At 69.7% G+C, this 55,136-nt stretch carries 44 protein-coding genes and 2 tRNA genes; 27 read left to right on the top strand and 19 right to left on the bottom strand.

Annotated elements, in window-relative coordinates:
- From B9P64_RS19060 to B9P64_RS19050, 3 genes are all read left to right on the top strand, one after another.
- Window positions 1–275: crossover junction endodeoxyribonuclease RuvC (locus B9P64_RS19060; RefSeq protein WP_176256894.1), on the top strand; the 275-nt coding region annotated here is incomplete at its 5' end.
- Window positions 276–430: 155 nt separating this feature from the next.
- Window positions 431–1,033 carry a Holliday junction branch migration protein RuvA gene (ruvA, locus tag B9P64_RS19055; RefSeq protein WP_085317760.1) on the top strand — a complete coding sequence of 201 codons (603 nt, stop codon included), beginning with the start codon at window positions 431–433 and terminating at the stop codon, window positions 1,031–1,033.
- 35 nt (window positions 1,034–1,068) lie between these two features.
- The gene (locus tag B9P64_RS19050) at window positions 1,069–2,217 is read left to right on the top strand and encodes a lipid A deacylase LpxR family protein (protein WP_085317759.1); all 1,149 of its coding nucleotides are present in this window, start codon (window positions 1,069–1,071) and stop codon (window positions 2,215–2,217) included.
- A gap of 85 nt (window positions 2,218–2,302) precedes the next feature.
- Here B9P64_RS19050 and B9P64_RS19045 read toward each other — a convergent pair whose 3' ends face one another.
- Together B9P64_RS19045 and B9P64_RS19040 are read right to left on the bottom strand one after the other, a co-directional pair.
- Window positions 2,303–4,603: a prolyl oligopeptidase family serine peptidase gene (locus tag B9P64_RS19045; RefSeq protein ID WP_085317758.1), complete on the bottom strand. Its 2,301-nt coding sequence runs from the start codon at window positions 4,601–4,603 to the stop codon at window positions 2,303–2,305.
- Complete coding sequence (locus tag B9P64_RS19040; RefSeq protein ID WP_085317757.1) at window positions 4,600–5,565, bottom strand: LysR family transcriptional regulator; 966 nt, start codon at window positions 5,563–5,565, stop codon at window positions 4,600–4,602. The genes B9P64_RS19045 and B9P64_RS19040 overlap by 4 nt, the downstream gene beginning before the upstream one ends.
- Before the next feature lie 160 nt (window positions 5,566–5,725).
- Between B9P64_RS19040 and B9P64_RS19035 the strand changes: the two genes are divergently transcribed.
- The 16 genes from B9P64_RS19035 to prfA all read left to right on the top strand — a co-directional run bounded on the left by B9P64_RS19035 (window position 5,726) and on the right by prfA (window position 20,416).
- Window positions 5,726–6,721, top strand: a complete 996-nt coding sequence (locus tag B9P64_RS19035; RefSeq protein ID WP_085317756.1) for an aldo/keto reductase — start codon at window positions 5,726–5,728, stop codon at window positions 6,719–6,721.
- Between the two features lie 23 nt (window positions 6,722–6,744).
- Window positions 6,745–7,806 carry an NAD(P)-dependent alcohol dehydrogenase gene (locus B9P64_RS19030; protein WP_085317755.1) on the top strand — a complete coding sequence of 354 codons (1,062 nt, stop codon included), beginning with the start codon at window positions 6,745–6,747 and terminating at the stop codon, window positions 7,804–7,806.
- A 152-nt stretch (window positions 7,807–7,958) separates the two neighbouring features.
- On the top strand, window positions 7,959–10,073 hold the full coding sequence (locus tag B9P64_RS19025; RefSeq protein WP_085317754.1) for a M3 family metallopeptidase: 2,115 nt from the start codon (window positions 7,959–7,961) through the stop codon (window positions 10,071–10,073).
- Window positions 10,074–10,095: 22 nt separating this feature from the next.
- Window positions 10,096–11,181: a Holliday junction branch migration DNA helicase RuvB gene (gene ruvB, locus B9P64_RS19020; protein WP_085317753.1), complete on the top strand. Its 1,086-nt coding sequence runs from the start codon at window positions 10,096–10,098 to the stop codon at window positions 11,179–11,181.
- A 102-nt stretch (window positions 11,182–11,283) separates the two neighbouring features.
- Window positions 11,284–11,688: a tol-pal system-associated acyl-CoA thioesterase gene (gene ybgC, locus B9P64_RS19015; RefSeq protein ID WP_085317752.1), complete on the top strand. Its 405-nt coding sequence runs from the start codon at window positions 11,284–11,286 to the stop codon at window positions 11,686–11,688.
- 36 nt (window positions 11,689–11,724) lie between these two features.
- Window positions 11,725–12,399, top strand: a complete 675-nt coding sequence (tolQ, locus tag B9P64_RS19010) for a protein TolQ (protein WP_085317751.1) — start codon at window positions 11,725–11,727, stop codon at window positions 12,397–12,399.
- Between the two features lie 11 nt (window positions 12,400–12,410).
- Complete coding sequence (tolR, locus tag B9P64_RS19005; protein WP_085317750.1) at window positions 12,411–12,848, top strand: protein TolR; 438 nt, start codon at window positions 12,411–12,413, stop codon at window positions 12,846–12,848.
- Between the two features lie 13 nt (window positions 12,849–12,861).
- Window positions 12,862–14,013 carry a cell envelope integrity protein TolA gene (gene tolA, locus B9P64_RS19000; protein ID WP_235840048.1) on the top strand — a complete coding sequence of 384 codons (1,152 nt, stop codon included), beginning with the start codon at window positions 12,862–12,864 and terminating at the stop codon, window positions 14,011–14,013.
- A gap of 5 nt (window positions 14,014–14,018) precedes the next feature.
- The gene (gene tolB / locus B9P64_RS18995; protein ID WP_085317748.1) at window positions 14,019–15,314 is read left to right on the top strand and encodes a Tol-Pal system beta propeller repeat protein TolB; all 1,296 of its coding nucleotides are present in this window, start codon (window positions 14,019–14,021) and stop codon (window positions 15,312–15,314) included.
- Window positions 15,315–15,422: 108 nt separating this feature from the next.
- The gene (gene pal, locus B9P64_RS18990; protein ID WP_176256893.1) at window positions 15,423–15,947 is read left to right on the top strand and encodes a peptidoglycan-associated lipoprotein Pal; all 525 of its coding nucleotides are present in this window, start codon (window positions 15,423–15,425) and stop codon (window positions 15,945–15,947) included.
- An 89-nt stretch (window positions 15,948–16,036) separates the two neighbouring features.
- Window positions 16,037–16,798 carry a tol-pal system protein YbgF gene (gene ybgF, locus B9P64_RS18985; protein WP_085317747.1) on the top strand — a complete coding sequence of 254 codons (762 nt, stop codon included), beginning with the start codon at window positions 16,037–16,039 and terminating at the stop codon, window positions 16,796–16,798.
- A gap of 9 nt (window positions 16,799–16,807) precedes the next feature.
- Window positions 16,808–17,512, top strand: a complete 705-nt coding sequence (gene queC, locus B9P64_RS18980; protein WP_085317746.1) for a 7-cyano-7-deazaguanine synthase QueC — start codon at window positions 16,808–16,810, stop codon at window positions 17,510–17,512.
- A 139-nt stretch (window positions 17,513–17,651) separates the two neighbouring features.
- A tRNA-Lys gene (locus B9P64_RS18975) sits at window positions 17,652–17,727 on the top strand.
- Between the two features lie 137 nt (window positions 17,728–17,864).
- Window positions 17,865–17,940: transfer RNA gene (locus tag B9P64_RS18970), tRNA-Lys, on the top strand.
- Window positions 17,941–18,041: 101 nt separating this feature from the next.
- Window positions 18,042–19,331, top strand: a complete 1,290-nt coding sequence (hemA, locus tag B9P64_RS18965) for a glutamyl-tRNA reductase (RefSeq protein WP_176256895.1) — start codon at window positions 18,042–18,044, stop codon at window positions 19,329–19,331.
- Between the two features lie 8 nt (window positions 19,332–19,339).
- Window positions 19,340–20,416, top strand: coding sequence for a peptide chain release factor 1 (prfA, locus tag B9P64_RS18960; RefSeq protein ID WP_085317744.1), 1,077 nt, complete (start codon window positions 19,340–19,342; stop codon window positions 20,414–20,416).
- 29 nt (window positions 20,417–20,445) lie between these two features.
- Here the strand turns inward: prfA and ampD are convergent, their stop codons facing one another.
- From ampD to B9P64_RS18940, 4 genes are all read right to left on the bottom strand, one after another.
- Window positions 20,446–21,042: a 1,6-anhydro-N-acetylmuramyl-L-alanine amidase AmpD gene (gene ampD / locus B9P64_RS18955; protein WP_217808716.1), complete on the bottom strand. Its 597-nt coding sequence runs from the start codon at window positions 21,040–21,042 to the stop codon at window positions 20,446–20,448.
- 68 nt (window positions 21,043–21,110) lie between these two features.
- Window positions 21,111–22,679 carry a sigma-54-dependent transcriptional regulator gene (locus B9P64_RS18950; RefSeq protein ID WP_085317742.1) on the bottom strand — a complete coding sequence of 523 codons (1,569 nt, stop codon included), beginning with the start codon at window positions 22,677–22,679 and terminating at the stop codon, window positions 21,111–21,113.
- Window positions 22,676–24,355 (bottom strand): sensor histidine kinase, encoded by a 1,680-nt coding sequence (locus tag B9P64_RS18945; RefSeq protein ID WP_176256892.1) that lies wholly within the window; start codon window positions 24,353–24,355, stop codon window positions 22,676–22,678. Before B9P64_RS18945 ends, B9P64_RS18950 begins: the two co-directional genes overlap by 4 nt.
- An 8-nt stretch (window positions 24,356–24,363) precedes the next feature.
- Window positions 24,364–25,296, bottom strand: coding sequence for a DUF808 domain-containing protein (locus B9P64_RS18940; RefSeq protein WP_085317740.1), 933 nt, complete (start codon window positions 25,294–25,296; stop codon window positions 24,364–24,366).
- A gap of 204 nt (window positions 25,297–25,500) precedes the next feature.
- On the opposite strand from B9P64_RS18940, the gene B9P64_RS18935 reads away from it, so the two are divergent.
- Both B9P64_RS18935 and B9P64_RS18930 read left to right on the top strand, forming a co-directional pair.
- Entirely contained in the window at window positions 25,501–26,010 is a 510-nt protein-coding gene (locus B9P64_RS18935; RefSeq protein WP_085317739.1) for a hypothetical protein, read from the top strand.
- A gap of 115 nt (window positions 26,011–26,125) precedes the next feature.
- Window positions 26,126–27,904, top strand: a complete 1,779-nt coding sequence (locus B9P64_RS18930; RefSeq protein WP_176256891.1) for an NAD(P)-binding protein — start codon at window positions 26,126–26,128, stop codon at window positions 27,902–27,904.
- On the opposite strand, the gene B9P64_RS18925 is transcribed toward B9P64_RS18930, so the two are convergent.
- Entirely contained in the window at window positions 27,871–31,107 is a 3,237-nt protein-coding gene (locus B9P64_RS18925; RefSeq protein WP_085317737.1) for an ATP-binding protein, read from the bottom strand. The two genes, B9P64_RS18930 and B9P64_RS18925, sit on opposite strands and share 34 nt — an antisense overlap.
- Window positions 31,108–31,291: 184 nt before the next feature.
- Between B9P64_RS18925 and B9P64_RS18920 the strand changes: the two genes are divergently transcribed.
- Window positions 31,292–31,648: a hypothetical protein gene (locus B9P64_RS18920; RefSeq protein WP_085317736.1), complete on the top strand. Its 357-nt coding sequence runs from the start codon at window positions 31,292–31,294 to the stop codon at window positions 31,646–31,648.
- Between the two features lie 12 nt (window positions 31,649–31,660).
- On the opposite strand, the gene B9P64_RS18915 is transcribed toward B9P64_RS18920, so the two are convergent.
- Complete coding sequence (locus B9P64_RS18915; protein ID WP_085317735.1) at window positions 31,661–32,608, bottom strand: AEC family transporter; 948 nt, start codon at window positions 32,606–32,608, stop codon at window positions 31,661–31,663.
- A gap of 134 nt (window positions 32,609–32,742) precedes the next feature.
- Between B9P64_RS18915 and B9P64_RS18910 the strand changes: the two genes are divergently transcribed.
- Genes B9P64_RS18910 through B9P64_RS18895 form a run of 4 tightly spaced genes read left to right on the top strand, consistent with a single transcriptional unit; the run spans window position 32,743 to window position 37,362 of the window.
- The gene (locus tag B9P64_RS18910; RefSeq protein ID WP_176256890.1) at window positions 32,743–33,750 is read left to right on the top strand and encodes a lysylphosphatidylglycerol synthase domain-containing protein; all 1,008 of its coding nucleotides are present in this window, start codon (window positions 32,743–32,745) and stop codon (window positions 33,748–33,750) included.
- Window positions 33,747–34,832 carry a glycosyltransferase family 2 protein gene (locus B9P64_RS18905; protein WP_085317733.1) on the top strand — a complete coding sequence of 362 codons (1,086 nt, stop codon included), beginning with the start codon at window positions 33,747–33,749 and terminating at the stop codon, window positions 34,830–34,832. The genes B9P64_RS18910 and B9P64_RS18905 overlap by 4 nt, the downstream gene beginning before the upstream one ends.
- The gene (locus B9P64_RS18900; RefSeq protein ID WP_085317732.1) at window positions 34,829–36,523 is read left to right on the top strand and encodes an ArnT family glycosyltransferase; all 1,695 of its coding nucleotides are present in this window, start codon (window positions 34,829–34,831) and stop codon (window positions 36,521–36,523) included. The genes B9P64_RS18905 and B9P64_RS18900 overlap by 4 nt, the downstream gene beginning before the upstream one ends.
- Window positions 36,520–37,362: a phosphatase PAP2 family protein gene (locus B9P64_RS18895; protein ID WP_139826403.1), complete on the top strand. Its 843-nt coding sequence runs from the start codon at window positions 36,520–36,522 to the stop codon at window positions 37,360–37,362. The genes B9P64_RS18900 and B9P64_RS18895 overlap by 4 nt, the downstream gene beginning before the upstream one ends.
- 121 nt (window positions 37,363–37,483) lie before the next feature.
- Here the strand turns inward: B9P64_RS18895 and B9P64_RS18890 are convergent, their stop codons facing one another.
- The 3 genes from B9P64_RS18890 to B9P64_RS18880 form a co-directional block, all read right to left on the bottom strand.
- Window positions 37,484–37,990, bottom strand: coding sequence for a PEP-CTERM sorting domain-containing protein (locus B9P64_RS18890; protein ID WP_085317730.1), 507 nt, complete (start codon window positions 37,988–37,990; stop codon window positions 37,484–37,486).
- 410 nt (window positions 37,991–38,400) lie between these two features.
- Window positions 38,401–39,180: an enoyl-CoA hydratase gene (locus B9P64_RS18885; RefSeq protein ID WP_085317729.1), complete on the bottom strand. Its 780-nt coding sequence runs from the start codon at window positions 39,178–39,180 to the stop codon at window positions 38,401–38,403.
- A 216-nt stretch (window positions 39,181–39,396) separates the two neighbouring features.
- The gene (locus B9P64_RS18880) at window positions 39,397–42,300 is read right to left on the bottom strand and encodes a TonB-dependent receptor (protein WP_139826402.1); all 2,904 of its coding nucleotides are present in this window, start codon (window positions 42,298–42,300) and stop codon (window positions 39,397–39,399) included.
- Window positions 42,301–42,340: 40 nt separating this feature from the next.
- On the opposite strand from B9P64_RS18880, the gene B9P64_RS24625 reads away from it, so the two are divergent.
- Window positions 42,341–42,553 (top strand): hypothetical protein, encoded by a 213-nt coding sequence (locus B9P64_RS24625; protein ID WP_139826401.1) that lies wholly within the window; start codon window positions 42,341–42,343, stop codon window positions 42,551–42,553.
- Between the two features lie 373 nt (window positions 42,554–42,926).
- Here B9P64_RS24625 and B9P64_RS18875 read toward each other — a convergent pair whose 3' ends face one another.
- From B9P64_RS18875 to B9P64_RS18840, 8 genes are all read right to left on the bottom strand, one after another.
- On the bottom strand, window positions 42,927–43,760 hold the full coding sequence (locus tag B9P64_RS18875; RefSeq protein WP_085317727.1) for a formylglycine-generating enzyme family protein: 834 nt from the start codon (window positions 43,758–43,760) through the stop codon (window positions 42,927–42,929).
- On the bottom strand, window positions 43,750–44,259 hold the full coding sequence (locus tag B9P64_RS18870; protein ID WP_085317726.1) for a hypothetical protein: 510 nt from the start codon (window positions 44,257–44,259) through the stop codon (window positions 43,750–43,752). Before B9P64_RS18870 ends, B9P64_RS18875 begins: the two co-directional genes overlap by 11 nt.
- Window positions 44,256–47,174 carry a formylglycine-generating enzyme family protein gene (locus tag B9P64_RS24620; protein WP_139826400.1) on the bottom strand — a complete coding sequence of 973 codons (2,919 nt, stop codon included), beginning with the start codon at window positions 47,172–47,174 and terminating at the stop codon, window positions 44,256–44,258. The genes B9P64_RS18870 and B9P64_RS24620 overlap by 4 nt, the downstream gene beginning before the upstream one ends.
- Window positions 47,140–48,198, bottom strand: coding sequence for an AAA family ATPase (locus B9P64_RS18860; RefSeq protein ID WP_085317725.1), 1,059 nt, complete (start codon window positions 48,196–48,198; stop codon window positions 47,140–47,142). Before B9P64_RS18860 ends, B9P64_RS24620 begins: the two co-directional genes overlap by 35 nt.
- A complete protein-coding gene (locus B9P64_RS18855; protein WP_085317724.1) occupies window positions 48,195–49,562 on the bottom strand; it encodes a toll/interleukin-1 receptor domain-containing protein in 1,368 nt (455 codons plus the stop codon). Before B9P64_RS18855 ends, B9P64_RS18860 begins: the two co-directional genes overlap by 4 nt.
- Before the next feature lie 88 nt (window positions 49,563–49,650).
- A complete protein-coding gene (locus B9P64_RS18850) occupies window positions 49,651–50,883 on the bottom strand; it encodes an acetyl-CoA C-acyltransferase (protein WP_085317723.1) in 1,233 nt (410 codons plus the stop codon).
- A gap of 14 nt (window positions 50,884–50,897) precedes the next feature.
- Window positions 50,898–53,291, bottom strand: coding sequence for a 3-hydroxyacyl-CoA dehydrogenase/enoyl-CoA hydratase family protein (locus B9P64_RS18845; protein ID WP_085317722.1), 2,394 nt, complete (start codon window positions 53,289–53,291; stop codon window positions 50,898–50,900).
- A 14-nt stretch (window positions 53,292–53,305) separates the two neighbouring features.
- Entirely contained in the window at window positions 53,306–55,096 is a 1,791-nt protein-coding gene (locus B9P64_RS18840) for an acyl-CoA dehydrogenase C-terminal domain-containing protein (protein ID WP_085317721.1), read from the bottom strand.
- Between the last annotated feature and the right edge of the window lie 40 nt (window positions 55,097–55,136).

The raw sequence follows: 55,136 nt of genomic DNA, 5'->3' as shown, positions 1-55,136 counted from the left end.
GTTCCTTGCGCGCATGGCCGGTGCACGAGTACACCGCGCTCCAGGTCAAGAAGGCCACCGTCGGCACCGGCCATGCGCGCAAGGAACAGGTGCAGGACATGGTCGTGCGCCTGCTCACGCTGAGCGGCACGCCGCAGGCCGACGCGGCCGACGCGCTGGCCTGCGCGATCACCCATGCGCATGCCGGCCACGGCATCGGCGCGGCGGCAGCAGCGCTCGGCGTGACCCAGCGCTCGGGCCGGGCGCGCTTTCGCGGCGGGCGGCTGGTGGGCTGAGCACCGGGACAGGGGCGCGCAGCCAGGTCGGCCGCATGGCGCGGCGCCCGCCGGCGCGCGCGCCACGACGCCTGTCGCGGCAGCCTTGTTTCCACCTCTGTCGTGGCAGCCCCTCGGCTACGCTCGCCCATCCTTCACTCCCGACTGCCCCCAAGATGATCGGCAAGCTCACCGGCCGCCTGCTCGAAAAGACGCCTCCCACCGTGCTCGTCGACGTGCACGGCGTGGGCTATGAAGTGGACGTGCCGATGAGCACGTTCTACGCCCTGCCGCCGCTCGGCGAGACGGTGTCGCTGCGCACCCATTTCGTGGTGCGCGAGGACGCCCAGCTGCTCTACGGCTTTGCCACCGAGGCCGAGCGCGCCGCCTTCCGCCAGCTGCTCAAGATCAGCGGCGTGGGCGCGCGGATTGCGCTGGCGGTGCTGTCCGGCCTGTCGGTCGATGAGCTGGCGCTGGCCATCGTCCAGCAGGAGGCGGCCCAGCTGGTGCGCGTGCCCGGCATCGGCAAGAAGACCGCCGAGCGGCTGCTGCTCGAACTCAAGGGCAAGATCGGCGCGCCGGCCGGCGGCCTGCCCGCCGGCCTCGACGGCGCGCCCGGCACGGCCGCCAACGACGCCGACCAGTCCGATGTGCTCAATGCGCTGGTCGCGCTCGGCTACTCGGAGCGCGAGGCGGTGGCGGTGGTCAAGAAGCTGCCGCCCGGCGCCTCGGTCGAGGACGGCATCCGCGCCGCGCTGCGCCTGCTCGCGCGAGGTTGATCGCCGCCCGACGTCTGCCGTTTCAGGAGCCCGCCATGCCCGTCCCCGTCCCGCGCCCGACCCGCGATTCCGAGCTTCATGGCACACCGGCGCCGGCCGCCGCGCTGCTCGCCGGATGGCTCGCGCTGACGCTGCCCGGCGGCGCGCTGGCGCAGACGCCGGCGGACTTCGACGGCGCCACGCCGGCCGCGCGCACCGCCGCCGCGCCGAGCGCCGCCGCCGGCAGCGCCGACCGCGCCAGCGCCATCTCGGGCTGGCGCTTTCTGCTCGACAACGACCGCTTCGTGCTGCCGGCGCGCAGCGATGGCGGCTATACCGGCGGCTGGCGCTTCGACTACGGCTTTGCGCCCGCCGCCACGCCGGGCTGGCTGGAACCGGCGCGCCAGCTCGGCGGCGCGCTGCTGGGCGGGCCGGCCACGCTCGACTTCAGCCTGGGCCAGCTCGCCTACACGCCGCGCGATGCCCGCATCGCCACGCCCCAGCCCGACGAGCGGCCCTGGGCCGGCCTCCTCTATGCCGCGCTGTCGGCGCACCGGCTCGATGCCGGCTTCTACCGCTCGCTCGAACTCAAGCTCGGCGTGGTCGGGCCGGCGTCGCTGGCGCGCCAGGCGCAGAAGGAAGTGCATCGGATCGTCGGCTCGGACGATCCGGCCGGCTGGGACAACCAGTTGCGGGCCCATCCGGCGGCGCAGGTCGAGGCGATCGGCGTGCTGCGGGCGGCCGAATGGGGCCCGCTCGGCGTGGACGTGAACGCCGGCGCGGTGGCCGGCACGCTGCGCAACTACGGCGAGGTCGGGCTCGGTCTGGTGCTGGGCGCGCGGCCGCCACGGCTGCCGGCGCTCACGCCCAATGTGCATGAGCGCGTGGTGTTCGACGCCGCCGCCATGCGCGAACTCGGCGCCGACGGCTGGCACGGGCTGAGCGCCTTCGCCCATGCCGGCGCGCAGTTCTACGCCAGCAACCGCTTCATCACCGGCGGCACCTACGGCCCGCGACCCGAGGTGGATGTGCGCCATTCGGTCGGCACGATCAGCGCCGGCCTGCACTGGGCCTTCGCGCGCGACTGGACGCTGAGCTATGTGCAGATCCGGCGCGGCGCCGATTACGTCTCGCGCAACCCGGCCGTGGGCGAGACGCCCGAGCGCTGGGGCGGCGTGCAGCTCACGCATACCTGCGGCTGCTGAGGGCGGCGCTGCGGCGCATCGGCAGGCGCGGCTGCGCGGCGGCCATGTCGCGCACGCCATGCGCGGCCCGCGCCGCCGCCGCGCTTCACAAGCCGGGCAAGCCGCCCAGCCGCCACGCGAAAAAGCCGAACACATCCGCCCGCTCGTCGAGCCATTGCGCGCGCGTGCTGCCCGGGCCGTGGCCGCCCTGCCAGTCGATGCGCAGCAGCACCGGCGCGGCCCCGGGCGCCGGATCGGCGGCGCGCAGCCGGGCCGCCATCTTGGCGCTGTGCCAGGGCTCGACGCGCGGATCGTTGATGCCGGCGGTCAGCAGCACCGCCGGATGGCGCTGGCCCGGCGCGATGTGCTCATAAGGGCTCATCGCGCGCAGCGCCGCAAAGCCGGCCGCGTCGGTCACGCTGCCGAATTCGGCGATGTTGGGCACGCCGTTGGCGGCGGTCTCGGCGCGCAGCAGGTCGAGCAGGCCCGACGAGACGACCGCCGCGCCGAACAGCGCCGGCCGCTCGGTGATGGCGCGCCCGGCCACGATGGCGCCGGCGCTCGCGCCCCAGATGCCGAGCCGCTCCGGCGCGGTGAGCCGGCGCGCGACCAGCGCCTCGGCGCAGGCCAGCGTGTCGAGCCAGCTGTTGGGCTTGGCGGCGCCGCTGCCGGCGGCCTGCCAGTCGCGCCCGTACACGCCCGAGCCGCGCGGATCGACCACCGCGAACACGCCGCCGGCCTGGACCCAGGCCAGCCGCGACGGCGAAAAGATCGGGTCTTCGGTGGCGCCGTAGGCGGCATAGGCCCAGACGATGGCCGGCCGGCTGGCATCGGCCGGCGCGTCGCGGCGCCGGATGACGGTCATCGGCACGAGCACGCCGTCATGCGACGGCACGAACCAGTCCTCGGCCAGCAGCTCGTCGCGGGCGCGGCCGGGCGCTTGCAGGCCGGTGTTGCGCAGGCTGCCGTCGGCGCCGACCTCGGCCAGCCAGCGCGGCTCGGTCCAGCCTTGCAAATCGAGCAGCAGGCCGGGCAGGCGGCGGTCGGCGACGTTGTCGGCCAGGCTGAAGCCAAGGCCGGCGGGCAGCGGGATCGGGCGCAGGCGGGCGGCGTCGGTGGGACTGGCCGCCCCCGGGCGCGCGCCGGCCGGAGCGGCGCCCGCATCGCCGGCCGCGTCGTCGAGCCGGTAGAGCCGCTTGGCCAGCCCCTCGCGCGCTTCCACGTACAGCCCGTCGGCGGCGACCGCGATGCCGGCCAGCACGCGCTGGCTCTCGGCCACCAGGGTCGGCGCGCTGGCGGCGTCGAAGCGGGCGAGCGGCGCGCCGACCAGCCGGCGCCGCGCGGCGTCGCGCTCCACCAGCGCCCAGGCGCGGCCGCGCGCAAATGCGAAATCGACCACGCCGTCCTCGCGCCGCGCGAGCCGCCGCCACGCCGGCCGGCCGGCACGCAGGTCGTCGAGCCGCGCATGCCACAGCTCCAGCGCGGCGGTCACGCCGTCGGTAAAGCGCGCGACCGCATCGCCGTCGTCGGACAGCAGCAGCGCCGGAAAGCGGATCGTCGGCGGGCCGATCTCGGGCGCGTCGAGGTCTTCGTCGCCGGGCAGCGGCACCAGCCGCGCGCTGGCCGCCGGCGCGCCGACCGTCAGGCGCCAGAGCCGGCTGCCGCGATAGCGGTCGGTGGCCGGGCTGTCGATGCCGGCCGGCGGCAGACGCGCAAACCACAGCTCGCGTCCGTCGGGCGCGAAGGCGACTTCGCCGCGCGCCGCGCCCTCGACCGGCGTGCCCAGTTCGCGCCGCGTGCGCACGTCGATGAGATGCAGCGCGGCATTCTCGGCGCCGGCCACCGACAGACCGTAGGCCACCACGCGGCCGTCGGGCGCGGGCTCGAACCAGTCGATCGCATGCGGCCGGCCGCTGCGGCGTTCGAGCGCATCGGGATCGACCAACACGATCTCGGGCGCGGTCGGCCCGGCGCGCTGCACCAGCCGGAACTGGTTGGCGCCGCGTTCGCGCTTGAGATAGACCAGCGCGCCGCCCGGCAGCCGGCGCGGCGCATCGATGACGAAGGGCAGCTCGGCCTCGGCGTCGGCCAGCGCGCGCCGCAGCGCCTGACGCTGCGGCAGCGCGGCCAGCACGCGGCTGGCGTACAGGCCCTCGGCATGCAGCCAGTCGAGCACGCTCGGATCGCCGAGGTTCTCGAGCCAGCGCCAGGGGTCGCGCAGCACCTCGCCGTAATAGAAGTCGAGCGCCGGACGCTCGGGCACGCGCGGCGCGGCGGGCACGGGCGGCGGCTCGGCGCCGACGCGCGCGCCGGCGGCCAGGACCAGCAGCGCCAGCAGCCGGCGCAGCGCGGCGCACATCGGGCCAGCCGATCGCCATGCCGGCCAGGCGGCAGACGCGGCGCTCATGCCGCCACCGCCCGGCCGCGCGCCTCGGCCGTCGCCAGTTCCTGCGCCGACAGCGCCCAGCGCGTGCTGTCGCCCAGCCGCGCCACCGCCAGATCGATGAAGGCGCGCACCCGGCTCGGCAGCGCGCTGCGGCTGCCGTAATACACATGCACGCCCAGATGCTCGGCCACATGCGCCGTCAGCAGCGGCACCAGCCGGCCGGCGCGGATCGGCTCGGCCGCCGAAATGCCGGTCAGCTGGCCGATCACCTGACCCGACAGCACCGCCCGCACCTCCATCTCGGCATCGTTGGTGGTGATGGCCGGCGCCATGTCGCGCTGCACGCGCTGGCCGTCCACCGACAGTTCCCACGGCAGCAGCCGCCCGTTGACCGGATGGCGGAACACGCAGCAGCGATGCAGCGCCAGCTCGTCCACGCTGCGCGGCGCGCCATGCCGCGCGAGGTAGTCGGGCGTGGCGCAGACGATGAGCTGGAGCGAGAACAGCCGCCGCGCAATCACTCCCTCCTCGGCCGAGGTGCCGAAACGGAAACCCACATCGACCCGCTCGCGCACCCAGTCGCCGATGCGGTCGTCGAGCTGAACGTCGGGCTGCACGCCGGGATGGGCGGCGCAGAACTCGTCGATCAGCGGCCACACGACCGGCACGAATACCGACTGCGGCCCGACGATGCGCAGCGGCCCGGCGATGTCGTCCTTGGCATTGCGCACGCGTTGCAGCGCGCGGTCGAGCGCGGCGATGGCCGGCTGCGTGGCTTCGAGGAATTGCCGGCCCTCGTCGGTGAGGGCGATGGCGCGTGTGGTGCGGTGCAGCAGCCGCACGCCCAGATGCTCCTCGAGCTGCGCCAGCGCCTGGCTGGCCGCCTGCGGGCTCACGCCCTGGGCCGCCGCCGCACGCCGCAGGCTGCCCAGCTCGACCGCCTTGGCAAACATGGCGATGGCGCGCAGTTCGTTGATTGCCATGCGCAAACTCCCCCGGAAACGGCTGCCGATTATCAATTTCGGCTTGCGTGTGGTTCAAGTGTTTCGTGGCTAGTGCCTTGATAACGGCGGGCCTAAGGTGCGCCCTGAGCCGACCTGCATCTGCGGGCCCGGCATTTCCATCGCATCGCAAGGAACCGCCATGAAGCAACGTCAACTCGGCAGCAGCGGCCTCGAAGTGTCGGCCCTCGGCCTCGGCTGCATGGGCATGAGCATGTCCTACGGCACGCCGCCCGACCGGCAGGAAATGGTGGCGCTGCTGCGCGCCGCCGTCGAACGCGGCGTCAGCTTCTTCGACACCGCCGAGGTCTACGGGCCGTTCGTCAACGAAACCCTGCTCGGCGAGGCGCTGCGGCCGCTGCGCGAGCGCGTGGTCATCGCGACCAAGTTCGGCTTCAACGTCGATCCGGCCGGCAAGCCGGGCTGGTCGGGCCTGAACAGCCGGCCCGAGCACATCAAGGCCGTCGCCGACGCCTCGCTCAAGCGGCTGGGCATCGACTGCATCGACCTGTTCTACCAGCACCGCGTCGATCCCGACGTGCCGATCGAGGACGTGGCCGGCGCGGTGAAAGCGCTGATCGCGGCCGGCAAGGTGAAGCACTTCGGCCTGTCCGAGCCGTCGGCCGCGACGATCCGGCGCGCGCACGCGGTGCAGCCCGTCACGGCCGTGCAGAGCGAATACTCGTTGTGGACGCGCGGCCCCGAAGCCGAACTGCTGCCGGCGCTGGAGGAACTAGGCATCGGCTTCGTGCCCTATGCGCCGCTCGGCCGGGGCTTTCTCACCGGCGCCATCGGCGCGCAGAGCAGCTTCGAGAGCGGCGACTTCCGCAACTCGCTGCCGCGCTTCGCGCCCGAGGCGCGCGAAGCCAATCTGGCGCTGGTCGAGCTGCTGCGCGGCATCGGCGCGGCCCGACAGGCCACGCCGGCGCAGGTGGCGCTCGCCTGGCTGCTGGCGCGCAAGCCGTGGATCGTGCCGATTCCGGGCACGACCAGGCTCGCGCGGCTGGAGGAAAACCTCGGCGCGATCGCGCTGCAACTCACGCCCGCCGACCTCGCCGACATCGACCGGGCCGCCGCGCACATCGCGGTACAGGGCGCGCGCTACCCCGAACAGCTCGAAGCGCTGACCGGCCGCTGAACCCTCACTCCCAGGACATCCCCATGACCTTCCCCGTTCGCGGCTATGCCGCCCATTCGCCCACCGGTCGGCTCGGCCTGTTCGACTTCGACCGCCGCGATCCGCGCCCCGACGATGTCGTCATCGACATCCTGTTCTGCGGCGTCTGCCATTCCGACATCCACAACGTGCGCAACGACTGGGGCAATGCGGTCTATCCGATGGTGCCGGGCCACGAGATCGTCGGCCGGGTGCGCGCGGTCGGTGCCGAGGTCACGCGCTTCAAGGTCGGCGACGCGGTCGGCGTCGGCTGCCTGGTCGACTCGTGCCGGCATTGCGCCGCCTGCGGCAAGGGCTGGGAGCAGTACTGCGAAAACGGCATGACGCTGACCTACAACGATGTCGACCGGCATGACGGCCTGCCCACGCACGGCGGCTATTCCGAGCGGATCGTGGTCAGCGACGCCTTCGTGCTCAAGCTGCCCGACGGCCTCGATCTGGCCGGCGCCGCGCCGCTGCTGTGCGCGGGCATCACCACGTACTCGCCGCTGCGCCACTGGAAGGTGGGACCGGGCAGCAAGGTGGCGGTGGTCGGCCTCGGCGGCCTCGGCCACATGGCGCTCAAGCTCGCGCATGCGATGGGCGCCGAGGTCACGCTGTTCTCGCGCTCGCCGGGCAAGGAGGCCGATGCGCGCCGGCTCGGCGCCGATCACATCGTCATTTCCACCGACGAGGCGCAGATGGCCGCCGTGGCGCACCGCTTCGACCTCATCCTCGACACCGTGCCCACCGTCCACGACGTGAATCCCTATGTGCCGACGCTGGCCAACGGCGGCACGCTGGTGCTGCTCGGCTATCTGGGGCCGCTGGAGCCGGCGCTGAATTCGGCGCCGCTGGTGCTGGGCCGCCAGGCCGTGGCCGGCTCGCTGATCGGCGGCATCGCCGAGACGCAGGAGATGCTCGATTTCTGCGGCGAGCACGGCATCGCGTCCGACATCGAGACGATCCGCATCCAGGACATCGACGCGGCCTATGAACGCATGCTGCGCAGCGACGTGAAGTACCGCTTCGTCATCGACATGGCCTCGCTCAGCCAGCCCGGCTGAAGCGGTCGGCGACGGCGGCGCGCCCGGACCGGCAGTCCCGGCCGCGCCCGATGTGTCGAAGCTGGTTGCAGGGCAGGCGCGGTTTAGACTCGCCCGCTCCCCCGCCCGGCCCGTGCAGCCGGCGTGCCTTCGACTCCATCCCGCCGCCCAAGATGCCCCGACTGCCCGCCTCGTCCGCCGTTCCTTCCCGTTCTGTCGCGCTGCGCCGGCAGCTGCTTGCCGCCGGTCTGGCGCTTGCCGCACTGGCGCCGCCGCCCGCCGCGCAAGCCGCCGACGCGGTGCCGCGCACGCTGCTGCCGGTCGTCAACGCCGCCGCCATCGCCGGCCGCTGCGATGCCGAGCTGGAACGTGCGCGCAAGTTCAAGGCGGCGATCGAGGCCAAGGCCGAGCCGGCCGGCGTGCTCGCCGATCTCAACCAGCTGTCGCGCCAGACCGAAGACTTCTTCGGCCCGCTCGAACTGGTCGCCAACACCTGGCCTGACAAGGCCACGCGCGATGCCGCCGACGCCTGCGCGCTCAAGTACACGCCCTTTGTCGCCGAGCTGTTCCAGAGCGATGCGCTGTACCGCCGCGTGCGCGACTTCGTGCCGGCCGACGACATCGACGCGGCCTACCGGCGCGACCTGCTCGACGGCTTCGAGGACAACGGCGTCAGCCTGCCGGCCGACAAGCGCGACCGGGTGCGCGCGCTGCAAAGCCAGCTCAACGAGCTGGGCCAGCAGTTCAGCAAGCGGCTGCGCGAGGACAAGACCACGGTGACGATGACGCCGGCCGAGCTGGCCGGGCTGCCGCCCGACTATGTCAAGGCGCTGCCGCGCGATGCCGCCGGCAATGTCCAGCTCGACCTGAGCTATCCGCAGTACCGCCCGTTCATGGAACAGGCGCGCAGCGAGGACGCGCGCCGGCGCTACTGGACCGCATTCCAGCGCAAGGGCGGCCAGCCCAACATCGAGCTGCTGAATCGCCTGGTCGCCACCCGCACCGAGCTGGCCGCGCTCTACGGCCAGCCCGACTTCGCCACCTTTGCGCTGCGCCGGCGCATGACCGGCACGCCGGCCACCGTGTTCGACTTCCTCGGTCAGGTCGGGCGCGCCGTGACCGACGGCGAGAAGGCCGACATCGCGGTGCTGCGCGAAGCCAAGGCGCGCGAGCTCGGCAAGCCGCTCGACGCCGTCACCGTCGAGCGCTGGGACACCGCCTATTACGACGCGCTGGTGCGCCGGCAGAAGTTCGACATCGACCAGGAAGCGCTGCGCAAGTACTTCCCGACCGAGGCCGCGATCGCCTTCGCGCTGCGCATCAACGAGACGCTCTACGGGCTGCGCTTCGTCGAGCGCAAGGTCAAGGCCTGGCATCCGGACGTGCGCTATTTCGACGTGTTCGACGCGACCGCCGACGGCAAGCCGGGCGCCTTCGTGGCCGGCGTCTATCTCGACCTGTTTCCGCGCAAGGACAAGTACGGGCATGCGGCGGCCTTCCCGCTGCGCGGCGCGTCGGCGCCGCTCGGTCGCCGGCCGCTCGGCGCGCTGGTCACCAATTTCAATCGCAAGGGCCTCAATCACGACGAGCTGGAAACGCTGCTGCATGAGTTCGGCCATGTGATGCACGGCGCGCTGTCGCGCGTGCGCTATCTCGACCAGTCGGGCACGGCGGTCAAGCGCGATTTCGTCGAGGCGCCGTCGCAGATGGCCGAGGAATGGGCCTGGCAGACCGAGTCGCTGGCGCTGTTCAGCCAGCTCTGCAAGACCTGCCCGCAACTGAGCGCGGCGCAGATCGGCAAGCTCCAGGCGGCGCGCCATTTCGGCAACGGCATCCAGTACGCGCGCCAGTGGCTCTATGCCAGCTACGACATGCAGCTCTATTCCGGCGCGCCGCAGGATGCCGGCGCGCTGTGGAACCGGCTCGAAGGCGCGACGCCGCTCGGGCATGTGGCCGACACCTGGTTTCCGGCCGGCTTCGAGCACATCGCCAGCGGCGGCTATGCGGCCGGCTACTACGGCTATCTGTGGTCGCAGGTGCTGGCGCTCGACATGGCCTCGACCTTTCGCGGCGGCCGCATGCTCGATCCGGCGCTCGGCCAGCGCTATCGCGACGAGGTGCTGAGCCAGGGCGGCCAGCGCGATCCCAAGCTGATGGTTGAACGCTTCCTCGGCCGGCCGATCAGCAATGCCGCCTTCCTCGAAGAACTGGGCGCGCCGGTGGCGCCGGCTGCGGCCGGTTCGCCCGCCGACGCCGGCGTCGCCTCGGCCAGCCCCGCCCGCCCCTGATCGCCCCAAGAAAGCGCCCGCCATGCCCATCGAACGAGACGCCCTGAGCAGCCGCCCGGCACCCGCCGCCGAGGCCACGCGGGTGGTCAGCGGCCGGCCCGCCTCGCCCAACGAGGAAGCCTTCGAGCGCGCGCTGCGGCCCAAGCAGCTCGACGATTACGTGGGCCAGAAGAAGATTCGCGGCCAGCTCGAAATCTTCATCGAGGCGGCGCGCCGGCGCGCCGAGGCGCTCGACCATGTGCTGCTGTTCGGCCCGCCGGGCCTGGGCAAGACCACGCTGGCGCACATCGTGGCGCGCGAGATGGGCGTGAACCTCAAGCAGACCTCCGGCCCGGTGCTGGAACGGCCGGGCGACCTCGCCGCGATCCTCACCAATCTCGAAGCCAACGATGTGCTCTTCATCGACGAGATCCACCGGCTCTCGCCCGTGGTCGAGGAAATCCTCTATCCGGCGCTGGAGGACTACCAGATCGACATCATGATCGGCGAGGGTCCGTCGGCGCGCAGCCTCAAGCTCGATCTGCAACCGTTCACGCTGGTCGGCGCCACCACGCGCGCCGGCATGCTCACCAATCCGCTGCGCGACCGCTTCGGCATCGTGGCGCGGCTGGAGTTCTACACGGCCGAGGAGCTGGCGAGCATCGTCGTGCGCTCGGCCGGGCTGCTCAACACCCGCATCGACGACGACGGCGCATTCGAGATCGCGCGCCGCTCGCGCGGCACGCCGCGCATCGCCAACCGGCTGCTGCGCCGGGTACGCGACTACGCCGAGGTCAAGGGCAAGGGCGTGGTCACCATGGCCATGAGCGAGGCGGCGCTGGTCATGCTCGATGTGGACAAGGTCGGCTTCGACCTGATGGACCGCGCGCTGCTGGAGGCGGTGCTGCACAAGTTCAGCGGCGGGCCGGTCGGGCTCGACAACCTCGCGGCGGCCATCGGCGAGGAGCGCGACACCATCGAGGACGTGATCGAGCCCTATCTGATCCAGCAGGGCTATCTGCAACGCACGCCGCGCGGACGGGTCGCCACTGCCTCGGCCTATGCGCACTTCGGGATTGCGGCGCCCGTGCCCGCCACGCCACAGCTCTGGAACGACGGCAGCGCCTGAAGTGCAACCGTCCGGCCTCGCTCGAAACAATTGCTTTCCGCCGTGGCCTGCGAGCAAGGTCGCGGCCCATGTCCCTGCATTCCTGTCGGTTACAATTTTTCGATGATCTGCTTTCGACATGCGGTCCGCGTCTATTACGAAGACACCGACGCCGGCGGCATCGTTTATTACGCCAACTATCTTCGTTTCCTGGAACGCGCGCGGACCGAAATCCTGCGCGCCCACGACATTCATCAGGCCAGATGGATTGCGGAGCAAGGATTGGCATTCGTCGTGCGGCGGGTCGAGGCCGATTACCTCGCGCCGGCCCGGCTCGACGATGTACTCGAAATCGTCACCCGACCGGCCGATATCTCGGGCGCCAGTCTCGATCTCGCGCAGGAAATCCGGCGCGACAACGATCTGCTGCTCAGCGCCCGCATCCGTCTCGCCTGCCTCGATATTCAACGCAATCGCCCGGTCCGGCTGCCGCCGCAAATCAGGGCCATCTTTTCCCGCGCCGATTGATTCGCCGCCCACTCACATAAAACTCCTCGCCTGCGCATGAACGCGTCTCCCGAACTTTCGATCGTCCAGCTCGTGCTCCACGCCAGCCTGCTGGTGCAAATCGTGATGGCGATCCTCGCCGTCATGTCGCTCGGCTCGTGGACGACCATCTTCCGCAAGCTGCTGCTGCTGCGGCAGACCGCCAGCCAGACCCAGCGCTTCGAGGAGGAATTCTGGTCCGGCGGCGACCTGGGCAAGCTGTATCAGCGGGTGCATGCCAAGCGCGCCGAAGCCGGCACGCTCGAACGCATCTTCGATGCCGGCATGGGCGAATTCCTGAAGTGGCGGCAAACGCCCGGCGCCGATCCGCAATCGATGCTCGACGGCACGCGGCGCGCAATGCGGGTGGCATTCCAGCGCGAACTCGATGCGCTCGAACGCGGCCTGCCATTTCTTGCCAATGTGGGTTCGGTTTCGCCGTATATCGGTCTGTTCGGCACCGTATGGGGGATCATGCACGCCTTCGTCGGGCTGTCGAATGTGCAGCAGGCAACCCTCGCCAGCGTGGCGCCCGGTATTGCCGAGGCATTGGTCGCGACGGCAATCGGCCTGTTTGCCGCCATTCCGGCATTCGTCGCTTACAACCGTTTCAGCGCCGATGTCGACCGCCTTGCCAACCGCCTCGACAATTTCGTCGACGAATTCTCCAACGTATTGCTGCGGCAGAAATAAGCGCCCGCGTCATGGCAAGCCTGCAATCCAATTCGCGTTCCCGCCGCCGTCGCGCCAAAGCGGAAATCAACGTGGTCCCGTATATCGACGTGATGCTCGTGCTGCTCGTGATCTTCATGGTCACGGCGCCGTTCGTGAATCCGTCGGTGGTCGAGCTGCCGAGCGTCGGCCGCGCCTCGCCGCAGCAGCAGGCCACGCCGTTCGAGGTGGTGATCCATGCCGACGGCAGCACCTTCATGCGGCTGCGCGAGCCGGGCGTGCAGGAAACCGCCGCCGACATCGCCACGATCATTGCCGAGGCCCGGCGCATCCAGGCCACGCGGCCCGACACGCCGGTGGTCATCTCGGGCGACAAGAACGTGAAGTACGACACCGTGGTCCAGGTGATGGGCGGCCTGCAGCGCGCCGACGTGAAGCGGGTGGCGCTCAACGTGCTGCCCAAACCCTGAGCCCGACCGCGCCGTGACTTCCGCACTTCAGATGCCGATCAATCCGCGCCGCCCCGAGCGCCGCCGCGATCCGGGCTGGATCAAGCCATTCGCGCTCGCGCTCGGCATGCATGGGCTGCTGTTTGCGCTGCTGGCGCTGGGCGTGGCCTGGCATACCGAGGAGCCGGCGGCGGTGCAGGCCGAGCTGTGGTCCGAAACCATTCGCGAGAGCGGCGCCGCGCCCAAGGCCGAGACGCCGGCCGAGCCCGCGCCGGAAGAAACCCGACCGGTGCCGCGCGAGGAGGTGGTCGTGCCGCCCACGCCGCCGCAGCCCACGCCGCAACCCGTGCCACCGCCGCGCCCGGTGCCGCCGCCGCCCGCGCCGGTCGTGCCGCCCGCGCCCACCAAGGCCGACATCGCGCTCGAACGCCAGCGCGCCGCCGCCCAGGCGCAGAAGGAAGCCGAGCAGGCCGCCGAGCGCAAGCGCATCGAGCAGCAGAAGCTCGACGACGCGCGCCAGCGCGACCTCGCCGAACGCAAGCGCCAGGACCAGCTCAAGGCCGATCAACTGAAGGCCGACCAGCAGCGCAAGGCCGAGGACGACCGCAAGCGCCAGGCCGATGCCACCGCCGCGAAGGCCAAGGCCGACGCGGATGCCAAGGCCAAGGCGGATGCCGACGCGAAAGCCAAGGCCGATGCCGCCGCCAAGGCCAAGGCCGATGCGGCCGAAAAAGCCAAGGCCGACGCCGCCGCCAAGGCCGCTGCGCAGCAACGCTTCGACAAGGATTTGGCGCGCATGTCCGCCATGGCTGGCGGCAGCGGCGCCAGCGGCCCGACCAGCGCCACCGGCGGCAACGGCAGCGGCCAATCCGGCACCGGCCGCGATGCGGTCAGCAGCGGCCCGCGCGGCGACGGCGGCTATGCCGGCCGCGTGGCGCAAAAAATCCGCAGCAATACGGTTTTCGACGTGCCCGATTCGCTTTCAGGCAATCCGCCGGTCGTCTATCACGTCACCCTCGACCCGACCGGCGATGTGCTCGACCTGCGCAAGACCCAATCCTCGGGCGTGCCCGGCTTCGACGAGGCGGTCGAACGCGCGATCCGCAAGAGCGCGCCCTTCCCGCCCGACGCCAGCGGCCGCCCGCCGCGCGAATTCGACGTTTCCCATCGGCCCAAGGACCGTTGATCCCCATGACCCAAAGACGCGATTTCCTCGCCGCCACCGCTGCCAGTGCCGCCCTCGCGGGCGCCGGCAATGCGAGCGCCCAGCTCAAGATCGACGTGACCGGCGTCGGCGCGCGGCAGATTCCGGTCGCCATCGCCGCCTTCTCCAACGAGCCGGCGCTCGCCGCGCAGAACCTGCCCGCCATCACCGACGTGGTGCGCGCCGACCTCGTGCGCTGCGGGCTGTTCCGCATCGTCGATGGCGGCAATGCCGCGCTCGACGAGAACAGCCAGATCAACTACGCCGACTGGAAGAGCCGTGGCGCCGACGCGCTGGCCGTGGGCAGCGTCACGCGGCTGGCCGACGGCCGCTACGACGTGCGCTTTCGGCTGCATGACGTGGCGCGCCAGCAATCGGTCGTCGGCAGCTCGTTCACGCCCGGCAGCAGCCAGATCCGGCTCGCCGCGCACAAGATCGCCGACCAGATCTACGAAAAGCTCACCGGCGACCGCGGCATCTTCGCCACCCGTATCGCCTATGTGCTCAAGCGCGGCACGCAATACCAGTTGCAGGTGGCCGATTCCGACGGCGAAAACGCGCTGCCGGCGCTGACCTCGGGCGAGCCGATCATCAGCCCGGCGTGGAACCCGGACGGCACCCAGCTCGCCTACGTGTCCTTCGAGCGCCGCAAGCCGATCGTCTATGCGCATTCGCTGCCGACCGGGCAGCGCCGCGTGGTGGCCGAGTTTCGCGGCAGCAATTCGGCGCCGGCCTGGTCGCCCGACGGCCGCACCATCGCCGTCACGCTCACGCTCAACAGCACCAGCCAGATCTATCTGCTGAGCGCCACCGGCGGCGGTGCGCCGCGCCGCATCACCAGCTCGTCGGCCATCGATACCGAGGCGGTGTTCTCGCCCGACGGCGGCTACATCTACTTCACCAGCGACCGCAGCGGCGGCCCGCAGATCTACCGCATGCCGGTCGGCGGCGGCGATGCCCAGCGGCTCACCTTCAAGGGCGACTACCACACCAGCCCGCGCCTGTCGGGCGACGGCAAGCAGCTGTCTTACGTGGCGCGCCGCGAAGGCCGCTTCCGCGTGGCGGTGATGGATCTGGCCACCAGCGACGAGCTGCTGCTCACCGAAGGCCCGATGGACGAGAGCCCGAGCTTCGCGCCGAACGGCCGCTATCTGCTCTACGCCACCACCGCCGGCGGCCGCGATGCGCTCGGCATGGTCTCGACCGACGGGCGCATCCGCTCCCGCCTCACCGTGGCCAGCGGCGATGTCCGCGAGCCCACCTGGGGCCCGTTCATGAACTGAATCCGTGGCGTCGCCGCAAGGTGGCGCCCGTCCCGCGCACCGCGTCCCGCGATGCGCCGTCTACCCGCAGTACCTTTCTTCCCGCCCACGCTGCAAAAGGAAACCTCCATGAAGATGCGCACCGCCCTCTCGCTGGCCGCCCTGGCTGCCCTCGCCGCCTGCTCCAGCAAGGTCCCCGTCGAAACCGCCCCGGCGCCGATCGTCACCGCCCCGGCCGCCGCCACGCCGGCCCCGGCCCCCAAGGCCGACGCCCGCACCGTCGCCCCGGTCGCCGTCGATCCGCTGAACGATCCGCAAAGCGCGCTGGCCAAGCGCAGCGTGTACTTCGACTTCGACAGCTACGCGATCAAGGCCGACTACCAGGGCACGATCGACGCGCACGGCAAGTACCTGGCCTCGCGCGCCGACCGCAAGGTGTCGATCGAAGGCAATGCCGACGAACGCGGCACGCGCGAATACAACCTGGCCCTCGGCCAGAAGCGTGCCGAAGCCGTGCGCAAGGCCCTGACCCTGGTCGGCGCGCCCGAAGCCCAGCTCGAAGCCGTCAGCTTCGGCAAGGAAAAGCCCAAGGCCACCGGCCATGACGAAGCCTCGTGGGCCGAAAACCGCCGCGCCGATCTGCGTTACCAATAAGCGGCGCAGGCAGCGGGGAGCACTGGGCGCGCCGCCAGGGGGCCGACGTAGAATCGGCCGCTTCCAGCGTCCGCGGCCCAGCTCTCCTCATGATCCGTAAAGTCCTGCCCGCCGTGGCCATGCTCAGCCTGAGCCTGGCCGCCCTCTCCCCGGCCCGCGCCGGCCTCTTCGACGATGACGAAGCCCGCCGCGCCATCCTCGATCTGCGCAACCAGATCAAGTCCACGCAAGACACCGACCGCGACCGCGCCGACCAGCTCGAAAAGCGGCTCACCAAGCTCCAGTTCGACAGCGCCCAGCAGAACGACAGCCTCAGCCAGGAAATCGCCCGGCTGCGCGGCGTGATCGAGACGCTCCAGCGCGACCTCGCCGACCAGCAGCGCAAGCAGCGCGACTACTACGCCGACATCGACTCGCGCCTCAAGCGCAGCGAGCCGCAGCAGGTCACCATCGACGGCCAGCAGGTCGCCGTCGAGCCCGAGCAGATCAAGGCCTACAACGCCGCCTTCGAGGCCTTCCGGCAGAGCCAGTTCCAGCGCGCCGCCGACGGCTTCAGCCAGTATCTGGCGCGCTATCCGGACGGCGCCTATGCCGGCCTCGCCACCTTCTGGCTCGGCAACGCCCAGTTCGCCACGCGCGACTTCGCCAAGGCCATCGACACCCATCGCGCCTACATCAAGGCCTGGCCCGACAGCGCCCGCGTGCCCGATGCGCTGCTCAATGTCGGCAACTCGCAGGTCGAGCTCGGCGACAAGAAGAACGCGCGCACCACCTTCATGGCCATCACCATCAAGTACCCGGACTCGCCGGCCGCCGCCAGCGCCAAGGACCGGCTTGCCACCGTCAAGTAAGGCCACGCCATGACTGCTACCGTCCGTCCCGCCGTCGTGCTGCTTTCCGGCGGCATGGATTCGGCCACCGTCCTGGCCATCGCGCGCGAGCAGGGCTTCGCCTGCCATGCGCTGTCGCTGCATTACGGCCAGCGCCACAGCGCCGAACTCGATGCCGCGCGCAAGGTCGCCGCGGCGCTCGGCGCGGTGCGCCACGAGGTGGTCAGCCTCGACCTGTCGCACCTGTTCCACGGCCCGCACGGCTCTGCCCTCACCGATACCGCGATCGACGTGCCGACCGCGCCGGCCGCCGCCGGCACCATTCCGGTCACCTATGTGCCGGCGCGCAACACCATCATGTTGTCGATCGCGCTCGGCTGGGCCGAGGTGCTCGGCGCGACCGACATCTTCTTCGGCGCCAATGCGGTCGATTACTCGGGCTATCCGGATTGCCGGCCGGCCTATGTCGACGCCTACACCACGCTCGCCAACCTCGCCACCAAGGCCGGCGTCGAAGGCCAGGGCATGAAGGTGCATGCGCCGATCATCGACCTGTCGAAGGCCGACATCGTCAAGGCCGGCATGGCGCGCGGCGTCGATTTCGGCATGACGGTGTCGTGCTACCAGGCCGACGAGCACGGTCATGCCTGCGGCGTCTGCGACGCTTGCCGGCTGCGGCGGCAAGGCTTCATCGACGCTGGCGTTGCCGATCCCACGCGCTATCGCCAAGCCTGAGTGCACAGTTTCGTGGCCGGCATTTCGCCCATTGGCATCCAACGCCGGTTTTGACCGTATCGAAATTGGGCAGCTATAATCTTCGGCTGCCTGTCGCTTGAATTTATTTGGCGACAGGTAGAGTGACGAAGCAATTGCAGGGTCGTTAGCTCAGTCGGTAGAGCAGCGGACTTTTAATCCGTTGGTCGCAGGTTCGAGTCCCGCACGACCCACCAACGTCACTGTGGTGTTGAAGCATCAGTACAACATCGCAGTTGCAGCTTTCGGAAACATCGCTATACTTGCGGTCTTTCCTTGGCAGCAACAGGAAAGAAAGTTCGGCAAAGCAATGTTGCCGAATGCTGTAAACGGGGGGCTCTTAGCTCAGTTGGTAGAGCAGCGGACTCTTAATCCGTAGGTCGAGTGTTCGAGCCACTCAGGGCCCACCAATCCCCCTTCCGCCGTTCAGCGCGGGTTCCAAAGCCTGGTTCAGTTTGCGCATCTGCGCGCAATAGAATCTGGCGTTGTGCGCAAGCCTTCGCTCGATTGACTGGCCATGTCGATACTCGCCCTCGGGCTCAATCACAACACTGCACCCGTCGCGATTCGCGAACGCGTCAGCTTCACGCCCGAAACGCTCGGCGCGGCACTTGCCGCCCTGCGTTCCGTCTTCTCGCGCTCGGCGCCTGAAGTCGCCATCGTCTCCACCTGCAACCGCACCGAGCTGTACTGCGCGTCCACCTGCGACATGGACGCCGCGCGCATCGGTGGCTGGCTGGCCGACTGGCACAAGCTCGATCAGCACGCACTCGTCAGCCATCTCTACACGCTGCCGCAGGAACAGGCCGTGCGCCACGCCTTCCGCGTGGCCAGCGGGCTCGACTCGATGGTGCTCGGTGAGCCGCAAATCCTCGGCCAGATGAAGCAGGCCGCGCGCACCGCCGAAGCCGAAGGCGCGCTCGGCTCCATGCTCGGCCAGCTGTTCCAGCGCACCTTTGCCGTCGCGAAGGAAGTGCGCACGCAGACCGAGATCGGCGCCCACTCCATCAGCCTGGCGGCGGCGGCGGTACGGCTCGCGCAGCGCATCTATCCGCGCATCGACGAGCTGAACGTGCTGTTCGTGGGCGCGGGCGAGATGATCGACCTGACCGCCACGCACTTCGCGGCCCAGCGCCCGCGCAGCATCGTCATCGCCAACCGCACGCTCGAACGCGGCCATGCGCTGGCCGAGAAGTTCGGCGCCAGCGCGATGCGCCTGAGCGACCTGCCCGCCCGCATCGCCGAATTCGACATCGTCGTCTCATGCACCGCGTCGACGCTGCCGATCATCGGCCTCGGCCTCATGGAGCGCGCGCTCAAGACGCGGCGCCACAAGCCCGTCTTCATGGTCGATCTGGCGGTGCCGCGCGACATCGAGCCCGAAATCGCGCGCATGCCCGACGTCTACCTCTACACGGTCGACGACCTCGGCGAGGCGGTGCGCGCCGGCATGAATCAGCGCCAGCTCGCCGTCACCCAGGCCGAAGCCATCATCGAGACCCGCGTGCAGGGCTTCATGAACTGGCTGGAGCGGCGCGGCAACGTGCCCACCATCAACCAGGTGCGCGAGGCCGGTGAGCAGCTGCAGGCCGAAGAACTCGCGCGCGCCCGCCGTCTGCTGGCCGCCGGCCATGCGCCCGACGAAGTGATGGAGCAGCTCGCGCGCCGCCTCACCAACAAGTTCATGCATCGCCCGCTCGCCGCGCTCAACGAAGCCACCGGCGAGCCGCGCGAACGCCTGCTTGACGCCGTCCCGCAACTCTTTCCGCTCGAACCGCTGCCCCGCGGCCGTCGACGCTAGGCGGTCTCATGAAGGCCTCGATGCAGGCCAGGCTGGACCAGCTCTGCGTCCGCCTGAGCGAGATCGAACTCGCGCTGCAAGACCCGAACGTCACGCGCGACATGACGCAATACCGTCGCCTCACGCGCGAGAACGCCGAACTCGGCGCCATCGTCGCGCGCTACCGCGACTGGAAGACCGCCGGCGCCGACCTCGCTGCCGCCGAAGACATGCTGCGCGACCCCGAGCTGCGCGAATTCGCCGCTGCCGAGGTGGACTCGGCGCGCGAGCGCATCGACGCCACCGAGCGCGAGCTGCAAACCCTGCTGCTGCCGCGCGACCCCAACGACGATCGCCCCGTGCTGCTCGAAATCCGCGCCGGCACCGGCGGCGACGAGAGCGCGCTGTTCGCCGGCGACCTGCTGCGCATGTATCTGCGCTATGCCGAACGCCAGGGCTGGCGCTGCGAGGTCATGTCCGCCTCGGAATCGGAGCTGGGCGGCTACCGCGAAGTCATCGTGCGCATCGAGGGCGACGGCGCCTACAGCCAGCTCAAGTTCGAGAGCGGCGCGCACCGCGTGCAGCGCGTGCCGGCGACCGAGACGCAAGGGCGCATCCACACCTCGGCCTGCACCGTGGCCGTGCTGCCCGAAGCCGACGAGGTCGACGTGCAGATCGCGCCCGACGAGCTGCGCATCGACGTGTTCCGCGCGTCGGGTGCCGGCGGCCAGCACATCAACAAGACCGAATCGGCGGTGCGCATCACCCATCTGCCGACCGGGCTGGTGGCCGAATGCCAGGACGACCGCTCGCAGCACCGCAACAAGGACAAGGCCATGAAGGTGCTGGCCTCGCGGCTGCGCGACCTGCGCGTGCGCGAGCAGCAGGGCCGCGAGGCCGCGACGCGCAAGAGCCTGGTCGGCAGCGGCGACCGCAGCGAGCGCATCCGCACCTACAACTTCCCGCAGGGGCGGCTGACCGATCACCGCATCAACCTCACGCTCTACCGGCTGGAAGGCGTGATGGCCGGCGAACTGGACGAGGTGACGGCGGCGCTGCGCAGCGAGCATCAGGCGGAGCAGCTGGCCGCGCTCGGGCAGGACTGACGGACTAAATGGCTCGGCGCGGCCTGATTTCAGCGCGCGCCACCGCCCAGTGCCTCGGCGAACCAGGCCGCCGGCAAGCCCGACTCGCGCTGCGCCCGCGCCCAGTCGAAGGCCGGGCCCGGATCGGTCTTGCGGCCGGGCGCGATGTGCTCATGCCCGGTCACGCCGGCAATCGGAAATGCCGCCGCGATCGCGCGCAGCAAGGGCGCCAATGCCGCGTACTGGCGCGCGTCATAAGCCAGCGAATCCCTGCCCTCGATCTCGATGCCGATCGAGAAATCGTTGCAGCCGTCGCGCCCGCGCCAGTTCGATACGCCCGCATGCCAGGCTCGTTGCCCGAGCGGCACGAATTGCAGCAGCGAACCGTCGCGGCGCAAGAACAGATGCGCCGACACCCGCAGCGGCAGAATCGATTGCAGAAACGCATCGCCACGCGGATCGAGCTGGCCCAGAAAGAAATCGCGCACCTCATCGCCGCCGAACTGCCCGGGCGGCAGGCTGATGTTGTGCAGCACGATCAATTCCACCGCCTGGCCTTCGGGCCGCGAATTGCAATGCGGCGAAGCGAATTGCTGCGCGGCGGCGCACAGGCCGGCGGCGTCGATTGCGCAATCGGCGGCAGACAATTGCGGCAGGGGCAATTCAGGCGAGGGCAATCCGGCGGCAGGCAATTCCGATCCGGGCGATTCGGCGCTCATCCGATATCCAGTTGCTGCATGCGATAGCGCAATTGCCGAAATGTCAGCCCGAGCAATCGCGCCGCCGCCGTGCGATTGAACTGGGTCTGCTCCAGCGCCTGGCCGATGATGTCGCGCTCGATGCGCTCCAGATGCTCGGGCAGCGACAGCGGAAAACTCACCCGCCCGGCCGGCGACGGCATGCCATCGGCCGCTGCCGCCGCCGTGCCGCCCGAGGACGGAATCGTCGGCCAGTCGAGCGGTGGCAGCTCGGTCGCGGCACGCGGCGCGGCGGATGGTTCGGCGAGCTGCGGCGCCGGCGGCAGGCTCGGCACGCTGGCCGGACCGATCCATTCGCCCGGTTCGCCGGCAGCCCAGGCGGGCGCCGCATTGGCCACCGGCAGCGTCGGCGCCGAATTGGGCATGGCCATGTCGAGCGAATCGATTTCGGTGCCGACGCTCAATGCGCTGGCGCGCTCGAGAATGTTTTCCAGCTCGCGCACATTGCCCGGAAAGTCATAGGCATGAAGCATGGCCAGCGCCGCCGCCGAAAGCCGCTTGGGCGCAGTTCTTTCGCGCTCGGCCAGCCGCAGCAGAATCGTGTCGACCAGATCGTCGAGATCTTCCTTTCGCTCGCGCAATGCCGGCACATTCAGCTCAAGCACATTGAGGCGATAGAACAGATCGGAGCGGAACAGTCCTTCGGCCACATGCGCGACCAGATTGCGGTGAGTGGCGCTGATGATGCGCACATCGACCGCTTCTTCCGCATTGCCGCCGAGCTTGCGAATGCGCCGTTCCTGGATCGCGCGCAGCAGTTTCACCTGCATCGACAAGGGCAATTCGCCGACTTCGTCGAGCAATAGCGTGCCGCCCTGGGCGGCCTGGAAAAAGCCTTCGCGGTCGCTGTCGGCGCCGGTGAATGCGCCTTTGCGATAGCCGAAGAATTCGGCCTCCATCAGGGTTTCGGGAATCGCGCCGCAATTGACCGCGACAAAGGGCTTGTGGGCGCGCGCGCTGCACTGGTGGATGGTGCGCGCCACCACTTCCTTGCCGGCGCCCGATTCGCCGTGAATCGCCACCGGCGCCATGCTGCAAGCCAGCCGCACCACCAGCTGGCGCAGCCGCTCCATCGCGGCCGAGCGGCCGATGAGCCAGACCTTGACATCGGCGCTGGCGCGCACGGTGACCGGCGCGCTGTCGTCGCGCACCCGCAGCGCCGAGCTGACGGTGGCGCGCAGCTGGTCGAGCGCGACCGGCTTGGACAGGTAGTCGAAGGCGCCGGCCTTGAGCGCCGCGACCGCGCTTTCGGCGCTGCCGAAGGCGGTGAGCACGGCGATCGGCAGCGCCGGGAACTGCTCGGCCACATGGCGCACCAGGTCGATGCCGTCGCCGTCGGGCAGCCGCATGTCGGTCAGGCAGAGCGCATAGCCGCGCTGCTGGAGCAGCTCGCGCGCGCGTTCGAGCGTGAGCGCCGCATCGACATCGAGGCCCATCTTGATGAGGGTGAGTTCGAGCAGTTCGAGCAGGTCGGGCTCGTCGTCGACGATGAGCACGCGCTGCGGCTGCCGTCCTTTGCTGGTCATGTGGCTTCCTGTGCGGGCGGTCGTGCCGCCGGATCCTTGTCGGCGGCCGGCGGCAGGCGCAGCGCAAAGCTGGCGCCGCGCGCCTCGCCGGCGTCGGTCTGCAAGGCCAGTGCCGCGCCGTTGGCAATGGCCAGTTCGCGCGACAGATAAAGGCCCAGGCCGGTGCCCTTGCGGTGGGTGGTGAAGAAGGGTTCGAACAGCTTGCCGAGATGCTCGGGCGCGACGCCGGGGCCGTCGTCGGCCACCACCAGCAGCGGCGCGCCGGGCAGCGGCCGCAGCGTGATGCTGACCGCGCCCGGCGCGGCGCTGGCATAGCGCAGCGCATTCGACAGCAGGTTGGAGACGATGCGCGCGAAATGCAGCCGGTCGAAGCGCAGCCGGGCGTCGGCCGGCACATCGACCCGCACCCGGGCGCGCTCGGCGGCGCTGCCGGGCAGCTGCTCGGCCAGCACCGTCTCGATGGCTTCGCGCAGCCGGAACACCTCGGGATCGATGCGCATGCTCTGCGACACCGAGAGGATGTCCTCGACGATGCGGTCGATGCGCAGCGCGTTGTCGGCCACGATGCCGTGCAGCCGCGCATCGGCCGGATCGGCCTGCTCGCCGAGCAGCGCATTGGCATGCGCGATGGCGGCGAGCGGATTGCGGATCTCGTGCGCGATGCTGGCCGTCAGCCGCCCCATCGACGCCAGCTTGAGCTGGGTGGCGCGGGTCTCGGCCTCGGCCAGATCGTCGATGAAGACGATCAGCGGCGCCTCGCCGGCGGGCGCGGCGCCGGCCAGCCCGACCGGCCGCAGCCGCAGCTGGCGCTTGCCGTGCGCCGCCGCCGGGATCGCCTCGTTGGGCAGGGTGAGCAGCGCAAACGGCGGCAGGCCGCCGGGCTGGCTGCGGGTCCAGGCCTGGAGCAGCGCGGCCAGCTCCCACCAGTGGCCGCCGTTGGGCGTGATGGTGCGGCCTTCGAGCGCATCCAGCTCGCGCCCGAGCAGCCGGCGCGCCGCCGGATTGGACAGCTGCACCCGCGCATCGGCGCCGAGGATGAGCACGCCCTGCGGCATCTCCTGGATCACGGTGGCGCTGACGCGGAACTGGGCATTCAGCTCGGCCGCCGTGGCCGCCACCAGCGATTCCTGCGAGCGCACCCGCTGCGCCAGCTGGGCCAGCACCAGCGCCACCGCAAACATCGTCGCGCCGAGCAGGCCCGATTCGAGATAGGGCACATCGCCGGCCGCCACCACGTCGCGCACCACGGTGTCGCCGATGATCGCGATGCTGACCACCGCCGCCACCAGCAGCGCGAACGAGCGCTCCAGCAGCAGCGAGGACGTGACCAGCGGCGAGAAGTACAGCGCCACCAGCCCGCTGCGCACCCCGCCCGCCACCGATTGCAGCAGCGCGACGGCGACCAGATCGGCGACCACGCCGATGCGGGTTTGCAGCCGCGCCGAGCCCGGCCGCAGATAGACGATGTTGAGCGCCGCCAGCGAGAAGCAGCAGTAGAGGATGAGCGTCGCCACGCCGAGCGGCGTGCTGGCCACATACAGCCGCTGCGCCGACGCCAGCGCCGTGAGCCCGAAGGCCAGCACGCAGCGCACCACGCAGACCACGCGCGCGCGCTTGAGCGCCAGCTGGTCGGGATCCTCGCTGCCGAACAGCTGGGCCGTCGGCGGGGTCGGCACTGCCTGCATCAGCCGTGGGCGGGCGCGCCGCGCAGCTTGTTGACCAGCGTGACGCCGGCCAGCACCACGGCGCCGGCCACGATGCCGACCGCGCCGTTGAAGGCCATCGGCGCGAGTCCGCTGAACAGCGCGCCGGCCGGCCAATGGCGCACGCCGGCCGACAGCACCTCCTCGAAGTGATGGGCGGCCGGCACGCCGTGCACCAGGATGCCGCCGCCGACCAGAAACATCGCCACCATGCCGGCCGCCGACAGCCCCTTCATGAGCCAGGGCGCGCCGGCCAGCATCAGCCGGCCCAGACCCGCGCCGGCACCGCCGCGCCGCATCAGCCACAGGCCGGCGTCGTCGATCTTGACGATGGCGGCGACGAAGCCGTAGACGCCCACCGTCATCAGCAGCGCGATGCCGATCAGCACCGTCACCTGGGTGAGGAAGGCCGCGTCGGCCACCGCGCCGAGCGTGATGGCGATGATCTCGGCCGACAGGATGAAGTCGGTGCGGATCGCGCCCTGGATCTTGTCCTTCTCGTAGGCCACCAGATCGAGCGCCGGATCGGCGGCGGCGCGCGTCAGCGCCTCGCGCTCGGCGGCGGCTTCGGCGCCCGGATGCAGGAACTTGTGCGCCAGCTTCTCGAAGCCCTCGAAGCACAGGAAGGCGCCGCCCACCATCAGCAGCGGCGTCACCAGCCACGGCGCGACCGCGCTGATGAGCAGCGCCGCCGGCACCAGGATGGCCTTGTTGCGCAGCGAGCCGAGCCCGACCGCCCAGACCACCGGCAGCTCGCGGTCGGCGGCGACGCCGGTGACCTGCTGGGCATTGAGCGCCAGATCGTCGCCGAGCACGCCGGCCGTCTTCTTGGCTGCCACCTTGGTGAGCAGGGCCACGTCGTCGAGCACGCTGGCAATGTCGTCGATGAGGGCAAGCAGGCTGGATGCGGCCATGCGGTGGGCTCCGTGCGCGGGGAAAGGGGTGGCGCGGAATCTCTCATATCCCGCCACCACGCGGGCTGCGGCGGCTCCAGGAACTGATACCCCGTTGATACCGCCCGGCACTGTCGGGCACCAGGCGACTTGCCTAGTCTTGGCTCACACACAAATCGCGCCGGCCACCGCCCGGCACCGGCCCGAACGCACCAGGAAACCGCCATGACCGCCACCGCCCGCCTCGACTCGACCGAACTCGGCTTCGCCCTCGCCCGCCTGACGCTGTGGGGCGATGAACTCGCCCGCTGCCTGCCCGCTGGCGGCGGCTACAGCGGCGTGGCGCGCGCCCGCCTCGCGCCCTGGGTCGGCGCCGACGCCGGCGACCGCCTGCCGACCGGCGCCGAAAATGCCGCCGCGCTGACCGGTCGGCTCGACCGGCTGCTGCATGCGCTGCTCGCCGCCGAGCGCGGCCTGGCCGTGGACCTGGGCGCGCAGGCCAGCGCCGCCGGCCGCGACGAGCTCGCGCATCAACTGGCCTGCGTGGCGATGGCCATCGACGCGACCCAGGCCGCGCTGGCGCTGCTGCCGGCACGGGAACAGGCCAGCGGCTGGCGCGCCCAGCGCCTGAACGCGCGCTCGCGCCAGGCCGGCGAGCTGCGCCGCTTCGGTCCGCAAGCCGGCATGCCGGCGATCAATGCCGACTGGAGCGGACTGGCGCCGGGCCGCCTCTGAGCCGCCGGATCAGTTCGGTATCAGTCGCGCGGCAGTGCCGGCTTGTGCCGCGCCGCCGGCCGGCGGCGGCCCGACAGTGACGCCATCCGATCGCAGTCCTCACAGGAGCCCAGACATGTCGCAAGAGCAGCAAGCCCTTCGCATCGCCATCGTCGGCGGTGGCATCTCCGGCCTGGCCGCCGCCTACCAGCTCAAGCAGCGCCGTGCCGGCAGCGGCGGCCGGCCGCTGGACATTCAGCTGTTCGAACGCCTGCCCGGCCTCGGCGGCAATGCCGACACGGTGGTCGTCGAGCTCGGCCGGCACTACGGCCGCGATGCCGACGCCGGCCCGAGCGAGCCGTTCCACCGCTGGGCCGACCTCGGCGTGAACGACGCCAACCTCAGCGCCTACAAGCGCATGGTCGCGATGATGCAGACCGTGGGCTTCAACCTGCATGTCGAGATGAAGCCGCTGCTCGACACCGCCTCCTACACCGCCGCCGACGGCAGCGTCACGCTCACCGACGACGCCGGCCTGAGCCAGGGCGTGAGCCAGTCGCGCATGCGGCTCGGCAGCGAGCCCAACGCCGGCCTGCTCACCGGCTTCAGCGCGCTGTACCGGCTCGGGCTCGACAAGGTGCCCGCCAACGACGGCCCGCCGGGACCGGGCGAGGTCGGCGACGACTACACGGTCGACGACTTCCTGCGCGACACGCTGCGCGACCTCGCGCCGCTGCGCGCCACCGCCGCCATGCTGATCGAAGAGCAGCGTCAGGCCAGCCTCGGCGCAGCCGACCCCTATCTGCCGCCGCTCGCGCCGCTGCCGGCCGACGACGCCCGGGTGCGCCAGCTGGTGCAGCAGGCCGCCGACGACATCCTCTATCCGCGCATCGGCGCGATGTACTTCGCCGATCCCGAGGGGCCGGGCACGATGCCGCTGCGCTCGCCGTTCCAGTACTACAAGGTGCAGGAGGGCGGCAAGGAGCAGCCCTATCGCTGCTACTTCGACTTCGGCGCCCACCGCTGGCTCGAAACCCTCGACCGCTGGCTGGTCAACAGCTCCGACGCGGCGGTGCGCTACGCCTCGTTCACCGGCTGCCCGGTGCAGGTCGAGCTGGCCGACGGGAAGGCGGTCGTGCATCGGCTCGATGCCGACGGCCGGCGCCAGCCCGGCGAACCCGGCGAGCGCTTCGATCTGGTCATCAGCGCGGTGCATGCCGACAACGCGCTCGACCTGATCGCGTTCGGCGCCAATCCGCCGCGCGTGGGCGAGGCGAGCGTGCCGGAGCTGCTGGCCAGCCTGCGCTACACCGCCAGCTATGCCGTCTGCCATACCGACAGCCACCGGCTGCCGCGCGACCGCGCGGCCTGGCGCACCTACAACATCCCGGTGCGCAAGAACTATGGCGACGGCTACCGCATCGACTACGTCGTCAACTACCACCAGAACGATCCGGCCAATCCGGTCTACGACGCGGCCGGCCTGCCCGAGTACTTCGTGTCGCTGCTCAACCGGGCCGATGTCATCCCCGAGGCGCTGGTGCTCGACCGGGTGGCGCCGGCCGCGCATCAGCGTCATGCCCAGGCCGGCGTGGCGGCGGGCGCCAGCGGCTACCGCGATTGCGCGCGCGGCCAAGCCGCCAGCGGCGGCGCCGGCTATGCCCCGGACAAGGCCTGGACACTGTTCAAGCACAACGTGCTCGATGCCAACTGCCTGAAGGTGCAGCGCCAGATGGCCCAGTTCAACGCCAGCGTGGGCGCGCATCGGCTGCTCGACGGCGCTGCGCTGGCGCAGCCGATCCTGTTCACCGGTGGCTGGATGCTGGGCGCCGGCCTGCATGAGCAATGCATCGAGCAGGCCGAGCGGCTGGCCGAGCTGATCTACGGCGCCGGCCCCGGCGCACGGGTCGGCTGATGCCCGGATGCGCTCCGGTTCAGCCCGGCAGGGTGTTGAAGCGCGGCATCACGCCGGCCAGCCCGGCGGCCAGCCCCGCCGCACGCAGCTGGCCGAGCCGCTCGGCCGCGCCGGGTCGCCGCTCGGCCGCATCGGCACCGGCGCCGATCAGCGCGATGTGGTGATCGGCCCAGGCGCAGCCTTCGGCCAGGGTGTGCCGGTGCAGCGCCTCGGCCTGGGCGCGCGCGCCGGCCACATCGCCGTGGATCAGGCAGCTTTCGGCGGCGGCGACGCGAAAGCGGTAGTGGTTGTGACCGACGCAGCCGCCTTCCAACAGCGCATTGCCGGCGGCGATGGCCTGGTCGCGCTCGGCCGCGGCATCGCTCAGCAGCGCCAGCGTGCCCAGCACCCAGGGGCCGATGAAGCTGGCGATGCGCAACTGCTCGACCAGCTCGCGCGCGCCGGATGTCGGCGCGGGCAGCCTCGGAAGCGCCGCGCATCCAGTGCGCCCGGGCCCGGCTTTCGAGCAGAAAGGGCTCGAAGCGCGCGACGCCGAGTTCGAGCGCCAGCGCCAGCGCGGCCTCGATCTCGGGCAGCGCGGCGTCGGGCCGGCCGAGCGACAGCCAGGCCCAGCCGGCGGTCAGCCGCGAGACGACGGTGGCGCGGCGGTTGCCGGCGCGGCTGCCGATCTCGGCCGAGGCGAGCGCATCGGCCAGCGCCAGCTCGGTCTGGTTGGCATACAGCCGCACGGTGCCGAGCATGAAGCGGTTGGCCGCCTCGATCTCGACCAGCCCGTGGCGCTCGCACAGCGCCAGGCAGTCGCGGAACACGCTGGCGGCGGTGGTCATGCGGCCTTCGGCGTAATACGAGTCGCCCAGGCCGCTGAGCGCGCGCGCCTCGGTCTCGACCGCGCCGGCGCCGCGCGCATGGCGCAGCGCCTCGGACTGGTGATGGCGCAGCGTGGCGAAGTCGCCGCGCGGGAAGTACAGATTGCCCTTGAGGTAGTGCAGCTCGGCCAGCCGGGCCGATTCGCCGGCGGCCTGGGCCAGCGGCAGGCTGGTGTCGATCAGCCGCTCCTCGGCATCGAGCCGCTCCAGCAGATTGAGCATGCGCGCCAGCCCCACGGCCGCCGCGAGCCGCTGGCCGACATCGCCGGCCTGGTCGTGGGCGGCGGCGAACCGGTCGTGCGCCTCCTGCGTGAGGCCGTGGCGCGCGGCGATCTCGCCGCACAGCAGATGCGCGGCCACCGGATCGGTCGGCGCGTAATCCACCGCGACGCCGGCACGCGCCAGTTCGAGCGCGGCCGGGTACTGATGCAGCGCCAGCTTGTCGCGCGCGGCGGCGGCGAGCGCGGCCGGCGCGGCGGCATCGCGGGCGCGGTGCAGATGCAGCGCATGCAGCATGGCGTCGCTACCGGCATAGGCGGCGGCGATGCGCCGGTGCAGCTGGCAGCGCTGGGCCGCGGGCATGGCGTCATGGATGGCGCGCTGGATCAGGTCGTGCACAAAGCCGTAGTCGCCGCCGCCAAGCGCGCGCAGCAGATGCTGGCGCAGCGGCAGCTCGGGCTGGTAGTCGGGCTCGTCGATCACCTGGCGCAGCAGCGCCAGCCCGAAGCGCGGCCCGATCGCGCAGGCGGCGCGCAGCGTGCGGCAGTCGCTGCGCGAAAGCTCGTCGAACTTGGTCTGCACCAGATTGCGCAGGCTGTCGGGCACGGCGCCCAGCCGCTTGCCGTGCAGCAGCTGGGTCAGGAACAGCGGATTGCCCTGGGCCTGGGCCACGCAGCGCTCGCGCCAGTCGGCATCGGCGGCGTCGAACTGCGCCGCCAGCGCGGCGGCCTCGGTGGCGCGCAGCGGCGCCAGATCGAGCAGGGTGAGCGCGGCATCGGCCAGCCCGGGGCGCAGCTGGCTGTCGAGCGGATCGCGCTCATGGCGCGAGGTCAGCAGCCACAGCACCGGCGCCTCGCGCAGGTCGTGGATCAGACCGCCGAGCAGCTCGAACAGCGGCCGGTCGGCCCAGTGGATGTCCTCCAGCACCAGCAGCAGCGGCTGCCGCACCGCCACTTGCAGGATGAGATGGCCGACGGCATCGCGCAGCCGCGCCATGCGCTGCTCATAGCCGAGCGCGACATCGACGCCGGCCAGTCCGGCTGGCTGCGGCAGCCCGAGCAGCGGACGCAGCGCACAGGCCGCCTCGACCGGCAGCATGGCCAGCGCCGCGCCGAGCTGGGCATCGGCGCCGCCGAGCAGGCCCTCGACCAGCGCGGCCAGCGCCGACAGGCCGCCCTCGCCGCCAAAGTCGAGCACATTGCCCTGATGCACGCTCAGCCCACTCTGCTGGGCGATCTCGCGGCATTCGGCGGTCAGCCGCGACTTGCCGATGCCGGCCACGCCGCGCACATAGACCACATGGCCCCACTGGTCGCGCACCGCCGCCTCGGCGATCGACTTGAAATGGCTCACCTCCAGATGGCGGCCGCAGAGCGGCAGTTCGCGGTCGAGGTCGTCGCTGCGCTCGCCGCGCCAGAGCAGCCAGTCGGCGCCGGCCGGCTCGAACAGAAAGCGGTCGCGCAGCAGCGGCGCGAGGCTGCTGCGCAGCAGCACGGCACTGCCGCGCAGCGCCAGATCGGCCGGCGGCGCATCGGGCGCGGCCGCCGGCCCGGGCCAGCCGGCCAGCCCCAGCTCGATGCGCTGGCCGGCGTCGTGCAGCAGCCGGGCCAGCGCGATGGCGCTGCGCAGCGCGCGCTCGGCATCGCTGCGAAAGGCGCGCGGCAGACCGAAGACGGCAAAGCCGCCGGCGCCGGCCGGCAGCAGCTGGCCGCCGAACTGCGTGACCAGCGCGGCACAGGCCGGCGCCAGCGCGGCCGGCGGCGGCGGATCGAGCCGCAGCGCCACCACGGTGCGCAGCTCGGCGGCGTCATCGTCGGCTGCGGCAACGGTGGCAGGCAGTGCGGCCGCCAGCGCCAGCGCCGCCGCCGGCTCGACCAGCGCCTCGACCTCCACCTGATAGATGCGCGCCAGATTGCGCGCCGTACGGTAGAGCACCGAGCGGCCGCTCTCGGCGCGCTTGATCGAGGCGATGGACACCACCGCGCGGCGCTCGAAGCAGAGATCGGCCAGGCCGTCCTGGCTCAGGCCGAGCCGGCGCCGGTGCGCCTTGAGCGCCTCGGGGTTCAGCACGATCCGGCCATCGAGTACGGCAGCCTTGGGTTCGCAACTCGGTTCCATGGTCCAGTCCGGCTTTGCAGGTCGAACCGCGGATTGGACTCGGGAATGCGGCAGGGCAGCAGGTAAAACCGGGATACCAAACTGATACCGCACAAAAGCTGCGGCTTTTACCTGTGCCGCCTAGTGTCTGCGCCACGACGAGGCGCCACGAGGATCGCCCCGCGAACGCAGACAGGAAGCCGCCATGCCCATCCAATCGCCCCACTTCGGCCGTCCCGGCCTGTACCGCCTTGCCGCCCGCACCCCGAGCCCCTCCGCCGGGCTGGTCGCGCGCGGCCGGGCCGCCAGCGCGCCGCAACGCGGCCGCGCCGCCGCCAGCCCCATGCAGGCCAGAACGCCACTGCCGGTCGCGCCGCCGCCGCTGTCGCCAGCCACGCCGGCTGCGCCGTCGGCATCGGCCGCGCAGTCGGCGCCGTCAATGCAGCCGCTGCCGGCGCGCGGCGAGCGCCGCGCCATCACGCCGGTCGGCCGGCCGGGCCGCGTGGCCGCGCCCGCGACTGCGGCCAGCAATGCCGACGCCTTCCACGCCGGCCGCGGCTGAAGCGCCCGTCGCTCAGCCCTGCGCCAGCCGCACCAGCGTGATGGCAAGCGGCGTGGTGATGGCGCCGAGCGCCGTCCCCAGCACGATGGCGCCGGCCACCGCGCCCTGCATGCGACCGAACTGCTGCGCCATCAAATACACATTGGAGCCGGTCGCCAGCGAGGTCATCAGCACCGCGACGGCGGTTTCCATCTCGCCCAGACCGGTGGCCAGCGCAATGCCCAGCGCCACCAGCGGCTGGGCCAGCAGCTTGAAGCCGGCGATCGCCAGCGACTGGCCCAGCGCCTCGCGCAGCCCGTATTCGACGATGCCCATGCCGAGCGCGATCAGCGACAGCGGCGCGGCGGCCTCGCCGATCATCGCCAGCGTGGCGTCGAGCGGCCGGGGCAGATCGAGCCGCGTGGTGCCGAACAGGCTGCCGAGCAGGATCGCCGCGACCAGCGGATTGGTCAGCACGCTCTTGACCACCTTGGCAAAGCCGGCCGGCGACACCGCGCCGTGGCGCGACCATTCGACCGACACCGTCACCAGCGTCCACAGCGTGAGCGAGTTGAACACCAGCACCAGCGCCACGCCGGGCAGCGCCGCATCGCCGAGCAGCACCCGCGCGAGCGGAATGCCGAGCATCACGTTGTTGGGAAACACGCCGCCCAGCGCAAACACCGACTGCGCCTCGCCGTCCAGGCCAAAGCCCTTCCAGGCCGCCAGCCGCGCCAGCGCAAACACCACGAACACGCTGCCGAAATAGGCCGCCAGCAGCCGGCCATCGACCGGCGGCAGCTTGGACAGCCCGGCCATCAGCCGGAACAGCAGCGCCGGCAGACCGATCGAGAACACGAAGCGCAGCAGCGTCCGGGCCATGTCGTCGCCCCAGCCCGACCAGCGCGCCAGACACCAGCCCAGCAGCACCAGCGCGAACAGCGGGAAGGCCAGCAGCAGGTTGTCGAGGAAGGCGGACATGCGCGCGGCCCGAAGCGAAAGGGCTGCCATTGCAGCACGGAGCGGCTGGCCGAAGCCCCTAGAATCGCGGCCTGCGCGCCGGGCGGTCCCTCGCTTTCGGCGCATTCCCTCCCCACCGAGCGTCGTTCCCGACGGTGTCAGCCCTGGCCTCCTCCCCCGCTCCGACCGATGACGATTTCCGCGCCGCGCGCGACGAACTGGCGCGCGCCATCGTCGGCGGGCTGGTGCTGCTCGGCTATTTCGGGCTGGTCGAGGCGACGGTCGGCTGGAGCGCGCTGTTCGGCCAGCTGGCCGGCGCCGGGCCGCTGCCGCTGCTGCTGGCCGTGGGCGGACTGGGCGGCAGCTATGCGCTGCGGGCGCTGCGGCTGGAGCAGCTACTGGCGCCGGTCGGCGCCGCCGCTGCCACCGGCGCCGCCGCTGCGGCTGCCACCGCTGCCGAGCCCGCGCCCGGCTTCCTCTGCCTGCTGCGCTGCCTGCTGCTGAACAACGCGGCCAACTGGCTGCTGCCGGCGCGCGCCGGCGATCTGGGCCTGCCGCTGCTGCTCAACCGCGAGGCCGGCCTGCCCCGGTCGCGCGGCCTGGGCGTGCTGCTGTGGCTGCGGCTGCTCGATCTGCAGGCGCTGGCCGGCATCGGCGGGCTGGCGTTTGCGCTCGGCGCCGAGGGCGTGGCGCGGCTCGGCGGCCTCGCTGCGCTGGCCGGCTCGGCCGTGGCGCCGGCGCTGATCCGCCGGCTCGCGCCGTGGCTGGCGCGGCGCGTGCCACGGCTTGAGGCGGCGCTGGCGCTGCTCGACCGGGCGCCGGCGGCGTTTGCGCGCGACATCGCACTCACCTGGCTGGCCTGGGGGCTCAAGCTCGTCGCACTCGGCGGCGCGCTGGCGCTGCTCGGCGACATCGGCCTGGGCGCCGGGCTGGCCGGCGCCATCGGCGGCGATCTTTCCACCGTGCTGCCGGTGCATGCGCCGCTCGGCGCCGGCAGTTTCGAGACCGGCGTGCTGCTGGGCCTCGCGCCGTTCGGCCACCCAGCCGCCGGTCTGCTCGGCGCCGCCGTGCAACTTCACCTGCTCATGCTGGCCGTGGCGCTCGCCGCCACCGGCGCCAGCCTGCTCATCCCTTCCCGGCTTTCCTCGCAAGAACACTCATGAATTCACCCGTCACCGGGCAAGCCGCGCCGGCGCTGTCCATCGTCATCCCGCTCTATCACGAGGCCGGCAATGTGCTGCCGCTGGTGGAGCGCGTGCATGCGGCCCTCGGCGATTACGCCGGGCCGTGGGAACTGATCCTCGTCAACGACGGCAGCCGCGACGCGACGCAGGCCGAGGCCGAACAGGCGCGCGCACGCTGGGGCGACCATGTGCGCCCGCTGGAGCTGGCGCGCAACCTCGGCCAGACCGCCGCCATGCAGGCCGGCATCGACGCGGCGCGCGGCGAACTCATCGCCACCCTCGACGGCGACTTGCAGAACGATCCGGCCGACATCCCCAAGATGGTTCGCGCCCTCATCGACCGCAAGCTCGACCTGCTCTGCGGCCGGCGCGCCAACCGCAAGGACGCGCTGCTGCTGCGCAAGATTCCGTCGCGCATCGCCAACCGGCTGATCGGCCGCATCACCGGCATCACCATCAGCGACTACGGCTGCTCGCTCAAGATCTACCGCGCGTCGATGATCAAGCGCGTGCGCCTCTACGGCGAGATGCACCGGCTGATCCCGGTCTGGGCGGCGATGGTCACCGCGCCGAGCCGCATCGGCGAGATCGACGTGGCCCACCACGCGCGCACCGTGGGCGAGAGCAAGTACGGCATCTCGCGCACCTTCCGCGTGGTGCTCGACCTGCTGACGGTGTTCTTCTTCATGCGCTTCCAGGCCCGGCCGGGGCATTTCTTTGGCGGGCTGGGGCTGTTCTTCGGCTTTGTCGGCGGGTCGATGATGACCTGGCTGGCGTTTGTGAAGCTGGTGCTCGGCGAGCCGATCGGCGGCCGGCCGATGTTCTTCACCGCGATGCTGCTGCTGATGTTCGCGGCGCAGTTCATCACCACCGGGCTGGTCGCCGAGATGCTGACGCGCGTGTTCCAGCCCACGCGGCCCACGCCGCTGACGGATGCGAGCCCGGTCGGCGAGCGCGCCGGCGGCTGGCATGTGCTGCCGGGCATGGCCGCGCCGGCCGATGCTGCCGCAGCCTCGGCCGGCCTTGCCGCAGCCAGCCCGGCGCCGGAGTCGCTGCGGTGAGCGCGATCTTCTCGACCGCCGAGCGCGGCCTGGGCGCGAGCCTGCCGCGCCGCATGCCGGTGTTCATCGGGCTACTGGTGTTTGCGCTTGCCGGCTTCTGGATCGGCAGCAGCCAGCAGCCGCTGTTCGACCTCGACGAAGGCGCATTCAGCGAGGCCACGCTGGAGATGCTGCGCAGCGGCAACTTCCTCGTCACCACGCTCGACGGCGCGCCGCGCTACGACAAGCCGATACTCAGCTACTGGTTGCAGGGCCTGTCGGTGAGCCTGTTCGGCGTGCATGAATTCGCGTTCCGGCTGCCGTCGATGATCGCGGCGACGCTGTGGATGTGGATCACCTTCGGCTTCGTGCGCGAGCGCGAGTCCTATCCCGAGGCGCCGTGGCTGGCAGCGGCGTCGCTGGCGCTCGGGCTGATCCCGGCGCTGATCGGCCATGCCGCCACCGCCGACGCCATCCTCAATCTGCTGCTGGCGGCCGCCGGGCTGGATTTGTGGCGGCATTTTGAAAGCGGCCGGCGCGCGCCGCTGCTGCGCGCCGCGCTGTGGATCGGCCTGGGCGTGCTGGCCAAGGGACCGATTGCGGTCATCGTGCCGGGGCTGGCCGGGCTGGTCTGGGCGCTGTGGGAGCGCCGGCCCTTCGTGTGGCTGCGCGCCGGCTTCGACTGGGCCGCGTGGCTGGTGGTGCTGGCGGTGGTGCTGCCCTGGGGCGTGGCCTGCTGGCTTGCCGACGACGGCGACTTCATCCGGCATTTCCTGTTCGACCACAACGTCAACCGCTACAGCCGCACGATGGAAGGCCACGGCGGCCACCTCTGGTACTACGTGGTCACGCTGCCGCTGATCGTGGCGCCGTTCACTTCGCTGCTGCCGGGCGCCTTCCGCCGCGCGCTGGCCGGCGATGCGCTCGACCGCTACTGCCTGAGCTGGTTTGCCGTGGTGTTGGCGCTGTTCTCGTTCTCGTCCACCCAGTTGCCGCATTACCTGCTGTACGGCTGCACGCCGCTGTTCGTGCTGTTCGGGCGGCAGGCGCTGCGGCTGCCCGGCAAGCTGGCGCTGCTGCTGCCGGGCTGGATCGTGCTGGCGGTGATTGCCAGCGTGCCGCTCTGGCTGCCGACGGTGGCGGCCAACACGCATCACACCTGGGATGCGGCGGTGCTGGCCGGCGCGCTCGATGCGGTGGGGCCGGGCTATGTGGCGGTGTCGCTGGCGGCGCTGGTGCTGGGCTTTGCGGCCTGGGCGTTTGCGCCGCTGAGCGGGCTGGTGGTGGTCGGCATCGCGATGCAGCTGGCGGTGTGGTTTGCGCTGGTGCCGGCGATCGCCAACGGCCAGCAGCAGCCCACGCGGCAGGCCGGGCTGCATGCGCGCGCCGCCGGCGCCACGGTGGTGAGCTATGCGACCAAGCTGCCCACTTTCAGCGTGTATCGCGGCGCGGCCACGCCGGCCCGGCTGCCCGCGCCGGGCGAATGGGCCTTCCTGCGCATCGATCGGCTCGCCGATCTGCAACGCGATCTCGGCCCGCAGGCGCGGCTCGCCGAGGAGTTCCGGCAAGGCGGCGTGCTGCTGATGCGGCGCGAGGCGGATGCGCCGGCCGCCCTCCCCGCCGCACCGGCCGACGCCAATGCCGCGCCGGCACCGACCGCCGCGCCGGCGCTGGCAGCACCCGCCGCCGCGCCCGCCCGCGCCGCCGAATGAACGCCTACCTCGCCGCCCTTGCGAGCCGCCATGAAGCGCGCCGCGCCGTGCTGCCGCCGGCCTGGGCGGCTGGCAGTGCAGCGCGCGAAGCCCTCGCGCTGGCCCTGGTCTGCGCCGTGCTGGCCGGCGGCATCACGCTCGGTGCCGGCTATCACGCCGGCTTCCATGTCATCAACGATGCGGCGCGGCCGCTGTCCGACCGCGCGCTCAGCCTGCTGACCTATTGCGGCGACACCGTGCCGGCGCTGCTGCTGCTGGCGCCGTTCGCGCATCGCTTCCGGCAGCTGGTGTGGTTTGCGGTGGTGGCGGCGCTGGTCGCCACGCTGTTCACGCACGGGCTCAAGCCCGTCATCAACCTGCCGCGCCCGCCGGCCGTGCTCGCCGCCGATGCCTTCCGGCTGGTCGGCTCGCCGTATCAGCGCGTGAGTTTTCCGTCGGGTCACAGCGTCACCGCCTTCGTGACGGCGGCGGTGCTGGCCTGGCATGTGCGCCAGCGCTGGCTGCGCGCGCTGCTGATGGGCGCGGCGGCGCTGGTGGCGCTAAGCCGGGTTGCGGTCGGTGCGCACTGGCCGGTCGACACGCTCGGTGGCGCGGCGCTCGGGTTGCTGGCCACGGCGGTCGCCGCGCGGCTGCTGCGGCGCTGGCAGGGCGGACTGGGCTTCTGGCCCTATCACTGCATCGTGCTGCTGCTGGCAGGCGTGTGCGGCTGGGCGCTGTGGCTCGGGCCGCCGTATGCGCTGGCCACGCCGCTGCTGCGGCTGCTGGCGGTCATCGGGCTGTTCTGCCTGCTGCGCGACTTCGTCTGGCAGCCGGCGCGCGCCGCCGCCAGCGCCAGCTGACGCCTCAAAACGAAACCGCCCGCAGCGCCCTCCCGCCGTGACGGGAGTTTGCTGCGGGCGGAATACCGCGTTGATCTGCTGCCCGCACCCGGCGCCAGCCGGGGCGAATGCAGCCTTGCGATCAGCGCTTCTCGCGGCTCGCGCGGCGACGCAGGAACAGCGCCGCGACACCCAGCCCGGCCAGCGCGATCGGCGCCGGTTCGGGCGTGGCGACGGCCGAGAACTGCGCCGTGACCGTGCCGTAGGGCAGCGTGGGTACGCCACCGGCCGAGCCGAGCGTGCCGCTGGCGATCACGTTGTAGGTACCGGCGCCCAGCCCGGAGTAGCTGAAGCCGTTGGCCGACGCATCCAGGTCGGCCACGGTGGTGTCGAGACCGCCGCTGAGGTTCCCGATGGTCAGGTAGTAGTAGGTCGTGGGATGGGCGCCGCCCGACACGCTGGACACCAGCGGCTGGATTTCGCCGGTGACGTCCCAGGTGCCGCTACCGAGCGTGAAGCTGCCGATGACGAAGCTGTTGAAGGACGAGAGGACTGGCGCCTGGAAGTAGTAGTCGTAGGTCTGTGCCTGCGCACTGCCGGCCGTGCCGGCCGCGAGCGCCAAGGCTGCGACGACATGTCTGAGATGCATTGCACTGCTCCTGGAGGACGAGAGGAAGGACTGCTGGCTCGAAGAATTGGCGTCCGGACCGGAAACCGCTCCCCGAGAGCTGCCAAGGCCATCTGGCAACCCATCTGGCGACCGCGCGACTCCACCGGCCAGCGTTGGTCAGCATGAGTCGAGTCTATGGATGCGACCTGTCCCGACAAGGCATTAGCGCACACACGTTCAAGATCAAGTCCTTGTTTTAACTAGGAATTTTTCTGAACACGAATAAGAAAAATGCCCTGTGAAATCGGTTTTCACCGATTTCACAGGGCAATCCGGAGCCGTGGTCAAGCCGGCGCGCGGCGCACTCCGGTCAGCGTTACATCGCGATGTGAAATCTTTCGCGTTTCACATCACGGAGCAGGCTTGGATTCGCGCGGGAACTGCGGGGTTCAGGCGCCCGGCTTGCGGCCGGCCAGAAAGGCCGCGATGGCCTCGCGCGCGGCCGGCTCGCCGAGCAGGCGCTCGAACAGCGCGCCTTCCTCGTCGATGCGCTCCAGCAGCGCTTCATGCGCCTTGCCGGCCGTGCCCTTGCCGCTGATGCCGCGCAGCAAGTCGCGCGTGGCGCGCACCGCCTCGGGCGGCAGCGCGACCAGCTTGGCGGCCTGGCGCAGCGCATAGGGCAGCAGCTCCTCGGGCGGCACCAGCCGGTTGACGAAGCCCATCTCCAGCGCCTCGTCCACGCCGAAGGGTTCGCCGAGCAGCAGCTTTTCGGCGGCGCGCTGATAGCCGGCGATGCGCGGCAGCAGCAGGCTCGATGCGGCTTCGGGGCACAGGCCCAGGCGCGCGAACGGCGTGGCGAACACCGCGTCGTCGGCGGCATAGACCAGATCGCAGTGCAGCAGCAGCGTGGTGCCGATGCCGACCGCCGGGCCGCGCACGGCCGCGACCATCGGCTTCTGGCAGCAGGCCAGGTTGCGGATGAATTGCAGCACCGGCGCCTCGCTGCCGCGCGGCGGATTGGCCTGGAAATCGGCCAGATCGTTGCCGGCGCAGAAGGCCTGGCCCTCGGCCGCGAACAGGATGGCGCGCACGTCCGGCTCGGCGGCGGCACGGTCGAAGGCCTCGTTCAGCTCCTCGTACATGGCGGCGGTGAGCGCGTTCTTCTTCTCGGGGCGGTTGAGCACGATGCGCAGCACGCCGGCTTCGATGTGGGTCAGGATCAGGGGCATGGCGGGTTCTTTCCTGAAGAAAACGGAAACGCCCGCGCGGTCCGGCCAGTCGGCCGGATGCGCAGGCGCTGGCGCCATTGTCCGCGCAGCACGGCCGGCGCGGAACGCGTTGCGATCAAGGACCGCGCCGCCCGCCGGGCGATGCAGCTGCCACCGGTCGCCGCCCGCCGGCCGATGCCGCCGCTACCAACCGCCGGCAGCAGCGGCCCGCCGCCGTCAGATCTTCCCGCTCACCACCAGCCCGATCCAGCGCGCCGTCGTGTCGAGCGTGCCGGAGTTGAAGCCGTAGGCCTTGGCCTCGGTGTTGAAGATGTTCTTGCCCAGCAGCGTCACGTTGAAGGCGCGGTCGCGCCGGCCGATGCCGATGCCCACGTCGGTCACGCCATAGGCGCCGATCCAGCCGTAGTCGGACAGCGTCACGTCGCTGTTGTAGCGGCTGACCCAGGCGTAGTTGGTATCGACGAACAGCTCGTTGGCGCCGGCCAGCGGCTGGCGGTAGTCGATGCCGAAATTGGCCGACAGCTTCGATGCGCCCGGCAAGGTGCGGCCGCTCAGATCGCGGTAGGCCGGCGCGCCGCTGTAGGCGTTCTCGGGCGGCTGCGGCGAGTTGGTGAACACCTTGTAGCGCGCATCGTTCCAGGCCGCCGCCAGCCGCAGCGTGGTGCGCGGAATGCCGCTGTAGAAGGCATCGACCTCCAGCCCGCGCGCCCGCACCTTGGGCGCATTGCCGGTCAGCGCGCTGTAGTAGGTGGTGCCGTCGTTGTTGAGCGCCGTGGTGTAGGCATCGACCACCTGGGCCTGCTGCTGGTAGTCGCGGATGTTGGCCTGGAACACGTCGGCCGCCAGCGTCAGCGTGCGGTCGAGCAGCGTCGACTTGAGGCCGATCTCGTACTGGTCCGACTTCTCGGGCCTGGTGGTGGCCGAGAAGTTGTTGAGGTACTGCACCACCGCCGCCTTCTCGGCATGCGCATAGCTCACATAGCCGGTCACCTCCTCGCTGAACTTCCAGCTCGGGCTGAAGGTGAAGGTGCGCTGGGTCTGGCGGAAGGGCTCGGCATTGGCGCGGTTGTAGAGCAGGCCGAGCTGGCTCTTGCGGATCGATTGCGCGTCGTACAGCTGGCGCTTTTGCGCATTGCTGAGCGCCGCCCACGAGGCCACGCCAAAGTACTTGAGCGCCGCCGCATTGGCCTGGGCATTGGCCTGCGCCAGCCGGCTGCCGCCGAGCGTGCTGGTGGTCAGCGCCGAGGTGCCCGGCGCCACCACCACCGCGCCCGGCGTGCCGGCCTTCACCACGCTGCCGTCGAGCACGCTGACCGCCGACGTGCCCGAGTTGTAGTACGAGTCGAAGCCGCCGAGCGCCACGCCCGAGCTGGCGATGGACGGATTCAGCTCCGGCGCAAAGCCGTTGTCGGCGATGCCCACGTAATTGCTGCCGCGCCGGTTCTCGAAGGTGAGACGGCCGCCCACATTGAGCGTCAGCGGATCGCTGACCTGCCACTTGAGGTTGCCGAAGATGGCCGGCGCCTTGTTCACGCTGGTGGCCGTGCCCGAGCGCCGCAGCCGCTCCAGCGAATTGGTCAGCAGATAGCGCCCGGCCGCATCGGCATCGAGCCGCGAGTACTGGCCCGCGTTGGCAAACCAGGCGCCCGCATCCGAGCCCCAGCCGGTCTTCGAATCGACGTAATGCCGGTTGCGGATGAAGAACAGCCCGGCCGTGCCGTCGAGATCGTCGGTGAGCGCCGACGTGAGCTTGAGTTCCTGCGTGATCTGCGCATAGCGCACGCCGCCGCCGCCCTGGGTCGAGATGTCGAACGGCGTGCCCTCGTCGTTGCGCGCGTCGAAGTAAAGATCGCGCCAGGCGCTGATCGAGGTGAGTTTTGTGCTGTCGCTCAGCTGCCAGTTGAGCTGGGCCGACAGGCCGCGCGTGCCGGTCTGCAAGGCGCGCTGCTCATCCTGGTTCTGGGTGCCGGTGTCGTAGTTGAGATAGCCGCCCGCATAGCTGTAGCTGCCCAGCTGGCCAAACCAGCGCCGGCCCAGCCGCGTGCCCGCATCGTTGGCCAGATTGACCGGCGTGCCGTTGGAATAGGTGGCCGGCGGCCGGTGGAAGAAGTTGAGCCCGTTGTCGTTCTGGAAGGTGCGCGGCTGAAGGTCGGCGATGAAGCGCGCCGAGAAATCGCTGCTGGGCTGGAGCAGGAACTGGAGCTTGCCCGACAGCTTGTTGCGGTCGGTGTAGCTGCTGTCGCCGGCGTCGTAGGTGTTGAAGTACTCGCCGCGCCGCTTGCTGATGTAGAAGGTGCCGCGCCAGGCCAGCAGATCGTCGATGACCGGGCCGCCGAGCGCCGCCGTGGCAAACAGCGCATCGCGCTGGCCGAGCCGGATCGAGCCCTCCGCGCTCGGCGTGAACGACGGCGCGCGGGTGGTGATGTTGACCCCGCCGATGCTCGCGTTCTTGCCGCCGAACGTGCCCTGCGGCCCGCGCTTCACCTCCACCGAATCGATGTCGACAAAGTCCCAGGACGCGAGGCCCGAATAGGCATAGGGCACGCCGTCGATCGTGATGACCACGTTCGGGTCCTGCGCCTCGGACGAGCCCTTGCGGCCGATGCCGCGAATCGACAGGTCGGCGCTGCGCGCATTGCTGCTGTTCTGCCGCGTGACATTGGCGGCGCGCCGGGTGATGTCGCGCATCGAATCGGCGCCGAGCCGCTCCAGCTCCTCGCCCGCCACCACCGAGCTGGACGCCGGCACCTCCTTGAGCGCGGCCAGCCGGTTGCGGCCGCGCACGGTCACGGCCTGGAGCGCGGGCGCATCGCCACCGGCGGCAGCCGGCGCGCCTGCCGCAGCACCGGCCGCGCCGGCGGCCTCGGCGCTGCCGGCGGCCTGGGCCGATACCGCGCCCGCCGTGGCCGCGCCGGCATCGCTGCCGCGCGCCTGCAACTCGCGCGTGAGCCGGGCAGCCTCGGCCTCAAGCCGGCGCGACTCGGCATTCACGCGGTCGAGCGCGGCCTTGAGTTGTTCGGACGAAGCAGCGTCGGCCGCCTGCGCGACCGGCATCGCCGCCAGACCGGCGGCAATCAGCAATGCCAGGGGAGAAAGACGAAAGGGCGCGAAATAAGACACGGAAAGCTCCTTGAGAACTTTGAGCCCCAAGGCAACGCCCATGCCATTTGCCGACGAATTGCGCGCAGCAGCGAATTGCGGCGGTTTTGCCGCATTGAGCCAGCAAATTGCATTGCTGGCGGAAATACCGATGGATGGGATTGGGCCGGATAACCCATTTCTGAAACATGAAGTTGCGAAATACCGCGCAACATTTCGGAAGCGTTTGCTGGGAAACAGTCATGCGGCACCGGGGCGATTAGTTATTGCCTAGAGGCATGAATTTGCTGGGGTTTTTTGCGGTTGATTGGTATTGGCGGTGGGGTGGTGGCTATGGTTGTGATGGATATAGGCGGGGGTTGATGGCTTTGGGCAGTGCGGCATGGGGATTGCTGGCAATTGCCGTTTTGGCTGGAATTGCGGGGTTGGCAGCAGGGGGCTTTGGGGATTTGGATGTGGCTGGCGATTCAATTGCAATGTGACTATTGGCACGAATTGCGGGGGATTGGCGGGTGGAATTGCGGAGGTTGCAATTCGCGGCGGTCGCGGCAATGCCGCGACTGCAAATCCGCAGTGGGAATTGGCGGCGCGATGCCGTCCCGGCATCGCGCGGGCCGGCTCCGCCGGCCCCTTGAGGCCCTCCGGGCCTACTTGGCTGGGCTCACGGACCTCAGGGCCAGCCGGAAGCCGCCGCCGCTCCAGCGGAAGTCGCGGCGGGCGCGGAGGCGGGAGGCCGACCGGGCGATGCCGGGCGGGAGGTTCCACGCGCCGCCGCGCAGGGCGCGGCCCTCTCCTTCCTCTCGATCCTCCGGATCGAACTCCGTCTCCAGGCGGTACTGCCTTGGTCCTCCTGCGCTCCACTCCCACACGTTTCCATGCACGTCGTACAAGCCCCACGGGTTCGCTTCGTACTTCCTCACTTCCGTCGTGCCTCCCTGTTCCCTGTTCCAGTTCGCACGGCCTGCCTCCGCTTCGTCTCCCCACCAGTACGCTGTTTGGCTTCCAGCCCTCGCCGCGTATTCCCATTGCGCTTCGCTCGGCAACCCTCCTTCCACTCCCTCCGGCAGGTGTTCCTTCAGCTTCCCCAGAAATCCCTGAACGTCGTCCCAGCTCACTTGCTCCACCGGACGCCTCGCCGCCTCCGGCCCCTCCTTGAACTCGCTCGGGTTGCCTCCCGTCACCGCCTCCCACAGCTCTTGCGTGCACGGCGTGTCCGCTAGCCAGTAGCCGCTCGTCAGTTCCACCCGGTGGCGCGGCGATTCATCACCTGTGAACTTCTTTAGTTGCTCATCCAGCCGCGCGCGCTCCTCGTCCGGCGAGCCCATCCAGAAGCCGCCCGGCTCGATCCAGCGAAACCGCTGCACGACCGCGCCGACGCGCAGATCGGCGAACAGGCCGTGGCGGTCGTCGCCCCAGCCGCTGGCCCACACCGGCGGGAAGTCGGCCGGTGCGCGTTGGCTGTCGGCGGGGTCAGTCCACATGGCGCGGTCCGGTGAGCCTGGCCGGGTTCCCGGGGGACGTTCGGCGCGGGCCGCTGCCCGGCCATTTGCCTACCAGCCCCCCGGGGCCCTTGCGCTTTGCCGAGCCGATGGCCCGGACCAGGTGCCGCCTGGTCCGGCGCGCCGATCCGGGCGCGCATAAGCTCAGGGCAAGCCGGAAGCCGTTGTCGTTCCAGCGGTTGTCGCGGTGGTTGTGGTTGCGCAGGCCGGCAAAATCGGCGTCGGACAGCAGTTGCTTGTGGTCGACCTGAGCAGCGCCGGACCGGCCGGCGCCGCCCTTGCCACCCGGCGCGCGCAAGGTCGGCGGCAGCAGTGCCGGGCCGTGCGCCACCTCAACGCACACGGCCCAGAACGACTCGGCACCGTCGGCGACGAATGCGCGCCGCAATGCCAGCACGCGCGCGGCGGCGAGAGAGGCGTTGAGCTCGGATTGCGCCGGCTCGGGGCGTAGCGCGGGGATCGCGAAGTGGTGGATGGTCACGGCTTGTTGGGGCGTGAGTTCTTCTCGGGCTTGTGGACGGGTTTTTCGACGGCGGCTCCTCCAGCCCCCAAAACCGGCCCCTCCGAGGCCACCTGCCGGGCTGGGCTCATGCACCTCAGGGCAAGTCGGAAGCCGAAGCCGTACCAGCGGTAGCCGCGGTGGTCGCCGCTGCGGCAGGCCGACCGGGCACTGCCGGGCGGCCCGCCCCATGCGCCGCCGCGCAAAGCGCGGCTCTTCACTTCTTGTTCTTGTCGATCCTCCGGATCGGACTCCGTCTCCAGTCCGTACTCCCTTGCTCCTCCCGCGCACCACTCCCACACATTTCCATGCACGTCGTACAGACCCCACGGATTCGCCTCGTACTTCTTCACTTCCGTCGTGCCCTCCTGCTCACCGTTCCAGTTCGCTCGGCCCGACTCCTCTTCGTCCCCCCACCAGTACGCCGTCTCGCTTCCCGCTCTCGCCGCGTACTCCCATTGCGCTTCGCTTGGCAGTGCACCTTCCACTCCCTCCGGCAGGTGCTCCTTCAACTTCCCCAGAAAATCCTGCACATCATCCCAGCTCACCTGCTCCACCGGTCGCCTCGCCGCGTCGGCTCCCTCCTTAAACTCGCTCGGGTTGCCTCCCGTCAGCGCCTCCCACAGCTCCTGCGTGCACGGCGTGTCCGCTAGCCAGTAACCCCGCGTCAGTTGCACCTCATGCTGCGGATGTTCGTCGTCATCGCCCACGCCATCCGGCGAGCCCATCCAGAAGCCGCCCGGCTCGATGAAGCGGAAGCGCTGGTCGATGCCGGCTAGGGTGAGGCCCATGTAAAGGCCGTAAACGTCATGGCCGAATGCCGGCGCGGCGCGCTTGTCGATGCGCAGCAAGTCGCCGCCAGTCGCATCCAGTGTCAGCGCCTCGCCCCAAGGCGCACTGAAGTGGAATCGCAAGCCGCCCGCCCCGGCGGAAAAGCCGTCGGCCCAGGACGGCCGCCGCACCGCGCCGAGCACCACCTCGCGACCGGGTGCGCGCAAACGCACCACCGCCCCCTTCACCCGGGAAAGATTCGTCAACTCGATCGGCTCACGGCCGGCAAGCCGGTGTTGCCGTACAACACCGGCAACCTCGACCTGCATGACTACACCCTCGCCACCCTGAAGGGGCAGACGGACCAGCCTTCGCCCGTGCCTTGGCAAAGAGATCGATCCAGCGCCTGCTACCTCGCGCGCGATCCGTTCGGGTGGAACAGCAAGCAGCTTTGCGCCCTGCTGCCTCAAATACCAGGACTGACGCGCGCCCCCTTCATCGGAAGGCAAAGACGGCAGCACCACCTCGCCGTACACCGCAACCGCACCACCACGCCGAAGGGCTGCTTCATTGACCAGTCCGCTGAGCACGCCAAACTCAGCTGCATACGTTTCGAGCAACCGACGCGGCGCATCCGACAACAGCAGGGCAAAACCTGCGCCTAGCGGATCTCGTTGCTCGGCCGAAACTGCGCGCAAACGTGCGGGCCAGTCCTCAGTGAGGAAATGGCGCGCCAGTGTCAGCTCCGCCTCGAACTGCGTCCGCGCGCCATCACCCAGTTCGTACCAGAGCGCTGCATCGTTGAGCGGCAGCGCGAGTTGCTCGGCGCGCAGCACAGCCATGTGCTCGTCGGCTTCCGACAGGTCCGCTTGCATCAACCGGCGCAACCGATGCGCCTGCCAGCGCAGCCGGGCTGGGAGCCAGCGCAAATCGGCCTCGGCTGCCGGCATGGCATTCGGCGCCAGTCGCGTGTCGCACAGGTTGAGCTTCTCGACCATCGGGTGGTTCCAGACCTGCCACGCCAGCGCTGCACCGGCCTTGCCCGCCACCAGCGTGGCCAGTGATCGCAGCAGCGGAAAACTCACCTCACCGCATTGCGCAAGCAGCGCCAGCAGGCTCGCCACCGCACGGTCATCCGCCGCCGTGGCGGCTTGCCAGTGGAGCAAGTGGCAGGCCGCTCTGCCGGCGGCCGGCAAGGCATTCGCACGCAAAGGCAGGGCAAGCACCTGCGTGCCAGCTTTTGCCCGTGCACGCAGCCAGCCCTCAAACGCGGCGTGGCGCACGGCGTCAGCTGCGCCGAAATCACTGATCGCCAACACCGACCTGTCCTGCAGGTCACGCCATGCAAGCGGCTTTTGCCTGATCTTGTCCCGCACCCATGCATGCGGCGGCAGCTTCGGGTCATTGCAGAACTCGGCCACCTGCACTGCGCGAATACCGATCACGCGGCGCACGCGAGAAACAAGTTCGACGATCTCGCGCCACAGCGGTACGAGGCTCGTGCTGCGCAGGTCGAGCAGCAGCGTCAGTTCGCCTGGCCAGCGGCGGGAAGACTGACGCGGCAGCGGCAGCAGATCGCTGCCGCGCGCCAAACGCTCAACCGCGCGCCGCCAGTCCACCGACCGTCGCCAGTGCTCCTGCGTCGAGCGATCCAGCGCTGCCTTCAAAGGCTCGCGCAGCACCGCCCAGAGCCGATCCCCGTCTTCGCGCGTGCCGCGCTCAATAGCTGCTTGGGCGTCGCTGCCGCTGGGACGAGGCTCGGGCGGGACCGCTGGCCGCGCTACGGGCTCGCCCGGCACCGCAGGAAAGTCGCGAGGAATTTCGGTGGCCGAATCCTTCACCACCGCCCACTCCTGCGGCATTCGCAAGGGAGGTCTGGTTTTGACCGGACTGTCGGGAACGGTCGGCAGCAGCACACGCGATGACGGCGGCGAGACTGGTGGCCGCTCTGGCTCGAGACGAAAGCCCGGCGCTTCGGCATCGGGACTGCCCGGTAGCGCGAACCAGTCAAGCGAACCCAACTGCAAGGCATCGAGCAAATCGGCGCGCGAAATCGGGCCGCGCGCGACGCGTTGCGCTCTGCCTGACGATTCAGCCCTCAGGCGGGCGTTGCTGGTTTTGCTCACGATGCTTTACCAGTGCATAAGCTGACAATTCCCGAAGCAGCACGACCGCGCGCACAACATCGCCCGACGACAAGCGCAACAAGCCGTAGAGCAGATCAAGGTACTCGGCGAGGCCCACGGTCGGCAGACCGTCATGCAAAGCAGTTTGCCGGTCGGCCCAGGTTTGGACGGCCGCGAGTTCGAGCACCGTGGCCGGCTTGGCTTGCGCCGCATCTCCCTCCGGCACAGCGGCAGCGACATCGAACACACGCAAAGGCCGATGCGCACGCGCCCGGTCAACGAGCCATTGCACGAAATCCTGCCGTGTGTTCGACGCCGGCTTCACGTTCAACGCCATGCAGCGGCGCACAAAGGCAGCCGGCAATTCACGGTCCTCATTGGTTGTGACGATCACAAGCGGGTAATGGCTTTCGCAGGACACCTGTTTGGAGAGCCACGGCACTTTGAAACTGCGGTTGCCAAGCACGTCAAGCAATGCATTAGGCACGTCCGCATCCGCCTTGTCGATTTCGTCGATCAGCACGACGGAACGAGGCCACTCGGCAGGGCGAGGGCGCCCTTCACCGTCTACCGGAACCGGAGCCTTCATTGCAGACCAAATAGCTCCCTCTGAGCTGAATTCACTCGGATCGAGTTCTGTTTTCAGCCAGTCAACTAGCTTGTCAGGATTGACATCCACCGAGCGGATTGCGCCAATCGTCTGAGCATGCGCCAAACGCCGCACCACGTCTTCGCGGTATTTGAGGTCACTCGCTTCAAAGCGCGGGTGAATGACTTCGACGAAAAGCGGCACGCCAAATAGATGCGCAGCTGCACGCGCAATCTGGCTCTTTCCGCTCCCAGCCTCACCACGCACAAGCAGCGGACGCAAACTCGCCCAAGCAAGCGTAAGCGCACGGGTTTCATCAGCGCCCCAAGCATGCCAAGCCTGCGGGAATCGGTCATCCTCAGGCAATTCCTCAATGGATCCTGAAGCAAGGGCGAAGCAGTCGAAAACCCCGGGGAATATCGCTGAATTCTTCATTGTGCAGGACTCATAGCACTCTCCAATGTATCGACAACATTTGCCATACCATCTTCCGAATTCGCTGAAAGCAGCGCGTAAAACAGGCGGCTATCGTCATACAACTTTTCCTGACTCATATTGAGCCTGACCAAAAGAACTCGCTTACGACCGGTACTCTTAGAAAAATCAAGTTCAGCATACACCTCAGCCATAGCCCAACCACTGACGAAATAATTTTTGCTGAGAACAGCGAGCACAAATTTTGATGCTTTCAACCCTTTATCAATTCCCTGAGCGACATCATCACCATTTTTTAACTGCTCTTTCGCATACCAGATTATCCGCCCTCTCTTCCTTAACTCAGCCACCAGATCATCAACGAATGATTTGCAATCCTTTGATGCGTGGCTGACAAACAAGTCGTACACCATATCCCTGGATGCAGCTTGCGATGAACTTTGCAGACCAGATTTTCCCTTCGAATTGTTGACAGCACGGGCAGTGTGAATTCCACCGACGACCCATCTAATTCTCGATGCTAAATCCGCGCTTGAAAGTCGAACACTCTGCAAGAAAATCGACGCCATGCCCTCATCGGCGGGCCGGATGACAATTGAATTGATAGCTCTGGCCACGCCCATGGCTATGGTGGCAGCCTGCCCAGAAGAGGGTTGAGCTGCCGCGCTCAATCGCAAGTGCACAGTGCCAGCACGCCCCGCCTCGCGGGCATTGAAAAACATAGTTCTTAGATCCGCAATTGCATCAGAATCGAGAGCACTTAGAGTAGTTCTATTTTTACCAGACCGATCCGCAAAAATATTGTACAGCGCAACGAGTATTATATTTTCAAACCCGCCTTTTGCCGGAACATCAACTACAAAAGCATCTTTGAAAACAGCAGCCTGATCAGACACACGAATATTCAAACCCAGCACCCCGGCCACCACAATCGCCGACAACAATTCGCTTTCCGCATGGCTTGCGTGAACATAGGATCCGTTGTTATACCCCGCATCTCCTACATCACTTAAACTCGCTCGAACTAGATTTTCGTCGACGCATCGTTTTGCAGCGTAGACAAGAAGAAATTCTATCCAGCAAAGTTCATGCTCGGATATGACCCGAACATCATGTTGATTCTCTGGCGCGACCAATTGACACAACATCCAGAATAAAACTTCAACCCTGGCATCCGGCATATCAGCAAAGCATCGCGCAACGATCTCTACTTCAGAGAGATTTCTGATACACACGCCGGGAAGTTTTTCCGAGATCAAATCTATTAGCTGTGCGACGAATGGCCCGGCGAACCTTTGCTTTGCCTGAATTCCTCCAAGTTGTTTCAGCAAGTCGTTGTAATAAGCATCGCGATTAAAAGCCATCTCAGCCTCAAACTAATGTTGACGCCAGATATGTTATCGATCGCGATGCTGCTGCACGCGAATTAGGTGCCCGATGTCCGGAGGCTGTTCACACCGCCTCAAACAGCCCCGCCGCCCCCATCCCCGTCCCAATGCACATCGTCACCATCGAGTACCTGGCCCCCGTCCGCCGCATCCCATGAATCGCGGTCGCACTCCGAATCGCGCCAGTAGCCCCCAACGGATGCCCCAACGCAATCGCCCCCCCATTCGGATTTACCTTCACCGGATCGAGCCCAAGCTCCCGGATCACCGCCAGCGACTGCGCAGCAAACGCCTCATTCAGCTCAATCCAGCCAACGTCACCCAGCGCCACGCCCGCCCGCTCCAGCACCGCCGGAATCGCCACCTTCGGCCCGATCCCCATCACCTCCGGCGGCACGCCGCGCACCGCAAACCCGGCCCAGCGCGCCAGCGGCACCAGACCAAAGCGCTTGAGCGTGGCCTCGTTCACCAGCACCAGCGCGCCCGCGCCGTCCGAGGTCTGCGAGCTGTTGCCGGCGGTCACGCTGCCAAAGCCGGTCGCGCGGCCGCTCGGGTCCTTGGGCGCGGCAAACGCCGGCCGCAGCCGCGCCAGCGCTTCGAGCGAGGTGTCGGCGCGCGGGCCTTCGTCCACGCCGGCGAGGCGGCGCCGCACCTCGGTCTCGGCCGTGCCGAGCCGCGCAAAGGTCTCCGCAATCTCGAACGGCGCGATCTCGTCGGCAAAGCCGCCGCTAGCAATCGCCGCGATCGCGCGCCGGTGCGACTCGACCGCAAACGCGTCCTGATCCTCGCGGCTCACCTTCCATTGCTGGGCCACCTTCTCGGCGGTCAGGCCCATGCCCCAGGCGATGGCCGCGTTCTCGCCGGCGCCGGCAAAGATGGCCGGGTTGAACGACGGCTTGCCACCGCCCATCGGCACCATCGACATGCTTTCCACGCCGGCGGCAATCATCACCTCGGCCTCGCCGGTGCGGATGCGGTCGGCGGCGATCTGCACCGCCGTCAGGCCCGAGGCGCAGAAGCGGTTGACCGTGGCGCCGGCCACGCTGCTGGGCAGGCCGGCCAGCAGCGCGGCCACGCGCGCCACGTTCAGCCCCTGCTCGCCCTCGGGGAAGGAGCAGCCGACGATCATGTCGTCGATGGTCGCGGGGTCGAGCGCCGGCACCTTGGCCAGCGCGGCGCGCACCGCGTGGATGAGCAGATCGTCGGGCCGGGTGTTGCGGAACATGCCGCGCGGTGCCTTGCCGATGGGCGTGCGCACGGCGGCAACGACGTAGGCGTCCTGGAGTTGCTGGGTCATCTTCGTTTCCTCGTTCAGTTGCGCACCGGCTTGCCGCCGTTCAGCAAGCTCATGATCCGTTCCTGCGTTTTTGCATTGCCCAGCAGGCGCCCGAAATGCTTGCGCTCCAGCGCCAGCAGCGTGGCCTCGTCCACCGGCGAGCCGGCCTCGACCGCGCCGCCGCACATCACCTCGGCGATGGTGGCGGCGAGCTGTTCGTCATAGGCGGTGATGAGCCCGCCGTCGCGCAGGTTGACGAGCTGGGCGCGGATGGTCGCCAGCACCGAGCGGCCGGCCGCCGCAAACGTGCGGCCCGGCAGCGGCGGGCGGTAGCCGGCGCCATGCAGACCGCGCGCGGTCTCGATGGCGGACGACAGCAGCTCGTGGATGTTGAGCACGATGGGATCGTCGGGCAGCAGATAGCCGAGCTTGCGGCTCTCCAGCGCCGAGGTGCCGACGCTGGCCATCGCCACGCCAGTGAAGAAGTGCTTGAGCACCGGCAGCGGATCGCCGCCCTCGGGCGTCAGCTCGGCGGCGCGCCGCGCCAAGTAGGTGCTGCCACCGCCGCCCGGCAGCAGGCCGACGCCGATCTCCACCAGCCCGACGTAGCTCTCCAGATGCGCCACGCGCTTGGCGCAATGCACGGCCAGCTCGCAGCCGCCGCCCAGCACGATGCCGGCGAGCGCCGCGACCGTCGGCACGCTGGCGTAGCGCATGCGCAGGAACACGTCCTGAAGCGCCTTCTGCGCCGGCTCGATGCCGGCCGGGCCCTTGGCCATGAAGGCCGGCAGCATCGCCTGCAAGTCGGCGCCGGCCGAGAACGGCCCGCCCGTGAGGCTGGCCGGCTGCCAGATGACGAGGCCCTTGTAATTGGCCTCGGCCAGGTCCAGCCCCTTGTGCAGCCCGGCGATCACGCCCGGGCCGATGGTGTTCATCTTGGTCTTGAACGAGGCGATCAGCACCTCGTCGCGGCCGGCGCCGTCGGCCTGCCACAGACGGATCGACTCGTCCTCGAAGACGGTGACGCCGGCCGTGCGCGGGTCGGCGCTGCCGTCGCCGGCAAGGCTAGCGCGGAAGATCTGGCGCCCGTACACCGGCAGCTCGCGCGGCTGCACATAGCGGTTCTCGGCCGCCGACCATGAGCCTTCGGCACCGTGGGCGGCGTCGATCTCGCCGACCCAGGCCGGCAGCGGCGCGTCGCTCAATGCCTTGCCGGCGGCGATGTCCTCGGCGATCCAGCCGGCAATCTGCTTCCAGCCGGCGTTCTGCCAGGTCTCGAACGGGCCTTCGCTCCAGCCGAAGCCGAAGCGGATCGCGAGGTCAACTTCGCGCGTGCTGTTGGCGATGCTGGCCAGATGCACGGCGATGTAATGCCAGGTGTCGCGGAACACGCTCCACAGAAACTGCGCCTGCGGATTGGTCGAGTCGCGCAGCAGCTTGAAGCGCTCGGGCGCGGGCTTCTTGAGGATGCGGCCGACGATGTCGTCGGCCTTGCCGCCGGCCGCCACGTATTCGCCCTTGGCCGGGTCGAGCCGCAGGATCGCCTTGCCGTCCTTGCGGTAGAAGCCGGCGCCGGTCTTCTGGCCGAGCGCGCCTTTCTCGATGAGCGCCTTGAGCACCAGCGGCGTGCCGAAATGGGCGCGGAACGGATCGTCGGGCAGGCCGCGTTCCATCGTCGCGATCACATGCGCGAGCGTGTCGAGCCCGACCACGTCGGCGGTGCGGAAGGTGCCCGACTTGGCGCGGCCGAGCTTGCTGCCGGTCAGGTCGTCGATCACGTCGAAGCCAAGCCCCAGCCGCGCCGCGTGATGGAAGGCCGACAGGATGCTGAACACGCCCACGCGGTTGCCCACGAAATTGGGCGTGTCCTTCGCATGCACCACGCCCTTGCCGAGCGTGTGCGTGAGGAAGCTTTCCAGCGCGTCGAGGATGGCCGGCTCGGTCGCGGGCAGCGCGATCAGCTCGGCCAGATGCATGTAGCGCGGCGGGTTGAAGAAGTGCACGCCGACAAAGCGCCGCGCGAGTTCCTCGGCAAAGCCTTCGCTGAGTGCGGCGAGCGGCAGGCCCGAGGTGTTGGTGGCAAAGATCGCGTCGGGCGCGAGATGCGGCGCCACCTTGTCGTAGAGCGCGCGCTTCCAGTCGAGCCGCTCGGCGATGGCCTCGATGACGAGGTCGCAGCCGGCGAGCTTTTGCAGGTCGGTCTCGTAGTTGGCCAGCTCGATCAGGCCGGCGTCGGCCGGGTCGGCAAAGGGCGCGGGCTTGAGCCTGGCCAGCGCCGCCACGGCCTTCTCGGCGATGGCGTTGGGCTTGCCTTCGGTCGGCAGGTCGAACAGCACGACCGGCACGCGCGCGTTGATGCAATGCGCCGCGATCTGCGCGCCCATGACGCCGGCGCCGAGCACCGCGACCTTGCGGATGTGGATGGACATGGATGGCTCCTGGATCAGAACAGCGCGGCGTCGAGCGCCATGAGGTTGTCGGCGCCCGAGCGCCCGGCGCGGATGAGCCCGGCGGTCTCGGGCAGCAGCCGCGCGAAGTAGAAGCGCGCGGTGGCGAGCTTGGCGGCATAGAACGGGTCGCCGCCGTCGGCCTTGGCCAGCGCCACCTTGGCCATGCGCGCAAACAGCCATGCAAAGGTCAGGTGGCCGACGATGCGCAGGTAGTCGCTGGCGGCGGCACCGGCTTCGTCGCGGTTGCCCATCGCCTTCATGGCGATTTCCATCGTCATCTTTTCCACCTTGCCGGCCAGATCCGCGAGCGGATTCACGAATTCCTGCATCGCCTCGTTCACGCCCTCTTCCTCGATAAAGCTCTTAACGAGATCGCCGAACTTGCGCAGCCGCGTGCCCATGTCGCCGAGCACCTTGCGGCCCAGCAGGTCGAGCGCCTGCACGCCGTTCGTGCCCTCGTAAATCATGTTGATGCGGGCGTCGCGCACGAACTGCTCCACGCCCCATTCATGGATGTAGCCGTGGCCGCCGAACACCTGCTGCGCCTGCGTGGTGGCGATGAAGCCGTTGTCGGTGACGAAGGCCTTGCACACCGGCGTGAGCAGCGCGACGAGGTCGGCGGCCTGCTTGCGCGCGTCCTCGTCGGGGTGGTGATGCTCGATGTCGATCTGCAGCGCGGTCCAGTAGAGCAGCGCGCGCGCGCCTTCGGTGTAGGCGCGCGCGGTGAGCAGCTGGCGGCGCACGTCGGGGTGGACGAGCAGCGTGTCGGCGGGCTGGTCGGGCTCGGCCGGGCCGGCGAGCGCGCGGCCCTGGCGGCGGTCCTTGGCGTAGGCGGCGGCGTTCTGGTAGGCCACTTCACCCAGGCCCAGCGACTGCACGCCGACCGCCACGCGGGCCGCATTCATCATCACGAACATGGCTTGCAGGCCGCGATTGGGCTCGCCGATGAGCCAGCCGCGCGCGTCCTCCAGCACCAGCTGGCAGGTGGCGTTGGCATGGATGCCCATCTTGTGTTCGATGCCGGCGCAGAAGATGGCGTTGCGCTCGCCGGGCGTGCCGTCGGCGGCCGGGATGAATTTGGGCACGAGGAACAGCGAGATGCCCTTGCTGCCCTCGGGCGCGTCGGGCAGGCGCGCCAGCACCAGATGGACGATGTTGGGCGTGAGGTCGTGCTCGCCGGCGCTGATGAAAATCTTGCTGCCGCTGATGGCGTAGCTGCCGTCGTCTCGCGGCGTGGCCTTGCTGCGCAGCAGGCCGAGGTCGGTGCCGCAGTGCGGCTCGGTCAGGCACATGGTGCCGAGCCATTCGCCGGTGACGAGCTTGGGCAGGTAGGCCGCCTTGAGCTCGTCACTGCCGTGGGCGTGCAGGCATTCGTAGGCGCCGTGGGTCAGGCCCGGATACATCAGCCAGGCCTGGTTGGCCGAGTTGCCCATCTCGAAGAAGGCAGTGTTGAGGACATAGGGCAGGCCTTGACCGCCGAAGTCCGGGTCGGCCGAGAGCGTGGGCCAGCCGGCGTCGCGGTATTGCGTGTAGGCGGCGACGAAGCCGGCGGGCGTGGTCACGCTGCGGGTCTCGCGGTCGTAGTGGCAGCCCTCGGCGTCGCCGGGCAGGTTGAGCGATTGCAGCAGCTGCTCGCAGAACTTGGCGCCCTCCTCCAGCACGGCATCGAGGGTGGCGCGGTCGGTGCCGGCGTGGGCGGGGAGTTCGGCGAGCACGGACTCGGTGGCGAGCACTTCGTGCAGCAGGAACTGCATGTCGCGGAGCGGGGCGCGGTAGCTGGGCATTGGGTTTCTCCGGTACGCGGCGGTGGGGCGGGAAGATGGG

It is taken from the genome of Derxia lacustris, assembly GCF_002105195.1.
Lineage (GTDB): Bacteria > Pseudomonadota > Gammaproteobacteria > Burkholderiales > Burkholderiaceae_E > Derxia > Derxia lacustris.
The sequence above is the reverse complement of the archived record's forward strand: the minus strand, read 5'-3'. Positions and strand labels throughout refer to the sequence as shown.

Bases quoted from the DNA above. Each gene is read 5' to 3' on its own strand.
- prfA (WP_085317744.1), top strand. From the start codon at position 19,340: ATGAAGGCCTCGATGCAGGCCAGGCTGGACCAGCTCTGCGTCCGCCTG.
- B9P64_RS18845 (WP_085317722.1), bottom strand. From the start codon at position 53,291: ATGTCCATCCACATCCGCAAGGTCGCGGTGCTCGGCGCCGGCGTCATG.
- B9P64_RS18860 (WP_085317725.1), bottom strand. From the start codon at position 48,198: ATGAAGAATTCAGCGATATTCCCCGGGGTTTTCGACTGCTTCGCCCTT.
- tolR (WP_085317750.1), top strand. From the start codon at position 12,411: ATGGCAAGCCTGCAATCCAATTCGCGTTCCCGCCGCCGTCGCGCCAAA.
- queC (WP_085317746.1), top strand. From the start codon at position 16,808: ATGACTGCTACCGTCCGTCCCGCCGTCGTGCTGCTTTCCGGCGGCATG.
- B9P64_RS18915 (WP_085317735.1), bottom strand. From the start codon at position 32,608: ATGTCCGCCTTCCTCGACAACCTGCTGCTGGCCTTCCCGCTGTTCGCG.
- B9P64_RS18925 (WP_085317737.1), bottom strand. From the start codon at position 31,107: ATGGAACCGAGTTGCGAACCCAAGGCTGCCGTACTCGATGGCCGGATC.
- B9P64_RS18875 (WP_085317727.1), bottom strand. From the start codon at position 43,760: ATGTGGACTGACCCCGCCGACAGCCAACGCGCACCGGCCGACTTCCCG.
- ruvB (WP_085317753.1), top strand. From the start codon at position 10,096: ATGCCCATCGAACGAGACGCCCTGAGCAGCCGCCCGGCACCCGCCGCC.
- ybgF (WP_085317747.1), top strand. From the start codon at position 16,037: ATGATCCGTAAAGTCCTGCCCGCCGTGGCCATGCTCAGCCTGAGCCTG.
- B9P64_RS18940 (WP_085317740.1), bottom strand. From the start codon at position 25,296: ATGGCCGCATCCAGCCTGCTTGCCCTCATCGACGACATTGCCAGCGTG.
- tolQ (WP_085317751.1), top strand. From the start codon at position 11,725: ATGAACGCGTCTCCCGAACTTTCGATCGTCCAGCTCGTGCTCCACGCC.
- B9P64_RS19045 (WP_085317758.1), bottom strand. From the start codon at position 4,603: ATGAGCGCCGCGTCTGCCGCCTGGCCGGCATGGCGATCGGCTGGCCCG.
- B9P64_RS18950 (WP_085317742.1), bottom strand. From the start codon at position 22,679: ATGACCAGCAAAGGACGGCAGCCGCAGCGCGTGCTCATCGTCGACGAC.
- B9P64_RS24625 (WP_139826401.1), top strand. From the start codon at position 42,341: ATGCCATTTGCCGACGAATTGCGCGCAGCAGCGAATTGCGGCGGTTTT.
- pal (WP_176256893.1), top strand. From the start codon at position 15,423: ATGAAGATGCGCACCGCCCTCTCGCTGGCCGCCCTGGCTGCCCTCGCC.
- B9P64_RS19050 (WP_085317759.1), top strand. From the start codon at position 1,069: ATGCCCGTCCCCGTCCCGCGCCCGACCCGCGATTCCGAGCTTCATGGC.
- B9P64_RS18885 (WP_085317729.1), bottom strand. From the start codon at position 39,180: ATGCCCCTGATCCTGACCCACATCGAAGCCGGCGTGCTGCGCATCGTG.
- B9P64_RS18890 (WP_085317730.1), bottom strand. From the start codon at position 37,990: ATGCATCTCAGACATGTCGTCGCAGCCTTGGCGCTCGCGGCCGGCACG.
- B9P64_RS19030 (WP_085317755.1), top strand. From the start codon at position 6,745: ATGACCTTCCCCGTTCGCGGCTATGCCGCCCATTCGCCCACCGGTCGG.
- B9P64_RS19025 (WP_085317754.1), top strand. From the start codon at position 7,959: ATGCCCCGACTGCCCGCCTCGTCCGCCGTTCCTTCCCGTTCTGTCGCG.
- tolB (WP_085317748.1), top strand. From the start codon at position 14,019: ATGACCCAAAGACGCGATTTCCTCGCCGCCACCGCTGCCAGTGCCGCC.
- B9P64_RS19040 (WP_085317757.1), bottom strand. From the start codon at position 5,565: ATGGCAATCAACGAACTGCGCGCCATCGCCATGTTTGCCAAGGCGGTC.
- B9P64_RS18850 (WP_085317723.1), bottom strand. From the start codon at position 50,883: ATGACCCAGCAACTCCAGGACGCCTACGTCGTTGCCGCCGTGCGCACG.
- B9P64_RS18930 (WP_176256891.1), top strand. From the start codon at position 26,126: ATGTCGCAAGAGCAGCAAGCCCTTCGCATCGCCATCGTCGGCGGTGGC.
- B9P64_RS18905 (WP_085317733.1), top strand. From the start codon at position 33,747: ATGAATTCACCCGTCACCGGGCAAGCCGCGCCGGCGCTGTCCATCGTC.
- ruvA (WP_085317760.1), top strand. From the start codon at position 431: ATGATCGGCAAGCTCACCGGCCGCCTGCTCGAAAAGACGCCTCCCACC.
- ybgC (WP_085317752.1), top strand. From the start codon at position 11,284: ATGATCTGCTTTCGACATGCGGTCCGCGTCTATTACGAAGACACCGAC.
- B9P64_RS18840 (WP_085317721.1), bottom strand. From the start codon at position 55,096: ATGCCCAGCTACCGCGCCCCGCTCCGCGACATGCAGTTCCTGCTGCAC.
- B9P64_RS19035 (WP_085317756.1), top strand. From the start codon at position 5,726: ATGAAGCAACGTCAACTCGGCAGCAGCGGCCTCGAAGTGTCGGCCCTC.
- B9P64_RS18935 (WP_085317739.1), top strand. From the start codon at position 25,501: ATGACCGCCACCGCCCGCCTCGACTCGACCGAACTCGGCTTCGCCCTC.
- B9P64_RS18920 (WP_085317736.1), top strand. From the start codon at position 31,292: ATGCCCATCCAATCGCCCCACTTCGGCCGTCCCGGCCTGTACCGCCTT.
- B9P64_RS18895 (WP_139826403.1), top strand. From the start codon at position 36,520: ATGAACGCCTACCTCGCCGCCCTTGCGAGCCGCCATGAAGCGCGCCGC.
- B9P64_RS18855 (WP_085317724.1), bottom strand. From the start codon at position 49,562: ATGGCTTTTAATCGCGATGCTTATTACAACGACTTGCTGAAACAACTT.